This is a genomic window from Planctomycetia bacterium, assembly GCA_034440135.1.
Classification (GTDB): domain Bacteria; phylum Planctomycetota; class Planctomycetia; order Pirellulales; family JALHLM01; genus JALHLM01.
In genome coordinates this window covers 1-57,671 of record JAWXBP010000256.1, presented here as the reverse complement: position 1 = coordinate 57,671, position 57,671 = coordinate 1, and the positions used below count along the sequence as shown (strand labels likewise).

The following is a 57,671-nucleotide window of genomic DNA, read 5'->3' as shown; positions in this document are numbered from 1 at the left end:
CCCTCGCCGCTCACTTCAAAGTCGGGTGGAAGCGTGAGACGCGGCGGATCGCCGGTGCTTGAGATCTCCGGCCTCCGACTCGTATTGATATGTACGACGCTGGCCTCCATCCGCAGCGCCACCCACTTAAAGGCCTCGGCTGGGTCGGCGATCTTGTCGTACTTCGCCAGATGCGTCTCGGCCACTTCGGCCTGCGCGCGGAGCCGGCCGCGGGTGAGCGAGTATTGCACGTTCTCTAGGAGCCGCGGCATCGCCACCAGCGCGACGAGCGTGGCGAGAATCAATAGCAATCGAGACATCACCAGGCCGGGATACCGCGCGGGCGCCGGAGGCGGCGGGCTCGACGCCGGCAGCAGAAATCGATCCGCGGACACGTCGTGCGACGGGGAATCGTCTTCAGGAAACATGCCGGCTCCGATCAGATGGCCGAAAGAGCGAGTGCGTGCATTATAGGCAATCGCGGCGAAACGTGACAGAATAAGGCGCAAGTGATTTGCGCGTTGTGCGTTACGTCGACTTTGCGGACACTTTTCCGACTCTATGACCAAGAAGCGTCCCACGATTCGCTTTCCCGATCCCGAAATCGCCGACCCCGACGGGGAAGGGCTGCTCGGCGTTGGCGGCTGGATCGACGTGGACACCTTGGAAGCGGCGTATCGCGCCGGCATTTTTCCCTGGCCAAGCCAAGAGGGATTACTTGCGTGGTGGTCGCCCGATCCGCGGGCGGTCATCGAGTTGGACGAGTTCCACGTCGCCCGCCGGCTGGCGAGGACCTTTCGGCAAGGGCGATTCGAGCTATCGATCGATCGCGACTTCACCGGCGTGATTGAAGGCTGCGCCACGGCGCCGTATCGCACCGAGGGCACCTGGATCACACCGGAAATGCTGGCCGGATACAAAGCGTTTCACCAGGCCGGCTTCGCGCATAGCGTCGAAGCCTGGCAGGACGGCAAGCTCGCTGGCGGCGTGTACGGCGTGGCAATCGGCGGGATGTTCGCGGCCGAATCGATGTTCTTCCGCGCGCCGGACGCGGCAAAAGTGGCCCTCGTCTATCTCGTGGAACGCTTGCGCGCGTGCGGCTTCACGTTGTTCGACGTGCAGCAGCACAATCCGAACACCGCGCGTTTCGGGGCGAAGGAGATTCCCCGCAAGCAGTTTCTAAGACGCGTGGAGGAGGCCGTGCGATTGAAAGTGCGCTTGAACTGATCAGCGATACAAAATGCGCTGGGTGCCTGGGGCAGGGGCAATGAATGCGCGGTCGCCATGGTCCAAACGCTGGGGATTCGTTGAACTTGTCAACAAATCGCCACGATGCCCCAGCCGGTTCGACGTCGCACATTCCGTCGTTCGCCCCAGCCCCAGGCACCCACGCTTGGTTGCAAAGTGCAGGATCCGAGGCACTAGGCAAGGACCTTCGCGCGCAATTCCGTCAGCAGCCGTACCGCGTGGCCGATTTCCGCTTTTTGGCGTTCCGGCTCCTGCGGGATTTCGCGTTCGATCGTGAGCGGGCCGTCGTAGCCAATTTCCTTGAGCGTCCGCAGGTAGTTTTCCATGCCGACGTCGCCTTCGCCGAGCGGGACTTCGCGGCCCCATTCTTTGCCGGGGTTCGCGGCCCAGGTGCCGTCCTTGCAGTGAATGCTGCGGACGTACTTGCCGACCATGCGGAGCGCCTCGATCGGTTCGCCGGATCCATAGAGGATCATGTTGGCCGGATCGAAGTTGATGTACAGATTGTCGCGCTGTACGTCGCCGATGAACTGCAGCAGCGCGGCGGCCGATTCCTGGCCCGTCTCCAAGTGCAACGCCTGGCCGTTGTTCTTGGCGTAGTCGCACAACTCGCGGGTGATGGCGATGATTTCCTGGTATAGCCCCGCGCCGGCGTCGTGCGGGACGAAGCCCAGATGCAACGCGATCACCGGGCAGCCGAGTAGCTTGGCGAAGTCGGAGATTTCCTTCATCTCCGCCAGTCGCGCCGCGCGGGTTTCCAGTGGCACGAGTCCTACGGTGCGGTCAACCGTCGGGATGTCGGCGTAGCTTTCCCCTTCGAAGCCGCCGAACACGGCCGTCAGTCGAATGCCGTAGTCCTTGAGTTTCGCCAGGAACGCGTCGGCGTTGGCCTTGGTGCGGGTTTGCTGGTGCGGCGCGTGCAACTGAATCGTCGGCACGCCCAACTCGCGCGCGACTTCTAATTTCACGCCAAGGCCAGCGTCAAGGCTGGCAAACACGCCAATGGGCCAACGGTCGGGCATGGGAGGAGGAAGTAGGTGGGGGAGGAAGTAGGTGGAGTAGTTAGTAGGTGAAGTAGGAGAGGAAGTAGGTGGAGTAGCATTGCGCTTCCCCCACTGAAAACTGAACACTGAAAACTTCAAACTCCTCAAACCTTCACTTCCGGCGCCACGCCGTCCGGCGTGTCGTCGTGGTTGATGTCGTACCACTCCGGCTTGAACTCGATTTGCCGGCGTTCCTTGATGGCGATGTTCGTGGTGAGCGCGATGATCGCGTCCGCGATCGCCACTTCCGGTTTGCACTTCGGCTGCGGCGTGTTCGCGTAATCGTCCGCCTTGAAGTTGCGGATGCACCACGCCCAGTGCTCGATCTCTTCGGTGTAGCCCTTGCTCACGGGGCCATCGAGCGCCTTCTTGGCGACGGCCGCTTCCGGCGGGGCGCTGCTCGTAGTGTTCAAGAGCGGCCCGGCCTTGTCGTCTTTCTTCACCTCGAGATTCGTGACCGCGTTCGCGGCCTGGAGCAACATCACTTCCTGCTCGTTTTCGAGGATCAACGTGCCGGTTTCGCCCATCACCACTTCGCCGTAACCGCCGTAGCCGTTGCCGTTGATCGACGAGTAAGTGACCGCGATCCGCTTCTCGTTCATTTCCGTCCCCGGCGAAGGATCATAGTCTGCCGCCGGGTACTCGTAGGTGCAGTAAACGTGATCTTCGCAATCGCGGTTGCGCCCATAAAGATGGCGTCCGCCGACAGCGGAGACCACGAGCGGGCGGATCTTTTGCGAATGACCTTCCTTGTCGAGCGGGTGGCTCGCCGAGATGAAGATGCCCGACGCGTCGAGCTGGTGGCTGCCCAGCTCGGCCATCAGACCGCCACCGGTTCGATCCCAAAGCCGCCAGCGGAACAGTTCTTCCTCGGGGGACTGGCAGAAGGGAGAGCCGCCGTTGCTCTTGTCGAGATAGCCGTAATCCTTGGCCTTTACGGCCAGATCCTTTTCGATGAGCAGCCATTGCTTGCTGCTGGCGTCGAGCTTTTTACGCACGTCTTCGACGCGCTTGACGAGCTTGGCGATTTCCTTGTCGCTTCCCTTGGCTTTGAAGAGCGCCTCTTCCGCCTCGGCCAACTTGCTGACAAACTCCAGCCGCTCTTCATGAATCTTCGCCGGCAATGGCGGAGACCAGGTGTCCTTCTGGCGATGCCATTGCGCGCGAATGTGATGCACCTTGCCGATCAGGCCGGCGCGGATCGTGGAGACGGCGTTGTCGTACAACACGCTGTAGTGCCGTTGATGGCCGGTCGCCAGGAGCTTCTTTTCCTGATGCGCGACGCGTCCCATGCTCTTGCACTTGCCGACGCTGTGACCCATCAGTTTTTCGGTCAGCACATGCTTGCCGGCCTTCATCGCCTTGATGGCGGCCTCGTGATGCAAGTGCAGCGGCAGCGCGATCACCACCCCTTCGACCGCCGGGTCGTTGAGCAGTTCCTCGTAGTTGCCTTCGTACCTGGTCACGTGCTTGTGAGCTTCGTCTTCCGTCTTCCAGTCGTACTTCGTCATCAGCCCCGTGCGAATCTTTTGAATCGCCGGGCTCGATTGATCGCCGTGGAACGCGCGGTGAATGTTGAACGGGCGGATATCGGCGATTGCCACCACCTGCACGTAGGCCGGATTGATCGCGCCGATCAGCACGTTCCCTTCGTCACCCGTGCCGATGATGCCGATGCGGACCGGGTTATCGACCGACGTGCCGTACCCGAAGTAGTACGAGCCGAGCCCGACGCCCGAGATGGCGCCAGCGGCCAGACTGCCGCCGATAAATTCACGTCGCGTGAGCGGGCTGCCAAGCGCGGCGTAGAAATTATCCTTGCCGATCGCCTTTTCTTCCGGTGTGAGAGGATTGAGGCTCATGCTTCTTCCTTCCGCCCGAACAAGGGCCGAGTAATCAGATGATGAATGAAAAAGTCGAGCCCGCCCCAACGTCCCGTGGGCAGGAACGCCAGCGCGAACAGGGCCATCATTTCGACGACTTCTTTATTGACGATCCACTGCGCCCCCGCCGAGGGATGCGCCGGCGGATACAGGTTGGCGAGCGGCGGCTGCGCGAGAATGAGCGACAACATGAAGAGTGCGCCGCCAAAACTCGCGAACCGCGTGAACAGTCCGATGATCAAGCAAACGCCAATTGCCAGATTGCTGTAGAGCACCAGCTTGTCGGCTTTTTCAAGATCGCTCGGCGGCTCTTTGTAGGGCGGATGGGACAACATGTGCGTGCCCTGAATCTCGTTCAGGGACGCCAACAGTTCGTTTGCTCTGTCGTCGACCCAAGCGGTCCATGGTTTGACCGTGGTTTGCAGTTCCTGCTGCTTGTCCCAGACCCATTTCTGGGCGAAAGGCGTCTCCTGAAAATCCTTCGAGTGCCGGCGTTCGGTGTTCTGCTTCAAGTCCTGGAAGTACTTGTCGATTTCCAACTTGTTGGAATCCAAGTAGTCCTTCACGTCCGCCGTGGCCGATGCGATAAGTTGATTCGCCTCGGCCATCTGCTTTTCGTTGAAGCCGTACTGATTTTTGACGCCGTCGAGCATTCGCTCGAAGCGCAGCTTCGTCGCGTCAACGCTGAGCCGCTCGCGGCCGTCGTAGTCGGGGATCAGTTCGTGAAACTTTTCCGCGAACGGTCCCTTCGCCTGGGATAGATATCCCCGCGACGAGAAGTCGGCGTCGCGATACTTCTCCATGCCTTGCGTAACGAAGTGCCAGCCGACGGAGATGCGCAACAGCACGAGCGCGATCACGCCCAGCAGGCCGATCCGAAAACCGGACATACGAACATCATTGTCGCTCAGAGGAACCTCCCCCCAGGAGGGATCAGATGGCCGGTAGCGGCCCCGCGGAGTTCGATCGAACGCTGATTTCGCCCGCGACAGGTGTGCCAGAATCGCGAACCAAACCAACTGACATGCGACCCAGGATTATAAACGCCGGCAAGCCTCTTTGCCACTCCCGGGCGCGCCGTAAACGTGCCAATCCATCAGTCTGTGGGAGGCGTCTCCGACGCCGATGGAGACGACGGTGCTAAGGTCTGCGGTGAGTCTGCCAACCAAGGTGTACGACATCGGCGTCGGAGACGCCTCCCACAGACTGGCATCGCGCCGCTTGACCGTTTGCTAGGATAAAGGTGGATCCAGCCGCCGTGTGAGTCGCCTGTATGACCCCAGATTCCGTTGCAACCCCCGCCAGCGTGGCGGTCCTCGTCAGCGGCGGGCTGGACAGCGCCATCCTCACGGGGCGGCTGTTGCAGACGGAAGCCTCGGTGCAGCCAATTTACATCAGCACCGCCCTGGCCTGGGAAGCGGCGGAACTGTTCTATCTGCGGCGGTTTTTGGAAGCGATCCAGTCCCCCGGACTACGGCAACTCAAGGTCTTGCAGCAGCCCACGGCGGATTTATATGAGGGGCATTGGAGCGTCACCGGTGCGGACGTGCCGGACGCCAGCACGCCGGACGAGGCGGTCTATCTGCCGGGTCGCAATCCGCTGCTACTGGTGAAAGCCGCGATCTGGTGCCGGCTGCACGAGATCGCAAAACTGGCGCTCGCGCCCCTCGGCTCGAATCCCTTCCCGGACGCGACGCCGGAGTTCTTCGATGGTTTCGGCCGCCTGATGAGCCAGGCCACCGGCGGGCCGATTGAAATCCTGCGTCCCTTTGCTGGGCTGCACAAGCGCGAAGTGATGGAGCTAGGGAAAGACTTGCCGCTGGAGCGAACATTTTCGTGCATTCACCCCGTCGGCATGGATCACTGTGGGACGTGCAACAAATGCGCGGAGCGCCGGGGGGCGTTCGCCGCGGCGGGCCTTCCGGACCCGACTCGCTATGCATCTGACCTGAATGCAGATGAGCAACCAATTGCTGACAAAAATCACTAGCCCGACGCGCAAGCGAGGGGGAGTAATCGCTGTGCGATGTTCGACGACTACTCCCCCTCGCTTGCGCGTCGGGCTAGTGTAAAAGATCCTTGATGCGTTCTGAATAAAAGCTCGATTCCCTTATCTCCAATCAACTGGTTCCATCATGTTCCGCGTGACGCGCGAAATTGATTTCTGCTACGGCCATCGCTTGCTCAACTACGACGGCAAGTGCAAGCATCTGCACGGTCACAACGGGCTGGCGATCATTACGATCGAGGCCGAGAAGCTGGACGAGCGCGGGATGGTGCTCGATTTCACCGACATCAAGCAAGTGGTGAGTCGCTGGATCGACGAAAACCTGGATCACCGCATGATCCTGCAGCGCGACGACCCCATCGTGACGGTGCTGCAGGCGCAAGGCGAGCCGCTGTACTTAATGGACTCCAACCCCACGGCGGAGAACATCGCCAAGCTGATTTTCGACATCACCAGCCAGGCCGGATTCCCAATCATCGAATCTAAGCTGTGGGAGACGCCGCATTGCTATGCGACGTATTCCAGGTAGGGGAGAGCGAGTTTGAAGTTTTCAGTGTTCAGTTTTCAGCGGGGAATACAAAGAACTACTCCACTTACTTCCTCCCCCCTCACTTCACAAACCGATACTTTCCGCCCGAAGTGCGTGCCAGGATCTTCATCTGGTTCTCGCCAGCCTGGCTTGCGAACGCGATCGCGTGGATGGGGATTTGTCGCGGATTCAGTTTTGACTTTTTGTTTTTCTCGCGCACGGCGGAGATGATATTCGGCTCGAACTCTCCGTCGGAGAGAAAGTAAATGGCATCCGGCTCCAGGGAAATCGCGTATTCCAATGCCGGCCAGGGATACGTGCCGCCAAACGGCTCAGCGCGTTCCAGCCAAGTGCGCAAGCGGGCGAATTCCTTCGGCACGGCGGGCACCGGATCGTCGGCGTCCATCGGGATTGCGCCGTCGCTATAGAGAATGACGTAGAACCGCTGCTCCGCCGAGAGCCGTTCGATAGAATAGATCAACTCCTCGCGGGCGCGGCGGAAGCGATCCTCGTTATTCATGCTGTCGGAGCAGTCGAGCACATAAACGAAAGACGTACCCTGGCCGCCAAGGCCGAAGAAGTCCGCGCCGAGGCCTGCGCCTGACAGGCCTTTGCCTTCGCCGCCGGTCCCGGCGCCCATGCCGGACAGACCACTGGAATGCGGGGCGATTTCCAACTCAACGCTTGGCCCGTTGACGTTGGCGGCCGCGAAAGCGTCGGTGTCGAAGAGCGTTTCTGGCCCGACGCCGGTTGCCGCCCCTGCGGCGCTGGAAGCCACGCTCACCGTGGACAATTCCGCGCTGGTCAGTGAATCGGCCGCTCCGATCATCTCTGTGAGCAGGGCGACGCCGGAGCTCTTCTCCTGGACGGCGACCGTGAGTAACCCCAAGGCAATGAGCGCCATGAGGTGGCAAACTATCGAAATCAGCGCCGAATGCCAAGTCGAGGCGCGGCTTCGCCAGTGATCGTCGCTCGATTCCGCGACGACATGCGTTTGCGTCACGATGGCGACCTCCCCCGAATGGACCGTGTGGCGGAGGCGGGGGCCGCTGTTCCGGGCACCTCCCGCCGACATCGATCATATCCGTCGCGTGCGCCGTCCGTCAAATTTCGAGGCCAGGCAATTCCGCCACGGCGATAAAATCGACCGTGGTGGCGAGCGATTCGCCGAGAAGGGCTCCAACGCGTTGTCCGTGTTAACCCCGACCCACCGGCGGCACGTCCCCTTCGGCAGCCCGAATCACATCCATGATTTCCTCGGATGTAGCGGCCGCCCGAAGCCGGTCGCGGACGTCAGTCTGGTGGACCAGTGTGGCGATGCGTCCCAAGAGATATACGTGCAGTTCTGGCTGAGCTGCGGGGGAGGCCAGCAAGAACACCAATCGCACCGGCTCGGCCGCTTCCGCCCCGAAGACGATGCCCGTCCGTGAACGTCCGAAGGCCACGAACGGCCGTTTCAACTCCGGGCAGGACGCATGTGGGATCGCTACGCCAAACCCGATGTGCGTGGCGAGTTGCCGCTCACGGGCGATGGCCAGTTCCGCCAAGTGCGCCGCCGCGGGGCAGGCGTCGGCCGGAATCGAGGCCGCCAACTCAGTGATGGCTTCCTCAGCGGTGGTTGCCATCAAGTCGGACACGATGACGCCGGCGTTGATAAGTTCACTGAGGGTCAAGGTAACATCGCGCGGGTATTCATCCTCCATCCGCCCGACGACTTGTTCGAGGATATTCTCCGCCGTGACGAGTCCGAGCGGCGCGCCTTTTTCCTCGACGACGCAGAGCGTAGCGCCTTCTTGTTGCATGAATTGCAATGCAGTTTCGATGGTGTCGTCGGGCCGCACCGCGTGCAGCCGGCGCTGGAGCCGCAGCCAGTTGGACGAGTCCGACGTCTCCGCGATCAGATCCTTGGCCAACAGATAGCCCACGGGCCGCCCGGTGCTGGAATCCACGACGGGCCAGCGCGAGTAACGCTTTTCGGTGACCTTGCGACGGACCTCTTCCAAGCTTTCGCGATCAGTCAGGCGACTGACCCGCGTCCAGGGGACCATGATGCTGCGAATCGGGCGCGTGTTGAGATGGGCGACGTTTTCCAGGATCAATCTCAGTCGCACATCGCGCAATGAGCGGTCGACGACTTCGCGGCTGGCGCCGGTGTTAGCAAGCACAAGTCGCGCGAGCGCCACGGCCGCTTCGCCTTCCTCGAACACGGCCGCAGTCGCGCCGGCGTGTTCCAGGTCGTTGCGCTCGCGCAGATAGTGCGCGCGCACCAGAATGCGCAAATCGGAGTTGAGCGTCCGCGCCGCGGCAACTACCGCAGTCCGCACACGGCTTTGCGGCAACGTCACCACGAGATGCGAGGCGTGTGCCGCGCCGGCCTGCGTCAAAATCGACGTGCTCGCCGCATCGCCGTAGATCGCGCGTTGTCCGGAGCGATTCAATTCCGTGACAGTGTCGACGTTCATCTCAATGACGACGGTCTCCAAACCTGCCTCACGCAGGAGCCGATCGACGGTGCGCCCCACGGGCCCGTAACCCACGACGATGGCCAGTCGCTCCGCAGTGGACGGACTCAACACCTGCGCTCCGGCGGCCAGGCTGGCTTCCCGCGCTTTTCGCTCCGCCTTGGCGTTGAGCAATTTCCACAGCCAGGGAATCGTTCGCAAACGCTGTTCGATGCGCGGCAACGCGCGGAACAGAATAGGGTTCAGCGAGATCGAAAGAATCGCCGTGGCGATCAGCACGTTCTGGCCGGCGTCCGGCATCAGACCGTGATGCCGGGCAAGTTCCGAGAGGACGAACGAGAATTCGCCGATCTGCGCCAGGCCGATCGCCACGGTGAGCGCCGTGCGCGCCGAACTGCCGAGCGCCGCCACGATCACCAGCGCCGTGAGCGGCTTCGCCACGAGCACGATCGCCAGGCCGGCCAGGACCATCAGCGGTTCTTGCCACAGAAAAATCGGATTGAAAATCATCCCAACGGAAACGAAGAACAACACCGCAAAGGTATCGCGCATCGGCAGGGCGTCGGCCGCGGCCTGATGACTGACCGGCGACTGCGCCACGACCATCCCGGCGAGGAACGCGCCCAGGGCCATTGATGCGCCGAAGAAGTAGTACGACGCGGCGGCGACCGCGATCGAAAAGACCAACACTGTGAGCGTGAACAACTCGCGCGAACGCAACCGCGCTACGCGCAGCAACACCCAGGGAATGACCTGCGCCCCCGCCACCAACACGATGCCCGTCAAGGTGGCGAGTTTTAGTAAGGCCATGCCCAGGGATAGCCAAACGTTGGCTTCCACCTTGGCGCCCCCTTCGCCAGTGCCGAGCACCGGAATCAGCACCAGCACGATGACCGTGAAGATGTCTTCCACCAGCAGCCAGCCGACGGCCACGTGTCCCGCGGGCGAATTGAGCGCGTCAGCGTCCATCAGCACGCGCATGAGTACGACAGTGCTGGCCACGGCCATCGCCATGCCGATCACTAGACCGGAAGTGACGGGGAATCCGAACGCGGCAAAGATCATGCCTCCCAGGATCGTCGCGACCAGACTCTGCCCCACCGCGCCGGGAATCGCCACGCCTTTCACGGCGAGCAATTCCTTCAAACTGAAGTGCAGCCCGACGTCGAACATCAACAGGATCACACCGACTTCGGCCAACTGCTGTGCGAGCTTGAGGTCGCCGGCGAATCCCGGCGTGTGAGGACCCACAAGCGTGCCGGCGACGAGGTAACCGACAATCGGCGACAGTCCAACGCGCTGCGCCAGCAGCCCCAGTAGCCAGGCGGCGGTAAAAGCAGTGGCGATCGTGGTAATCAGCGGAAGCTCATGCATGACCCGATAATACCGGGCATGTTTCGTGGCGCACACCGCTGAAATTGGCGCGTGTGGAGGCTCGCAAAATGGTTGCGTGGTTCGCGCAGTTCCGGTAAGTTCTCTCTTGCAGGGGCTAACTGCGCTACAGTTCCGCGCTCTGATTCTGGAGCTTAGCCATGCTGCGTATTGTTTTGAGTTGTGTGCTGGTCTGCGCGCTTTTACGCGTCGCTGTCGCCGCCAAGCCAACCTTTACGCCACTCCCCGACTTCACGCCAACGGACGTCTCCGCCGACGGCACTGTCGTCGTGGGGTACGGCTACGAAGACGTTGAATACCATGCCTTGCGCTGGACGAAGCAGTCTGGAATCGTTCCGATCGCGCCGCTGGGAGGGGCGTCCGACACACGACCCAGCGCCACCTCGGCTGACGGGACAGTAGTAGTCGGCGGCTCGGCAGACCTCGATTTCGATCATTTTCGCTGGACGGCAACAGGTGGCTCCCAACCCGATCCACCCAGATACGAAATCTACGACATCTCCGACGATGGAAACATCATCCTCGGCAACTTTAGCAACATTCAGCCGTTCCTCTGGAGCGAGAGTGAATCGTACCGTTGGCTCCGGCCGCTGGAGGTGTACGAGCCGTACATTACCGCGCTGGCCATGACTGGCGACGCGACTACTATTGTGGGCCACGTCATCACCGGCCCGTCGTCACGTGACTTTGAGCCGATGCGTTGGACCGAGGCGGATGGTTTCCAGACGCTGGGACTTCCTGCCGGCGAGACAGCCGGATACAGCGCAGTCGACGTGACTGACGACGGTGAAACACTGCTGGTGCAAAAAAGTACGCGTTCTGTATTCAAGACGTTTCTTTGGAGTGCCATCACAGGTTACCGCGAACTCGAGCCCGGAATGAATTTGGCTCCAACGTCGATGTCCGACGACGGTTCGCGCGTGTTTGGATCCTCAGCGGAGATAGGCACATTCATCTGGGATGAATTTCACGGAGCGCGCCCGTTGCAAGAATTGCTTGTTGAGAAATACGGGCTGGGGGATGCACTACAAGGATGGAGTCTGTGGCCACCGCGTGAAGTATCCAGGGATGGACGAACGTTCGCCGGCCGGGGATTCAACGCCGAAGGGGATCAATCCAGTTGGGTCGTTACTGTCCCGGAACCTTCCGGAATCGTTCTCGCTGCCACGACGTCCCTTTCGCTGCTCACTATCGCCTCCAGGCGAAGGCGACGGACGGGACGAAACAATCGACCTGTCGATCGCGATTGACGTGGCACAGCTTCGCCGCTAACGTCTCTCCACTATCGTCGGGGTCATTCTCGTCGTCGGAGGCGATATGCGGCGTTTCATCGTGTTGTTGGCGCTGATTCCCTGGCTGGCTGGCTGCGTCACGGTCAATCGCTATTCGCTGTTCGACACCGCTGACGGCGGCTTTGCCGTCGGAGACGCGGATGTCACGGGCGCCGTGCTGCTGATCGCCGCCGTATCGGGTGCGATTGGCGGCGTCGTGGTCTGGCTTGGCAGCCGATACTGGCGCCGTTCCGCCTCATCCGGGCGCGTCTAACTAGGCGCGCATCGCGGCATTACAATCGGCCGCATGAATCCGCCTTCCCACGCCAGCGCACCGTTCGACGATCGACCCTGGTACGTCCGGGCGGCGATTCCTCGCGATCCGGTGCAACGCCTGTTGTTCGCGTTGTTTCTCGTCTGCTTCTGCGTGAGTTGCATCAACCCGCCGTATTTGCAGTTCATGTTGATGCAGCATGCGCCCACCCTGCCGGCCGCGTTCTTGCTTTGTTTTCTGGCGAATCGTTTCGAAATCAGTCGCCTAAGCTTCGGGTCGATCCTGCTATTTCTCGCCTTGCACACGTTGGGGGCGCGATATCTCTATTCCTATACGCCGTACGACGATTGGGCGCGAGCGCTCATGGGCCGCTCGATCAGCGAGTTGTTCGGGTTCGAGCGCAATCACTTCGACCGAATGGTGCATTTCTCATATGGCCTGCTGCTGGCGATTCCGATCCAGGAATTCGAAAGGCGGCATCTGGGTTTATCGCTGGCGCTCTCGTCAGTGCTGGCCGTGGAATGCATTCTGGCGACGAGCGCGTTGTATGAAATCATCGAATGGCTCGTGGCCGTCGTGTTCACGCCGGAATGGGCCGATCACTTCCTCGGCATGCAGGGCGATGTTTTCGATGGGCAGAAAGACATGGCGCTCGCCACGGCCGGGGCGATGATTTCAATCGGCGTGATGGCGGCGATGCACGTCAGCCGCACTTGGGGCCGGAAGTGATTGCGGATGGAATCAAGCCACCGCGTAGCGCAACGGCGGGTTGTCCTCGCGCTCCACTTCATCCAAGTTCGTGACTTCCAGCCGGCCGTGCTGGTAGAGGTACTCCACATGCGCGCCGGCTTCTTCGAGCGCCAGCAGCACGTCGAAGCCTTGCACTTTGGGATACATCGTGTGCGTGATTTCCTGCACGGTCGGCGGCGCGGGGGCGTCGCGGATGATGTTCGAGACGCGTTCCAGTTTGCGCTCGTGCCCGGCGCGGATTGCTTCGATCCGGCGGTAGACGTCCCGCGTCGGACCCTCGTGGCCGCCCAGGGCGAGATCGAACCCGCCGATGCGCGCGACCTTGTCGAGCGATTCCAGGTAATGCGCCAGCCCCGTGAAAGCGGTGATGCTTTCCGGCGATTGGTGCGGGCTGATGCCGGGCAGGATGTGATCGGTGCTGAGCAGGATATCGCCCACGCCGATGCACAGTTGCCCGGAGCAATGGCCGGGCGTGTGAATGTAGCGGAGTCCGTCCAATTCGTCGCCGTCGCGAAGTTCTCGTTCGACGGACACGCTACGCACATGTTTCTTCGAGAACTGATACGTCCCAATCAGCACTTCCTGCATCTCGGCCGAAACGCCCGCCTGTTGCAGATAGAACCGCACATTCTTCGTTGCGACGATCAGCCGCTCCTCGTAATGTGTCAACACGCGGCGATCGAGCGGGTGGACGGCGACCTCGGCCTGCACGTGCTCCAAGAGGTGGGACAGCCCGCCGAAGTGATCGATGTGGCCGTGGCTGATCACGATCCGCGCCAGGTCCGCCACGCGAAAGGCCTCGTTGAACTGGGTATGGACAGCCTCCAGGCCGGCGAGTAGTTGTTTGTTCGAGGCCCCATAGCCGCTGCCAGTGTCGATGAGCGTGGGCGGCAAATCCCCCAGCAATAGGTGGCAATACACAATGAAGTTGGGGAACGCCTCGCAAGGAATCCGGTAGATGCGCACCCCGGTGCTGGAAACGAACATCTCGACGGGGGGCAGTTCGGCCATGCGGATAGTGGGGGAGTTTGAAGTTTTCAGTGTTCAGTTTACAGCGGGGGACGGAGGCCCCTCCGAAATGGCTTCTTGACGCTTCGCCGAATTCTACACGCCTTCCCCAGGGGTGGCAGGCGCTATAATCACTCCGGGCGTTAAAAACGCGCACGTGACGCGTATGCAGGACCTTCCCACGGCGTTGCCGGTTGAGGAAGTCGGGCAAATTGGTGGGAATTTCCGGCCGCGCGCGTTAGTCTGGAACTTTGACGACGTCCCCGCGGTCCAACTGCCGGGCGCGCCGGACGTCGCACGGTCGAGGCAGTTCTATTCGCAGCAGAAACGGTCACACGCATGTCTTGGCGGAAGTCGCGGAATCGAATGGGGAACGCCTGGCGACCCCGGGTCGAGGCGGCGCTGCACAGCGGTGCTGGCGTCGAGCGGCTGGAAGCCCGCGTAGTGCTCGCCACGATCGGCGTGCAGATGCCGGACTTTCAATTGGTCGACCAGAATCTGAACTCCGACCAGTTCGGCGATACGATCTCGCCGCGCGAGTACCTCCAGCAGGTTTCCGGCTGGTATTTCATCCACACGACGTGAAGCTACTGCCGAAGCCAGTTTGGCTTCCTGGAGCAAATGCAATCGGAACTGCGCGCGATGTTCCCGTTGCAGCAGGTCAATATCCTGGGCGTGAACGAAGAGGGGCAGGAAGCCGATTTCGATCTGATCGACGAAGACTTACCGATTGTCCAGGACGTCGACGCGAACTCTGACCTTAACTCGGATGTTTGGACGAGTTGGGAGATCGAATGGCGCGACGTGGTGATCCTGAATGCCGCCAATGTCGTCACCGACGTCTATAACCTGACGAATAACTCGCTGGCGAACGTCGCGAACTATGCCACGCTGAAACAGATGTTCGTCGACGCGCTGACGGACAATGCACGGCCAAGTCCGCCGACGTCGATCGACCTGCTGCCCGAGGCCGATTCCGGCGGTTCGAGCACGGACAACCTGACCAATTTCAATAACACCGACGCTGCGCATGCCCTGCGCTTGCGCGTGGGCGGTGTGATTGATAGCGCCACGGTGAACGTATTCGCTGGTGCGACGCTGATCGGAACCGGAACTGCCAGCGGCGGCACGGTCGACATCATCACCAACGGCACTGTCCCCTTGGCCGACGGCGCCATCAGCCTGACGGCCACGCAGCAAATTGGCAGCAGCGTCAGCGACGCCTCACCGGCCCAATCGATCACGATCGACGCGACGACGCCGGTGATTTCGTCCGCCGCGGTGACGGCGGCCTCGGTGGGCGTCGCCTACAGCTACGACGTGCAATCGGCGGACGAAAGCGTCCTAGGGCTGACCTACCTGCTAGCCACGCCCCCGGCCGGCATGACGATCAACCAGGACACCGGCGTCATCAGTTGGACGCCGAGCGCTGCACAACTCGGCAACGCGAGCGTCACGGTGCAAGCGGTCGACGCCGCGGGGAACACCGGGACGCAATCGTTCACCGTGGCCGTCACGACGACCAACGACCCGCCCGGGGCGACGGACGACACCGGCGCTACGGACGAAGATACGGCATTGAGCATCGCGGCGCCCGGGGTCCTGACGAACGACACCGATCCGGACGCGTCCGACACGTTGACCGTCACGGCCTTCGACGCCGTGAGTGCGCAAGGCGCCACGGTGGTCGTCAATGCAAACGGTAGTTATGCATATGATCCCCGCGCGTCGGCGATCCTCGGCGCGTTGAACGAAGGCCAGACGCTCGAAGATGCGTTCACCTACACGGTAAGCGATGGCCAAGGCGGGCAAGACATCGCGACGGTCCGCATCACGGTCACCGGCAAGGCCGACGCGCCGCCGCCAACGGCAAGCGTGTCGGACGTCTCGATCGCCGAAGGGAATAGCGGTCAATCGAACCTGGTGTTTACGGTCACGCTCTCGGCCGCGGCGACCAACGTGGTGACCGTGAACTACGCCACAGATAACGTCACCGCGACAGCCGGAACCGACTACACGTTGACTTCCGGCACGCTGACGTTCGCCATCGGCGAGACGTCCAAGACCATCAGCGTGCCGATCGTCGGCGACACCACCGACGAGCCCAACGAGACCTTCGAGCTGGACCTGTCCGCGCCAGTGAATGCCACGCTCGCTGACGCCCAGGCGACCGGCACGATTACCGACGACGATCCATTGCCAACCGTGTCGATCGCCGGCACGACGGTCACCGAAGGGGACTCCGGTACGGTCAACGCGACGTTGACGGTGACGCTCTCGAACCCGAGCAGCCAGGCGGTTACGGTTGCGTACCAGTCGCAGAACGGCACGGCCACAGCGCCGGGGGACTACACCACCACTTCCGGCACACTGACGTTCGCCGCGGGGGAAACCTCGAAGACCATCAGCGTGCCGATCGCGGTCGACGCCGCGACGGAATCGAGCGAGGCGTTTACCGTCGTGCTTTCCGCGCCGACGAATTCCACGCTCGGCACGGCCACCGGAACGGTCACCATCACCGACGACGACGGACCCGGGGCGCTGCAGTTCAGCGCAACGAGCTATACCGTCGACGAAGCGGCTGGCACGGTGACGATTACAGTCACCCGGACAGGCGGCGACGCGGCGGGCGTGACGGTTCAATACGCCACGAGCAACGGCGCAGCCACGGCCGGCAGCGATTACACGACTGCCAGCGCCACGCTGACATTCGCCGCCGGCGAGACGCAGAAGACCCTCACCGTGCCGATCCTGGTCGACGCGGTGTTGGAGCAAGAAGAGACGTTCACGCTCACGCTCAGCGCCCCGGGCGGCGGCGGCACGCTGGGAACGCCGTCCACTGCGACGGTCCGGATCACAGAGATCCAGGAAACGCCGACCGAATCGCTGGTCACGCAAGCCTACGAGGATCTGCTCGGGCGCGAGCCGGAAGACGCTGGATTGCAGTTCTACGCCGATCAACTCGAAGACGGCCGGATGAACGAATTCCAGATGGCTACGGCGATGCAAAATAGCATCGAGTACCGCACGCGGCAGATTCAGGCCATGTACCAGAAGTACCTAGGCCGCGGCAGCGACACGGCCGGCCTGAGCGCCCACCTCACATATCTTGCCGCTGGCGGCACGTGGGACGGTCTGCGCACGACGTTCCTGGGATCGAACGAGTATTATCGCCGCGCCGGCGGTTCGGCGAACGCATTCTTGGCGGCCCTCTACCGCGACGTCATGGGTCGCGCCATCGACCCCGTTGGCCAAAGCGAGTTCGGGCGATTGCTGCGCAACGAAGATCGCGACACCGTCGCCAAACGGCTGCTGGCAACCGACGAGGCGCAGAACAAGAAAGTCACCGACATCTACGACGCCCTGCTGGATCGCTCGGCCAGCGCCGGCGAGGTTGATTTCTACGCCGACCTGCTCTCGCGCGGAATGCGCGAGGAGCAAGTCGTATCGGCCTTTGTGGCTTCGCCGGAATATGACGCTTAGTATGCCTGCCGTCCGTCCGCAGGGTGAGTGCTTGGCTGACGGCTGATTCGCCTGAGATGCGGCGCGGTCAGGCATCAGCGTTAAAAGCACCGGCCATGGCCGTTAGAAACAAGGTTCCCGTGCAGTCAATGTGCGCGGCGCCCTGCTAGAGCGCTCGATTTCGCGGGCAGGGTTAGTCGGCAAAGCCTTCGCTGTCAGGTTCCGCGAATGGCGTCGACGGCGCGTTCGTACCATAGCGCGTCCGTTCGATCGCGTTCTGCAGGTGGTGTTCTGCATTGACATAAGTGCCGCCGGCCCAAGTCTCGAACGATTCGAACGTTGGCACCAAGTGTTGGGCATACGACGAGTCACCAATCAATTGGCGCAAGGCTTGATTCGGACGACTGCTGAGCGGTTCTCGTCGCAGCCAGGCCCAGGGAGTGTTGATATTGAGATTTGCGGTTGACCCTTGCGGGAAATGCATCGCCCAATACGTGGCGAGCCGCAGCAAGCGAAGTTGTCGTGCTCGCTCCCAGGGAAAACGACTGGCCCCGGCCGAGGCAATCCGGACTGCGTCGACTCTCGGCGAAATCGACGCAGGCATGTCGAAACTGCCCGATTCGATCGCTCGCCGCGTCATCAGGTACTCTGTCTTAGGCGCGTCGGCCAACAAATCAACCATTCGTTTTGAACGCACCGCCTCCAATGCGCGTTCCAATAACTCATTTGACTGACCTGGGCGGTCCGCCCAAGTGACAATGGCGTTCGTCGCCAGGTTGTCGACTAACGCTGCTTGGAGACATTGGGAGTGGTTACCGAACCGCGCGATGTGCTGTGCGAAACGGCGCGCGCGCAAATAGTAGTCCAGCGCCTCGTCGAGCTTGCCGTCGTGCTCCGCCAGTTGGCCAGCGACGATCAACAAACCAGCCAGCTTATTGGCCTCCTTGGCCACTCCGGGCATGTCAATGAGACTTGCCGAACTCGGCCGCCGCAACACGCAATCTGCGCGCTGCGTCGCGCTCAGCATCCATTGGAGCGGCTCCGCGTTTAGTTCGAGTATTCCGCGGCGCTCCGCGGCCAATACCCTTGCATTGGGTGCGTAAGCGGCCGTTGGAATGACAACTGCCGGAGGTGCATCCAGCGCGTAATCGTGATAGCTGTTCCACGCCTCGACATAAAGCAACGCCGTCTTGTTCTCCTCCTCGGTCGCCATCCGGTCGTAGTCGGCGAGGTCAAACGGATCGCCCGTCAAGGCGACGCCATTGACCACCGCGGGAATCTCATGCACGCGAAACCAGATCACGCCTGCTGCGACGAGTGCGATCGGCACGAGCACGGTTCCGGCGATGCGCAGCCATTTTCGCCAGCCGTCTCGATAGGTCAGCCAGTCGCTCAGACGCATCCGTGTGGCAATCAGCAGCGCCACGGCGAGCGGGAGGACCGTCCACCACCACGCGATCGATAGCTGCGCCATGAGCATCGCCCAGGCCATCAGCGCGCCGGCGAGCGCGATTCCGGCAGTCGCCGGCAAGAGGGGACTTCGCAACAACAACGACGCGAACTGTCCGGCGATGAAGGGGAGCGCGAGGTAGCAAAACATTGCTTCCAACAAGCTATCTGGAATCGCGGACTCAAGAATCTGCGACCTGGCGTAAGAGTGCGTGCCTAAGGAGGTGTTCCACGCGAACACCGCCAGAATACATGCCAATCCACAAATCAGCGCCACCGTTCCCCAGAATAGCTCGCGCGCCCACCAGACGTCGCGCGGTGAAATCGCGTGTTCGGCCAAGAATCGATAGTGGCTGTCTTCGTGGTCGCCGCGAAACGTCGTGGCGCCCACCAACGTGCAAAGAAACGCGCTGAGCGACGCGGCGGCCAGCATCGCGGCGGACCCAACCGACAAGCCGAATATCAGAAATCGTCCGACTACGAAACCAGCGATCACCGCGACCACGCAATACCCTGCGACCGCGCGCCGCGACTGCCGCCAATCCTGCCAGCACAAACGTAGGATACGCCGCCAACGCGGTCCCAAACCCGTCGTAGAACTGCGCCGCACAACGTTCTGAATGGGTTGGGACCGAACGCGCGCTGGGCGCGGATTCGCCAACCACCCGCGCGCCAAGATCAGGTCGACGGCAAACACCACGGCCACGATGACCAATCGCGCCGGCAGCGCGGACGTGTAGGCCTCCAGCGTCCAGAACTTGTCGACGAAACTGGCAACGATCATGTGCGTCACGGTTGAACCGACGGCCGCAGCGATGACGGCCGAGAGCAACGGTCGGCGCGAGATGAGTGATATCAACGCCCCCCAGGCCAATGCCTCCAGCGCCGCGACGCCCCAGGCTCCGCACAACTGACGCGTGATCTCGTCGGGCGGCATGACGCCGCGTCCAAAGGAGCGCGTGATCAACACCACCGCCAAAAACAATAGCCCCGTACTCGGCACGGCAAACAGCAGCTTGCCGGCGAACACGCGCAGTCCGTCGATGGGCAGCACGCGGAGCCATTCATACGTTCCATCGTCTTTCTCGGCCGCAAACATCGTCGCGCCACAGCCTAGCGCATAGAACGCCGGCAGCCAAACCGTCAGCGCGAACAGGACCGTGACAAACTCTCGCGACGAAGCATATGACCGCGATACGGACATGAGCGCCGTGACCTGCAGCAGCATCGCCAGCGCGAAGAATGTCAACCACAGACTGCGCAGCAACCGGTACTCTTTCCAGGCGACATGCCAGATGGGCGTCATTGTTCACCTCCCTGCGAGGCGCCGCTAGAAGCCAGGTAGGCGACGAAGATTTCCTCTAGCGCCGGCGTGCGCACCTCGACCTGTCGCACCATCGGATTGCTGCGCAGCCGGTCGACCTGTCCGTTCACCGGTCCGCGAATTAATACCTGCCACTGGCGCAGTTTGCCGGCGCGCCGGAGAATCTCCCCGCCCACGTCCGGCGGCGCGCCGATTCCTTCCGCGAGCGTGATCGTCAGCTCCTGGACTTGTTTCTTCAACTCTTCCAGCCGTTCGAAGAGTACCAATCGGCCTTCATGAAGAATTGCCACGACGTCGGCGACGCGTTCCACTTCGCTAATCTGATGGCTCGACAGCAGCACGGTTCGCCCGTCGGCGGCCAGGTCGACCATGCTCTCCAGGAATTCGCGCCGCACCAAGGTATCGAGCCCCGACGTCGGTTCGTCGAGAATCAACAACCGCGGTTCATGCGCCATCGCCAGCGACAGCGCGACTTTGGCACGAGTTCCCTTCGACAGCGTCTTGATCTTGCGATCGGCGGGCAAACCGAATTGGGCGATCAGTCCCTGGTACCGCGCTAAGTAGCCGGGCGGATAGAAGCCAGCGGCGAACCAACCGATTTCGCCGACCGTCATCCACTCGTACAGCGTCGGCCGCTCCGACACGTAGCCGACCGATCGGCGAATCTCCTCGCCGTGTTCCTTGCTATACATCCCCAGCACGTGACACGAACCGGCGTCCGGCTCGGTGAGCCCGAGCATGATGCGAATGGCGGTTGTCTTGCCAGCGCCGTTTTCTCCCAGCAGCGCGCACACCACGCCCGGCGGCACTTCCAGCGACACCTGATGGAGCGCCGTCTGCGATCCGAAACTCTTGGTGACATGGTCGAGTCTGATCACCGCGTCCATTTCACACCGCCTCTCGTTTGAGTTCGCGTTCCAGGGTTTGCAGTTCTTTTTCCACGAGCTTGCGGACCTCGTCCGCTTCCAGCCCACTGGTCATCGCCTCGTGCAGCACGTTCCGCAGGCGCACTCGAACCAGATCGCGCCGATCGTTTCGGCATTGCGAACGCGCGTTGACCGCCACTTCCAGCCCGGTTCCGCGGACTGCCTGCAGCACCGCCTCGTCCTGCAACTGCCGGTAAGCCCGGGCGACGGTGTTGGGATTGATGGCCAACTCACGGGCCAACTCGCGCACGCTGGGAACCAGTTCGCCGGGCCGCAGCGCTTCGCTCGCCACGGCGAATTTCACTTGCCGGACGATCTGCTCATAGATCGCCAGGCCGTTGTGAGGATCGATCGAAAGAAACATCGCAGGGCCTCATGTGTACTATTGTACTAGTACAGTATTGCGGTCGCGTCGCGATGTCAAGAGCTCGCGATTGCAGAAAAACAGGCTGAGTCGCCATTGATGGTCGAGGCCTCAATGTTCTACACGCCTTCTTCCAGGCATTAGGAAGCAACCACGAAAGTCACGAAAGGCACGAACGCCTTGTTGTGCCAGGGATTGCGGCGTGAATGCCACAGGCAAATTGGTGCGAACGCTGGCTATGGATTGGCCACCTTGGATGTACCAAGGCCTCCTAATGTTGGTGCTTTTCGTGCTTTTCGTGGTTCCTGCTGAGTCGTGTATTCCACCGAGGGCCGATGCGCTGGAGGTTGGTCGCGGATTAGAAAGTAGCGGCCGCGGGAGGCCGTTTTCCGACGGCGGCGTCCCCGTCCGCCCCCTCAGTAGGGCTAATTTCGCGGGAGAATGAAGATTTCCCCCTTTTTTCTTCGGCCGGGGCGAACCTTTTTTTCCGAATGGTACTCTCAGCAGGGGTACCATCGTATTTTCCGTCCGGAGGGCGGAGCGTATGATGGTAGGCTTGCGGTGCTGAGCGGACTTTTTGGCGGCGGGCTACATCAGCCGGCCGCTGACGTCCCGGAGCACGGAGCGAACTGAACGGCGTCCGATGGTCGGACGCCGGGTGCGGCCCACCAACGGGCCACGGTCCTCGGGTTTATCTTTTTACCCTCGGATTCTCTATTTCGGGCGCGGATGCGCAAAGGAGCGACCCATGCGTTGCAACACAAACATTACCGTCAACACGATCAATGTCATTGGCAATTGCCAGGACTTCGTCGTCGTCGTTACGGGTGATGTTGTGCGCATGATCGCAGGCGCGCGCCATCTCGCAACGAGGCACGCCACGGCGTTGCCGGCACGACTGTGGAAACCGCTGAAAGAGCGTTCCAAGTCGTGGCTCTCGGAATCCTATGCGGGGCTCATGTCGAGCTCGTCGTTCGTGGGATTCCAGAGTCAACCGGTGTGTGGCGTGCCCTGTTCGTCGTGCGGAACTGCGTGAAGGGTCGGTAGTCGACCCCACTCAATCCGCTCCTAACGACGAACGGCGGCACGACGACCGCGGCCGGTAGCGATGGTACGTACCCATCGCTTACCAAGCCGGCTCCCGCGGTCTCTTCCTGCGTGCTTTGAAACCTCGTTCGTGCAAGGAGAGACTCCAATGACCGCTTCAACTGCCCCCGAGGCAGAGGAATACTCACAGCTCGCGCTCGACGTGCGCGCGGCGCAAAATGGCGACCGCGCGGCGTTCGGAGCGTTGATTCAGCGTTACGAAACGACCGTCTACAGCATCGCGTTGCGGCGCTTGCGGAATCATGCCGAGGCCCAGGAGTTGACCCAAGAGGTCTTCGTCCAGGTCTTGCGCAAGATCGGCCAGCTCCGTGAGCCGGATGCATTCCCGGGCTGGTTGCGTTCGATCACCCAGCGGATGGCAATCAATCGGGCCGTGCGCGGCGGCGGCGCCGTGCCGACCGATCCGTCTTCGCTCGAAGCAACTTGTGCCGAGCCGGAAACCCCGCTCGGCCGGGCGCTCGCGAGCGAGCGGGCGGAACAGGTCCGCGACGGTTTGCGCCGGTTGGGCCAGATGGACCGGGAGACGTTGGTGGCGTTCTACGTCGAAGGCCAGTCGTTGGCCGAGATGAGCAACGCTTTCGAGTCTCCGGTGGGCACCATCAAGCGCCGGTTGCACGTGGCGCGGAAGCGCCTCGCGCGGGAGTTGGAAACGATGGCGGTGTAATGGCCGAGACCCCGAATTCCGGGCAGGAAGTCACTGGGTGGACTTCCGTGGGGTCGAGGCCATTCGCCGCCGGTCGTTTCCGCTTTTTCACATTTCACATTTCACATTTCTCACCGCGGAGACGCGGAGATACCAAGACAATACCATGAACGACGAACCGAAACTGCGATACGATCTTTGGCACCTGTTGGGACTGATAGCGCGGCGCAAGGAGGCCGGCGCGGCGGAGCCTGAGACTTGGAATCCGGACCGAGAACTGGTCGCCGGCAAGCGGCCAGGGACCGAGCTGGCGGACCGAATCTTAAACGGGCGGACCTTATCGCGGCGCTATCAAGAGGCGATGGAGCTGCATACCGTGGCCCATTAGCCACGCGATGTTGATGAACTGATCCGGTCAACCTCGACAAACTGTGGGAGGCGTCTCCGACGCCGATGGAATGGTCGCGGCGACCGCGCAAACTGAGCGGGCCACATCGATCGCTCCATCGGCGTCGGAGACGCCTCCCACAGGTCATTTCCGGGAATGCGCTCTAAGGGTTTCGGGGCTTCACTGAGGCGGTTACAATCCCTGGCGGCGTGCGTGTTCTAACGCGCGCTCCCGCCTCGGACTTGTCACTCGCGCCCCGGAAGGTCTCCCGCATGAGCACCGCCCCTCGCCGCTGGTATCACGAACTGAACCGGTATCACTGGTTCGTGCTGATCGTGGCGGCGCTGGGCTGGTTATTCGACACGATGGACCAGCAGTTGTTCAACCTGGCGCGCCAGCCGGCCATGGTGGAATTGCTGGCGCCGTCGCCCGGGCAACGGCCTGACGACGCGGTCGTGCGCGAAGGCATCACGCAAGTCACTTCGATCTTCATGATCGGCTGGGCGACCGGCGGCATTTTTTTTGGCGTGCTGGGGGACCGCTTCGGCCGCGCCAAAACGATGATGCTGACAATTCTGCTGTACTCATTCTGCACCGGATTGAGCGCATTCTCAAAGGGCTTCTGGGACTTCGCGCTGTACCGCTTTCTGACCGGCCTCGGCGTAGGAGGGGAGTTCGCTGTCGGCGTGGCGCTCGTCGCGGAAGTGATGCCCGATCGCGCGCGGCCGCATGCGCTAGGGCTCTTGCAGGCCCTATCCGCGGTAGGCAACATCACCGCGGCGCTGGTGGGCTTAAGCCTAGGTCAACTCGAGCAAACCGGAGTGATCGACAATTGGGACCTGTGGGGCATCAAGTTCACCCCCTGGCGGCTAATGTTCGTCATCGGCACATTGCCGGCGTTGTTGGCTATCGTCATTCGCAAGCGACTCAAAGAGCCGGAACAATGGAAGGCGCTCGTCGCCGCGCACAAGAACGACGGCGGCAAGCAGCTTGGTTCGTATTCTGAATTGCTCGGCAACCCCGAATTTCGCCGCCGGGCGCTCGTTGGGCTGGCGTTGGCCACGTCCGGCGTCGTGGGCGTCTGGGGGATCGGCTTTTTCAGTCCGGAATTGATCCGCTCCGTGTTTACGCGGCAATATCATGCCGAGGCGCGTGAACAAGGTGCTGCGGCGGAGGACCGCGCGTTTCTGAATCTGCTTGTGCAACAGCCAGCGACGCTCGATGCGATCGCCATCAAAGTCAACGCCGCGGACTTGATCAACCTGACGGCGGACGATCGGGACGCCTCGGCCATTTACACGGCCATTCTGGAACAGAAGAAGTCCGGCCAAGCGATCACCAAGGAGGCCGTGTTAGAGCAATCGGCCAAATTGCCGGCGGGCGACGCCGAAGCAGTGCGCACGCGCCGCGCCGCATATCTCAACGTTGAGACGACAGGCGCCGCGCCGACTCCGGAGGCGATGCAATCGCATGTTGATCGCATCGCCGGCCGTACGCAGGGGATCAAGGGGAGCCTGACTTCGCTTGCCGGGCTGACGCTGTTCGTGCAGAACATAGGCGCGTTCTTCGGGATCTACATGTTCACGACGCTGACGCACTACACCGGACGCCGGTTCGCGTTTGCCGTGTCTTTCATCTTGGCGATGCTGAGTACGATTCTCGTGTTCTCGTCGTTCAACGACGTCACCGATTTCTATTGGATGATCCCGCTGATGGGCTTCTGCCAGTTGTCGGTGTTTGGCGGGTATGCGATCTATTTCCCGGAGTTGTTTCCCACGCGACTGCGGAGCACAGGCACGTCGTTTTGCTACAACGTGGGACGCTACCTTTCCGCCAGCGGCCCCCTGTTCCTCGGGTATCTGAGCAACAACGTCTTCAGCGATTACGCCGAACCATTGCGACCGGCCGCGATCACGATGTGCTCGGTTTACCTGATCGGCCTGTTGGTGCTGCCGTTTGCACCGGAGACGAAAGATCGGCCGTTGCCGGAGTAAGAATCGCTTGATTGCGCCGCTTGCGCGCGATAAGCCCAGGGAAGGCCGTCGAGAATCTACTTGTAGTCGACGATTGTCGAGGGCCTTCCCTGGGCTTGAGAGGGACGGCGCTGTGCTACTGACTTACGGGCCTGTCAGCAGGCCGCCGTACCAGTGGTCGTGGTAGGCCGGTTTCGCTCTGCCTCCGCCGCCGCCGTACGTGGGCGACGCGGAGAAGTTCGGCGTGGGGCGGCGGGCGGCCTGTTGTTGATTCGCGCGGCGCTGGACTTCCGGCTGGACCAGGCTCTGATAGCGCGGGTTGTACGAACTGGTCGGCCGGACCAGGTTCAAGTACGGGCTGATGTTTTTGTTGTGGTAGTAGTACTTGTCGATCGTGTAATTCGCGGCCGATTTCGGCACGTTCCGCGTCGTCTGGTACTGGTCGCGATAGTAGTCCGAGTACGACCTGTTTTGCTGATACTGCGCGAAGGCAACATCGGCAGCGCCGAGCACAGCGGCCAGCACGGCGACGAGTCGACGAATGTTAAGCACGTTGAACATAGGGCTGGTATTTGCTTGGCGCTAGCGGCGCGGGACGACCTTGGGCGTGTCAGTGCGAATCTCGGTATCGACCGGAGGCTCGAGGAGTTCCTTCACTCGCGGTTCCGGCACATCGATACGGTTGCGGCGGAGTTCCGCACTGATGTCGTCCAACGGAACGTTGCCGTCTTCAACCGCTTCGTTCGCCGTTTCCGCCGGTAATGTGCCTTCGAAGCGTTGCATCACTTCCCGCCAGTCGGTGAGGATGATGCCTTGCGACTTGAAGTGCTCTCGTACCGCTGGATCGAGCAGCAGTTCGCGATCCCAGACCATTTGTTGCCAGCGCGGCGTCAGTCGCTTGAGCGCGTTCGATTCCTCGGCGGCGCGGAAGTACACCTCGGACAAACCCGGCGGCAATTGCGCGATCATCTCCAACAGCGCCGCGCGCTTGGCTTCGTAGGTTTCGCCTTCCGGCGCGATGCGCAGCTCGTCGAGCTTGGGCATGGGATAGCGAGAGATCAGATCGACCAACCCTTCTTCCACCGGCATCCCATTGCTCGCGAAGAGTTCGAGCATTTCCGGCTTCAGTTCCACGACAACGGCCGGAATCCAATACTCCTGCGCGAGGCGCATGTAGATCTCGGCCAGGTCGACGCGTGAGAACAGCACGCCCTTGTGCGTCATCAGGTGCGTGGGGCGGATGCCAGCTTTCAGGCAGCGCTCAATCTGTGCGCGGAGCTCGTGTTCAATCACTTTCGGCGAGGCGTTCATTTCCAAGCGACGCAGCGAGCCAGGCAGACGGCCTTCTTCATCGATCAGTCCCGCTAGTTGTTGTGGCTTACCGGCGGGGCCGAAGCGGTAGGCGTCCCCTTCAGAAAGCAGCGTGAGCATGACGCCGAGTTCTTTCTCGGGATGATGCTTGCGCCAGGTCGTCACGTCGTCGAACCAAGGGCCGACGACCATCACCTCGGCGCTGACGCGCAGTTCCGGCTGGGCGAGGATTTCGCTCACCGCGGCGTTCGTCTCGTACGCCCAGCCGAAGTGCGTGACGCCGAGAATCACTACGCGATCCTCCGGCCCGTAGCCGAGCTTCTCGGCGCTGGTGATCGCGTGGGCCGTGGCCGGCGCGAGCAGGGCAATCAGCAGAATCGGCAGCATCGTTCGCAACCGCAAGCAGTGAGTATTCACCGTGGCTTCCTCAATCCGGGGCGCATGACAGAACGGGCCATGCCAACTATTGGACCGGGGAAGTGTACGCCACGCAAACCGATTCGCGGCGGCGATCAATCCGGAGGATTCACCACGGAGTCACGGAGGCACGGAGGAGAAAAGTGAGGTGGGGGAGACACTTTGAAACTCGGAAGCGCTGAGACGCGGAGGAATTCAGGAGTGGAATGGAAAGCGCAAGAGTTTGAAGTTTTCAGTGGACTTGGGAGGCGATGTTTTCTTGGTTCGGCATTCGCCATTCATCGGTAACTGCAAATCTATTCGCGTTTCGTACGACTCCCCCTCGATCTTCTCTGTGCCCCCGTGAGTCCGTGGTGAATCCTACTACCGGTCCATGCGGAAGGCGTCGAGCGGGACACTGGTTGATTCACCGCGCAGGAGTTGCCTCATCACGACGGCTGTGGCGGGCGCGAGTTGGAGGCCGCTGCGGTAGTGGCCGGCGGCGATGAAGGCGTTGTCGTAGCCGGGGATGCGCCCTAAGTACGGGAGGCCGTCCGGCGTGCCGGGGCGAAGTCCTGCCCAGCAACGTTCGACTGGCGCGGATGCAAGGCCAGGGGCAAGCGCGCCGGCCATTTCCAGGAGTCCGCCGATGCCCTCAGCCGTAGTGCGCGTGTCGAAGCCGACGTGTTCCATTGTGGACCCGACCAACACGCGGCCATCAACGCGTGGCACCAGGTAGCGCGGGCCGCAGTTGATGATCCGCCGCAATACCGGACGCCCCGGGTTGAGCAGCGCGATTTGTCCGCGCACCGGCGTCACGCCCAGCGTGACGCCGAGTCTCGAGGCAAGGCTGGAGGTCCAAGCGCCCGCGGCAAGGCACACTTGGCTGGCGGCGAAGTCGCCGCTCGCGGTGCGGACGCCTGTGAGTCGCGCATCGTGCTTGATGAAATCGAAGACTTCCGCGCCGGCGATGATGTGCACGCCATGTTGCGCACAGCCGGCCAACAATGCGCGGACAAATCGCGGGTTGCGAATCTGCGATTCGCCGGGCAAGTGATAGGCGGCCGCGACGTGTTGGCAATGCTGTTGGGCGGCCGGCATCGCTTCCGGTTCCCAATCGGGGAGTTGCCGTGGTTCGATCGGCTGGTGTTCGATGCCGAGCGATTGCCAACCGTGTTGTTCTCCGGCCAGCCAGTCCGCTTCTTGGGCATTCGCTGCGAGGTAGATTGCGCCCGTGGGGCGATATTCGACGTCGATGCCGGTTTGCTCCAGCAGCTTTGCCGCCCAGCGCGGATGCAGTTCGCCGGAGAGTTTTGCGAGTTGTAGGAACGTGTCGACGGGATCTCGCGGCGCCGGGGGAATCATCCCGGCGCCGGCCCAGGAGGATGCGCGACCAGGTTCCGCGCGATCGAGGACGTGAACTTTCGCGCCGTTGCCGGCGAGTTCATACGCCAGCGAGAGGCCGATCGCGCCGCCGCCGAGAATCAGGACGTCGCTTGTTTGCATAGTTGCGTAACTCTTGCGAGCGTCGACCATGGTCGCCTTTCGCGGAGCGAAAGGAGACTATGCCGCGCGGCTAGTTCAAGAACCGGCGTACCGCTACGCAACTGGCTTGGCCTTGCGGCGTGACGCTGGGGCTCAAGAAACTATCGCCGGGGGATTGATGATCTTGGGTCACTGCGCAGACCGGGCAGTCGGGGTCTGGGGTTTCGTAGTTCAGGAGCGGGAACAATTGATGGTGCTGGAGTGCCAACACGCCGGCGATCAGTTCGACCAGTCCGCTCGCTGCGCCGAGATGTCCGAAGTAGCTCTTCGCCGCGGTAACCGGCAGGCGTTCTGTGAGATCTCCGAAGACGTCCCGAATCGCGCGGGCTTCGTCGAGGTCGCAACCGATGGTGCCGAGGCCGTGGGCTTGCAGGTGGCCGACATCAGCGGGATCCAGGTGGGCATCGCGGAGTGCGCCGCGCATGGCATTCGCCAGCGATAATTCGCGGCGCGCGACAAAGTTCCGACCGCTGGCGCTGGACGACGATGCGCCGACGACTTCGGCGTAAATGGTCGCGCCGCGGGCTTGCGCGTGGCCCAGTTCTTCGAGCAACACCACGCCGGCGCCTTCCCCCAGCACTTGCCCGGTACGATGGAGATCGAACGGGCGACTGGCCTTTTCCGGAGGGACGCCGTCCGTCGCCAGCGGTTCTTGCTGTACGGCGTGGACCATCTTCATGGGATGAATTCGGGTGCCGGTGGCGCCGGCGAGCATCACCTCCGCGTGGCCGCGCTGGATCACGCGGAGCGCTTCGCCGACGGCGAGGTTGGCCGAAGCCTCGCGCTGCGTGAGGGAATTGTTCGGGCCGCGCAGGTCGTTGTAGATGGCAATGTGGCTGGCTGGCATGTTGGGCAAATACTTAAGCAGCCAGAGCGGCGTCATCCGCGTCATGCCTTCGGTGGCCCAACGGGAGAAATCGAACTCGCCGTCCGCCACGCAGTTCTGGATGCCGGCCGTGAAATCTTCCGGCTCGGTGATCATATAATCGGAGCCGAAGACGACGCCTGCGCGTTCCGGATCGAGCACGCCGGATTTCAACCCGGCATCCTGCCAGGCGCGTTGCGCGGCGGCAACGCCCATCTGCGATTCGCGGCACATCATCTTGATGGCTTTGCGGATCGCTTTCTTTTGATCCGGTTCAAGCTGGCCATAATCATCGATCGCCCCGGTAAACGACCGCGCCGGAGCGCCGAACGACATCGGCGCCGCTCCCGCGGGCATCTCGGGCATGTGAACGACGCCGCTACGGCGCGCAGCCAGCGCGGCCCACAGGTCGTCCTTGGTGTTTCCCAACGGCGAGACTACCCCCAAACCGGTAATCACAACCCGCCGGGCCGAACGTGGTGTCACTTCCCCGAACCTCCGGCCACGATAATCGCTGCCCGCCCCAAATCCGCCCTGAGGCGCGGAACTGGCATTCTAGACCGAAAAGTCTGGATTCGTCGAGGTAGGGGGTGGGGCGTGGTAGGTGGGAAGGCGCCCGTTCGCGTCCATTGCAGACGCACGCGACGCCGGCATGGGGTGGAGGGGACACGCCCGGTATACTTGGCCCTGTTTGAAGTCATAGTTGGGGTGCCACTGACGGCTCGTCCGCCAGTGTGTAGCGACGTCAACTCCGGCACTGGCGGACGAGCCGTCAGTGGCACCCATCCATGCTCCGGGCCCGTTTTTCAAACTGAGCAATTGTCCTTTCGTCTAATCCGGTCCGCCCTCTTACGGCTACCTGCGCCAGGCCTTGTTTCATGAATATCCAGCCGCTCGATCTGCGCAAACTCAAGGTCTTTCCGCTGAAGGATCGGCATCATCTGACACGCGCGGATGACATTCTGGTCGATCCCGCGTCGCCGCCGAAGCCGGTGTCCGCGGCCAATCAAGCGACGATCGACCAATGCGCCGAGCGGATTCTCTTCGCCCAGGAGCGGGAAGCGTCGATCATGCTGATCTACGGCGCGCACCTATTGAGGAACGGCGCCGCACAGATTTTGGAGCGGATGATGGCGCGCGGCTGGCTGACGCATTTGGCCACGAACGGCGCGGGAACCATTCACGATTGGGAGTACGCCTGGTTCGGCGCGTCGACCGAGAGCGTCGAAATGAACGTGGCCTCGGGCACATTTGGAACCTGGCATGAGACAGCCACCAACATTCATCTGGCGATCTTGACCGGCGCACAGGACGGACTCGGCTACGGGCGGGCGCTCGGGCGTTTGATTCATGAGGATGGCGTGACGCTGCCGGAAGCCGACGCGCTGACGCAAGCGATTGCACGCGATCCGGAGCATCCGCTCACTTCGGCGCGCGCGGATTTGTTGCGGGCGATGCGCGAACAAGCATGGCCGGCCGGGCGGATCACCATCGAGCATCGCTGGAAGCACGCGTCGATCATCGCCCAGGCGTATCGCCATGGCGTTCCGGTGACAGTGCATCCGGGGATCGGCTACGACATCATCTCGAACCATTCGGTGTTCAGCGGCTCGGCGATCGGCCGCGCCGCGGAATGGGACTTCAAGCTCTTCGCCGGATCGGTCGCCGGTCTGGACGACGGCGTGGTCCTCTCGGTCGGCTCCGCGATCATGGGCCCGCAGGTGTTTGAGAAGACGGTGAGCTGCGTGAACAATCTGCGGTTGCAGGAAGGTCGTCAGGTCCTCACCCGGCAATCGATCTTCGTCGTCGACTTACAAGACGGCGGCGGCTGGGATTGGACTCACGGAGAGCCGCCGAAATCCAACCCTGCATACTATCTCCGCTTCTGCAAAAGTTATTCACGCATGGGGGGCTCCATGCAGTATTTGCAATGCGATAACGCGGCGTTTATTCATCAACTGTATGCGGCGCTCCTGCGACGTGGGGCCTGAGCGAGGACATCGCGGGCTTGGTGATCCACCCAGAATTAGAATTAAGCTGTCAGGGCGGCGGCTGTCCTGAGACCATTAGTCACGACCCGCCGGGTCGAGCGTGGCATCACTTCCCAAAGAATCTGCGGACACGAAAATCCCCTCGCGCCTCAAATCCGCCCTGAGACGCGTAACTGGCGTTCTAGACCGAAAAGTCTGGATTTTTCGACGTAGGGGAGATTTGCGGCAGCGCGAATCGGTTGCTTCGCGTAAGCCGCTAGAACGACTGTGGGAGGCGTCTCCGACGCCGCTGAATTTGGCGTTTTGTACGAGAAAATCCGGTAGCGCGGTGCTCACGTCGTTCGCATCGGCGTCGGAGACGCCTCCCACAGGCGAGTGCTATTCCGCCCTGGCGCGATGCGCCGTTGGCTTGTCACTCCCCACGCGCCCACTTATAGTAAGACCTTCCTTGGCCGGTTGTGGTGAGTCCCGGGGGCAAGCCGGGCTTCGCAGGGAGATTTCGAACCTCGTGCGACGCGGCGTCGTAGGACTAGATTAGCTGCCGGTCTTTTCGAGAGTTGCGCCGATTTCCGGGCACGTGTTGCCTTGGCGCGGGCGCTGCTCCATCGCCGAGTCCGGCAGTTGTTCCTTGTCCGCCGTTCGCGCCGGATGAGCCGTTCTCCGCTTGAGCCGGGTCCACTTCATTGCTGATTCCATCCGTCTAGTCATATTTCCTGAGAGGGAGCCTTCCCTATGGGGGCTGTGGTCACCGCTCCGGTTGTTGAACCGGCCCAGCAGACCGACGTGGTCATCGAGACCCGCAACCTGACCAAGGTCTATCGCGATTTCTGGGGCCGCCAAAAAGTGCGGGCCTTGAACGCATTGGACCTGGAAGTCCGCCGCGGCGAGATCTTTGGACTGCTCGGGCCGAACGGCTCAGGCAAGTCGACGACGCTCAAGCTGCTGCTCGGACTCTTGTTCCCCACCAGCGGTCAAGCGTTGATCTTCGGCAAGGAAGCCACGGATGTGACCAAGAACGAACGCCTCGGCTACCTGCCCGAGGAGTCGTATCTGTATCGCTTCTTGAACGCCGAAGAAACGCTCGATTTCTACGGGCGGCTGTTCAACATGTCGAAGGAAACCCGCCGGCAACGGACGGCGGAGTTGATCGATATGGTCAAATTGAATTGGGCAAAAAAGCGCCAATTGCGCGAATACTCCAAAGGTATGACGCGCCGCATCGGCCTCGCCCAGGCGCTGATCAACGATCCAGAACTAATCCTGCTCGACGAGCCGACCAGCGGCCTCGACCCGATCGGCACGCGAGAAATGAAAGAGCTGATCATCCGGCTCAAGGAACAGGGCAAGACGGTCGTGATGTGCAGCCACTTGCTGGCCGACGTACAGGACGTCTGCGACCGTATCGCCATTCTGCATCAAGGCGAGCTCAAAGAATTGGGCCGCGTCGACGACTTGCTGATGCAGCAGGACGTGACCGAGATCCAGGCCAAGGGATTGAGCGAAGCGGCCAAGCAGGAAATCCAGGACGTCATCCGTCGCCATCACGCCGAGACGATTTCGATCGGGCATCCCAGCAGCACGCTGGAAGACCTGTTCCTGGAAATCGTCCGCGACAGCGAGGCGCGTCCCGGCAAACGGATTCGCAACTAAGTACAAGCATCAAGAGAACCACACTAGCCCGACGCGCAAGCGAGGGGGAGTTGACGATTGATTTGAGTGAGACGTGTCATTTGTTTCCGCGTCCGCTCCCCCTCGCTTGCGCGTCGGGCTAGTGGAGCAGCTGCCGTGAGGGCGCTTAGCCCGACGGCCCCGATGAGCATCCCCTTTCTATTCGAACTCAAGATGAATTCGCGATAACGTCATGTTGCTGTCTTACGTGATTGAAAACACGCCGCTACGGTACTTCGACTGGATCGGCAGCGCTTCGCTGCAATGGGTGATGGTCGTCGGCATCCTGGCCTTGGTCGTGGTCGCCGCTTCGTTCCTGATCGGCACGATTCTGAACGGTCCGTGGCGGACCGAGCGCGTGATGTATGGCGTGCTACGCGACGCCGCCGGCGACCTGTTCCGCATCTCACCGCGACGCGTCGGCGCATTGGCGCGGCTGGCCATCCAAGAATCGCTCAGCCGTTGGGTGCTGGTGGCGCTAGCCGTGTTCGTCGTGGCGGTGATGTTTCTCTCCTGGTTCATGCGCGATCGCGCCGTCACCGCCTACATCGACTATCTGATGTTCATCACCGCGGTGCTGGTGATCGCCGTGTGTTGCTTCTTAAGCGCTTTCAGTTTGCCGACCGATATCGCCCAGCGGACCATCTATACCATCGTCACCAAGCCGGTGCGCGCGAGTGAGATCATCCTGGGGCGGATCATTGGCTTTTCGACCGTCGGCACGACGCTGCTGGTCGTGGCTTCGCTGATCGGCTATGTCTTCGCCGTCCGCGCCGTGACCCACGGACATTCGATCGATCCGACGGCCGTGACCACGTTGACCGATCAACGTGACGGCGCCGTGATCGGCTACGAAGGCACGATTCGCGACGACAGCGGCCATTCACACTATTTTTCGCTGGACAAGGAAGGCCACGGCGCCACCTCGGTCGAGCGCGGTCACTACCACGAAATCACGTTACTGCCGGGCGAGGGAGACGCTCCGGCGACCTACGCCGTTACTGGCCCGCTCGGCGTGTTTCAGGCACGTGTGCCGATCATCGGTGATTTGAAATTCACGACCCGCGAAGGCGGCGAAGGGGGCGGCGTCAACGTCGGCGATGAATGGGAATACCGCAAGTTCATCGAAGGCGCCACGCAGGCCAAGGCGATCTACACCTTCAGCGGGCTGCGCCCCGAATTGTTCCCGGAAGATCAATATCCGCTGGGAGTACCGATCGAGCTGAACCTCGGCGTGTTCCGCAGCTATAAGGGCGATATCACCCGCGGCATTCTCGGCAGCCTGCAAGTCCACCGTCCCGGCAATCTGGAAGCCAAGGCGGAAGAGCAATTCTTCACGGCGAAGGAATTCGTCTCCGATCGCAAGTATATTCCGCGCAAGTGGACCACTGCCGACGGCAAGGAGATGGAGCTGTTCCGCGACATCGTTCGGGACGGGCAAATTGTCGTGGAACTCTCCTGCGAAGAGCCAGCGCAGTATTTCGGCGTGGGCCGCAACGACGTGTACCTGCTGGCGGGCGAGCAGCCGTTTCTTTGGAACTACGCCAAGGGCTGCCTGGGCATCTGGTTCCAAATGGTGCTCGCCACCACCGTGGGCGTGATGTGGAGCACGATCGTTAATACGGCCGTGTCGCTGTTGTCCACCATCGGGTGTCTGGTGCTGGGCTTCTTCACGGACATGCTGGTCAACATCGCCACGGGGCAGAACCTTGGCGGCGGCGTGTTCGAGTCGATGATTCGCATCGCCAAGCAGGAAAACCTGACGCAGCAACTGGACGCCACGGTCAGCACGGAAGTGGTGAAGAGCGCCGATCACGTGGCGAACAGATTTCTGCGCGTGGTCTCGTACATCCTGCCGGATTTTTCCCAGTTCTATAATGTCGGCGCGGTGGCCAACGGCTACGACATCGGCGGCGACGCGATGCTGATGCAGTTGACGGCCGCCGTGGCGTACTTCGTGCCGATTGCCGTCGCCGGCTACTTCTTCCTGAAATTGCGTGAGTTGGCGAAATGAATCCTCGTGCCGCGTTTTTTCGCAAAGTCACCTACCTGGGCCTGATCGTGCTCTTGTTGGTGCCGCTCTCGCTGATCGGGATGCCGGCCAAGAAGTCGGACGGCAGCGGCGGCGGCGTGCTGGCGGAGTTGCGCAAGGACAACGACATCAGCGAGGCCAGCCTGGGCGAGATCGATCCCACGGCGGAAAGCGTCAAGCTGGTGATGTTCGGCCTCCGCGCACCGGCGATCACCATGCTTTATCACCGCAAGCAGGAGCAAGAGAAGCGCAAACAGTGGGACGATCAGCGCGTCACGCTGGAAGAGCTGTCCAAGCTGCAACCGCACTTCACGGGCGTCTGGCGCCACCAGGCCTGGAATCTGTCGTACAACATCTCGGCCGAATGGGACGATTTCAAGCAGCGTTATCGCTGCGTGAAGGAAGGCATCCAGTTCCTGCATGAAGGGACGACCAAGAATCGGCGCGAAGCGCGGATGATCTGGGACATGGGTTGGTTTACCGGCCAGAAGCTCGGCCGCGCCGACGAGCACCGCGAATTCCGCAAGCTGTTTGCCGATCGCAATGACGATTTGTTCGATTTTCTCGACGCCAACATCCCGGATGACAAGGCCCGCGGCGTTCACCGCGGGCGGCGCGACAACTGGCTCATGGGCAAGGCCTGGTACGTCGCCGGCGCCGACATGATCGACCAGGGCACGGCCGATCTGATCGGCATGGCCGATTTCCAATACTTCTCCAGCGCCCCCATGGCGCAACACAACTACGCCGAGGCCCTCGAAGTCGACGGCGCCTTCGGCCCGGCCGCAAAGGGCGCCTGGGAAGACGGCAGCCGCGAATGGACCGAGTACGGCAACCGCCCGTTGGTCTCGGAAGTGGATCTCAACGTTCGACTCAACGATTGGGAACCGCGGATGGTCGTGTTCAACGAACTTGTGGCGGAGCTCGACGCCTTGAAGCCGGGGCTCAGGCAGGAGCTTGTGGACGAAAAGTTGTTGAAGCTCTCGCAGGAAAGCCAAGAGGCCTTGAAAACGCCCGACGAAGAAAAGACGCAGGAGCAGTATCAACTGGCGGCCAGCGCCATCAGCGAAATCTTTGTGAACTACGACGAAATCCCGCCACGGCTGCCGGCGGATAAACTCGCGGAAGGCAAGAAAGTCGGCGAGAAGATCGCGGCATTGCAGCGAGAAATCATGGGGATCGAGTATTTCCGCGGCGTCATCAATTTCGATTACTGGCGTGAACGCGGCCGATTGGAAATCCGGGACGACACGATCGAAGCCCGCCGCCTCGCGTACGCCGCCGATCAGGCGGTCGAGCAAGGCAACTTGGAGCAGGCCAAGGAATACTACGCCGGCTCGTTGGCGCAATGGAAGACGGCGTTCGCGGCCCATCCTAAAATGGCCGAAGACGGCACGGTCGGCGACGAAGTGGCGCAAATGATTCGGCGCTATCAGTCTGGAGTCCTGGACAAGCTCAACGAGGAACTGCCGCAAGATCCGCTTTACACTCAGCTGCTCGATCGCTTCATGGAGGATTAAGTCCGGTCGCGATCCAATTGACAACGCTGCCGCACGATTTGGAAATCGAACTCAGGCCGTTCCCACCATGGATCAGCTCGCCCTCGATCGCTGGCACATGGCGCGGGCGTTGGAACTTGCCAGGCGAGGCCAAGGCGCCGTCGAGCCGAATCCCATGGTCGGCTGCATTGTGGCGCGCGGCGCGGAATTGCTCGGCGAAGGTTGGCACCGTCGCTACGGCGGACCACATGCCGAGATCGAGGCGCTCGCACTTGCCAGGGAACGCGCCCGCGGCGCGACACTTTACGTCACGCTCGAGCCGTGTTGCCATCAAGGTAAGACGCCGCCCTGCACGGATGCCATCTTAAAATCCGGCGTGCGCCGCGTCGTCGCCGCGATGCGCGATCCTTTCCCCGCGGTCGATGGCGGTGGATTCGCACAGCTACAAGCGGCCGGCGTGGAAGTCGTATCGGGCGTGCTGGAAGCCGAGGCCGAAGCGTTGAATGAGCCCTATTTGTGGTTGCTCAGCACTGCGCGGCCTTGGGTGATCGCCAAGTGGGCCATGACGCTGGACGGGAAGATCGCCACGGAAGCGGGCGACAGTCGCTGGATTTCGAACGAATGTTCGCGGGCCATCGTGCATGAGCTGCGCGGCCGGATGGACGCGATCCTCGTCGGCCGCGGCACGGTGGAACATGACGACCCGCTGCTCACGGCCCGTCCGGAAGGCCCGCGCCGCGCAACACGCGTCGTGCTGGATTCCTTAGCGCAAATCGCGACCTCGTCGCAACTGGTGCATACCGCACGCGATTGGCCGGTATTGATCGCGGTCAGCGAATCGGCGCCGTCGGAGCGGCGCGACCTGCTACGCTCACACGGCTGCGAGGTGCTTTTTTGCCAAGGAGACTCGCACTTTGAACGGCTGGATTCGTTGCTCGCAGAAATGGGGCGGCGGCGCTGGACGAACGTGCTGATCGAAGGCGGGGCAAAGTTGCTGGGCGAGGCGTTTCACTACGATCTGATCAACGAAGTGCACGCCTTCATCGCACCGAAGCTGGTGGGCGGTGAAGCGGCGCCGTCGGCAATCGCAGGCGTCGGAATTCCCAATATGTCGGCGGCGCATTCGTTCCGTGACGCTCACATTCAAGTGCTGGATGGAGACGTCTATGTTTCCGGGCGATTGCGATAAATTTAGGGAGTTTGAAGTTTTCAGTGTTCAGTTTCCAGTATTTTGAAACACGGTCTTCACTGAAAACTGAACATCGAAAACTTCAAACTCCCCCAAAACGAAGCCAGCCGCGGTATCCGGCGAAGGACCGCGGCTGGCTGCACAGGCTGGAGCTGGCGGAGCTACCAGGTGACTTCGACGCCGGCGTTGAAGCCGTGCATCCAAAAGTCGTCGTGATTGATCGAGGCCGTGGGTCGGGCCTCGCCGATCAACACGCCGCCGTCGAACTGCGTCGGATTGACCGAGAAGTCGATCTGATCTCCCGGTCGCACAACGTTGCTCAAGTACAGAAAGCTGTAGCCGCCGGTGACCGCCACGTTGCGGGTCAACTGGCAGCCGACCGTGATGTTGCCTTCCGGCAGCACCGAGAAGTGGTCGCTGGTGATCTCGCCGATGTTAGTCGGCTGGGCCAGCAAACCGCCCGCGAAAGTCGTCGAGTTCACGCCGTCAGAGCTGACGGTCGAACCGGCGATATTCACGGTCTGATGCGTGTTGCCCAATGCGGCCTTGGTTAAGATCTTCAAGAAGAACGAACCGCGGTTGATTTGGGTATCGATGCCCAATTCGCCGCCGTGGAATTCATTCTCCGTGTCGAACAGGTCCGAGGAGCGCACGCTGCTGTTGTTGCCGAACGAGCCGCCGATGGGGCGGATTGTGCTGTCGATCGAGAGCTGCTCATCGAGATTGAAGTAGCGGTATCCAATCAACCCGTAGATGCGGACGAAGGACACGCCGCTCGAATCGAGCACGTCCATCCAGCTAATCCGACGGAACAAGACGCCCGCCGATTGAATCTCCGATTCGCTGCGTACGTCGACACTGCCGTCCAGGTCGATGGTCTGGTTGCCCGTGACGAAGTCCGGATAGGCCAGCAGCAAGGTGTCTTGCAGGGCACTGTCCACGTTGAAGAACGGTCGAGCCAGGATCGGCCCGGCGCCGCCATTGCTGAACGAGCCGTTGGCGGTGAACACGGATTGCTCGTCGTCGAACGAGAAGACATGTCCTTCGATGCCGGCCATTTCATCCGGGGCGAGCCAGAACCCGCCCTGCAACCGTCCGCCAGCGCGGTAGTCGTCGTTGATTTCACCGTCGCCGTAAAGCACGCTCGTGGTCGGTTGACCTAATTCGCCGGCCACCGTTTGCGCCGTGCGGACCGGACTGGTGGTGACCAGCGCGGGGACGTTGATCCCCTTGGGCTGCCAATAGAGATATTCGAAGTTGACCCACGCCCGACTGCATTGCGGAGGCGCGTGCCAGCCCTCGGCGAAGGCGTTGCCACTGGGCGGACAGCCGTAGCAATCCATCGCATCCGCGGAGTACGGGTGGATCGGTCCGGGGCCAGCGCCCATCGGCAGGACCGGCGTGGAATAGCCGGTCGGCTGGGCGTAGTCCTGGCCGTAGGAGGCGTCCGGAGCATCGCTAGCCATGACGACGCCGTCATCGGCCGGATTTGCAGCGGAAGCAGTTACGGCCGGAACCGTGAAGGCCAGCCCCAACGCCGCCAGCGTTGTGGTCGGAAGGAATCGCATGGTTCACCTGTGCTTATCGCGGGAAGTTGTCTGAATGTTCCGCAAATGCCGGCTGTGCCGACGGGGTCATGACTATCGTTTCGACCGATTGAACCGGCAATTCAAGACAATTGAGCACGACCGGCAAACTCAGCCCAAATTGCCAGCCGCGGAATTCCCGCCGAGAGACTAGGCGTGTGGCCGGATTGGGGCCCGCGAAACACACGAAAAAAGGAGGGATGCGTTTTTTGAGCCAGGACTTCAGGAAGGTTGCGCACTGGCGTTCGCTCAACGAAACGGAATGAATTCGCCTGTCAGCTCAGTCAGAAACGCCATTTAAGCAACAACTTTCGTGTGTTTCGCGTGTTTCGCGGGCCGCCCCGGTTTCTGCCGGAGCGGCCGTTTCTGAAGAAGCGAAAATCCACTCTTGACTGCCTACTACGTGGCGTAGTAGAATCGCCCTCCGACACGATGTAGGAGATCGCTTCGACGCGGATCGACACGGAGGAACGAATATGGCCGACAAGGGGCCGAGCATTTCTGGAACGGAGCTCGAAGTGCTCAAGGCGCTCTGGGACGAAGGGCCAGGCACGGTCCGCGAGTTAAACGATCGCCTCGGGGCGCGCGGCCGGCAGTGGGCCTACACCACCGTGCAAACGCTGCTCAATCGGCTCTGCGCGAAGGGGGTCGTCACCAGCGACAAGCGCGACGTGGCGCATGTGTATCGGCCGACGGTCTCGCGCGACGATTTGTTGGCCGATCGTTTGAACGATCTGGCGGGCGAGCTCTGCGAAGGCGCCTCGGCGCCGCTCGTGTTGGCGCTCGTGCAAGGCAAGCGATTCTCGAAATCCGAGTTGAAGCAATTCCGCGATCTGATTGACGAGTTGGAAAAGGGGAAAGGGAAATGATGAACCTCGAATGACGAATGCAGGGAGTTCTCTGCCGTTCATCGTTCCGCGTTCCTACTTTTTGACGGTACTGGCGACATGGCTTACTGGCTCCTGCACAATACGGTTTCGGCGGCGATCCTGGCCCTCGTGGCGTTGTTGATTTGCCATTGGCGTCCGGCGCAGCCGGCGCTGCGACATGCTTTGTGGCTGGTCGTGCTGGCCAAGCTTGTCGCGCCACCCTTGCCTGTGTGGAGCTTTGCCTCGCCCAGCGGTTGGAACGCGATCTGGTCGTCGATGGCACCCGACCTAACTTCTTCGGATGAAATCACTTGGCGACCTTCGTCGCATCCTGATAACACGACCGTCCACGAAGGACTGCCCTTGCCAGGTGCGCCCGAGTCGTTCGTTGTCTTGAACGGCGTCACGCAGGTTCTGCCGCCGGAACACGCCCATAATCATGCAGCCTATGCTCCGGTTGCGTGGACTGAATTGCTGACGTGGAACGATTGGAATCGATTCCTGTGGCGAACTTGGCTGGCGGCCATTGCCGGAATGGCGGTCTATCAGTTTTATCGCTGGCGGCGGTTCCAAGCGTTGCTCGCCACGACGAACTTTGCGCCGGATTGGCTGGTAGACGAAGTCGCCGCGGTAGCGCAGGAATTTCGCATCAGCGCGCCGGACGTCTGCGTGCTGGGCGTGCGTTGCACGCCGCTGGTGTGGGTGCTGGGACGCGTGCAACTGCTCTGGCCGGAAGCCATGTTGGCCGGGTTTTCGGCGGAATCGCGCCGCACGATCATCGCCCATGAGCTCGCGCACTTGGCGCGGCGCGATCATTGGGTCGCGCGGTTCGAGCTGGCGGCGACCGTGTTCTGGTGGTGGCATCCGCTGTTCTGGTACGTCCGCGCCATGTTGCACGACGCGGCGGAGCAAGCCTGCGATGCGCGGGTGACGCAATTGTTGCCGGCCGCGCGCAAGGCGTATGCCCAAGCGTTGGTGGAAGTGTGTGAATTGTTAGCCAAGGGAATCACGCCGGGGCCCGCGTTGGGCATCGGTTCGCAAACGAGAAGAGCCTTCGAACGGAGACTAACCATGATCATGCGAGAGAAGATCGCGTCGCGATTGTCGCTGGGCGCGGTAACCGGCGTGGGACTGTTGGCGTTGGTGGTGTTGCCGGGATTTACTCCAGCACAGAACTCGCCGCCGGCGCCGTCCAACCCTCCGATCGTCACCGCGGAGCCGGCGGTCCCTGGACTGCCAGCCACCGGCGCGCCGGCAGCATTGCCGGCGCCGTCGATCCCTGGCGAACCGCCTCGTGCGCCGAGCGCCGCTGCAGCTCTTTTGCCGCCACAGCCTGAACCGGCGGTTAACGCGCCCACCGATCCGTTTGCGGTGCCGGCGCCACCGCTGGACCCGCATGCCGGTTACCGGCCGCCCGCGGCGATGCCCGTACCAACGGGTGTGCCCAGCGCCACAGCCAACTACTACTGGACGGCCAGCGACGCTGCCGAAACAGCGGCGGAAGAAGTTGTGCATTTGACGCGGGCCACGTATCGCCTGCCGGCCGAGCTCGCCGAACCGTTCTCGCAATTCTTGAACGGAACGTTAGGTGACGTGGTGCAAGCCAATGTACAAGTGACGCAAACGCCGTCACCTTCGCCGAATGAAGGGCCGCAGACGGTATCTCGCCTCATCGTCACCGCGGACGAAGAGACGCAAAAAATCGTCGGCCATTTCATCGGACTGCTGCGGACGCGTGGCAAGGCGAATCCGCTCGCCACGGCGTCGACGCGCACGATGAACGTCGAGTTCTATGGGCCGACGACCAAGCCCGGCTTCGATGACTTGGCGCTGCCGACCGCGGAAGAACCGGCGACAAGATACGCGCCGGGACATCCCGTTCAAGCCACTCAGAAAGGCGGTTCGGTCAAGCATCCCGAGATGGATCCGTTTGCCGCGTCTGCGGAAGAAAAACTACGGCCGGTGGATCCAGCCAGCGCACGGCCCGCGAGAACCTTGCCGGAACCGCCAAGAGAGTAGTGCAATGTCAAAGCCTGATTTTCGGGCTGCTTGAAAGCGAGGGTGGCTGGGGTCGAGCGTACTCGCTCGCCCCCAGCCCGCTAGTCCTGGGGGCGAATGAGTACATTCGACCCCAGCCACCCAGGCGTATTGATGACCTGAACTGTTGGCTTTGAGAGAGCAGTAGTCCGCCACCACAATGCAGCGACACAAAGTTCGAGCCGCGGGGGTTTTCTCCGCGGCTCGCTTCGTTTCAGCGCGCGGTCAAACGGTAGACGGCGTCCTCTCCCCATCGCTGGCCCTTCGGGTTGGTGTGAGGGTTGTCACTTCGTTGATCCAATCGACGACGCGCCAGTCGATCCATCGCGTGTCCGGATCGTCGCCGCGGCGGGCGAGGAAGCCGAGGTGGCCGCCGCCTTCCGCGATGCGGATGTCGACGCTGGAAGACGCGGCGGTGGTGCGAAAGACTTCACTCGGAATCATCGGGTCGTCGGCCGCAGCAATGATGCGCGTTGGCAGTCGGATGTTTTTCAAGCCCAGCGCAGAGCTCGCCGTGTGGTAATAGTTCTCGGCGTCGCCGAACCCGCAGATTGGCGCGGTGAACGTGTCGTCAAACTCGAACAGCGTGCGTGGGCGATGCGCATAATCCGCGCCGGGCGCGTCGGCAATCTGGCGGTGCTTTTCGTGCAGTTGCCGGAGCAACATGCGCACGAAATGGCGGTCGTACAGCCGATTGCGCCGCGCCCCGAGCCGCGCCGAGCAGGCGCGCAAATCAATCGGCGGGCAAATCGCCAGGCAATCGCTCAAACCTGCACAGGACACTTCGCCGAGTTCGCCGCAGAGTTTGAGCGCGATATTGCCGGACAACGAAAAGCCGATCATCGACACGGGCGAGCCGGGACAAAATTGCTCAATGAACTGAAGTGCGGCCACCGCGTCTTCAGTCCGCCCGCTGTGATACGGCCAACGGGCGAGTCCGAAGCCGGCGCCGCAACCGCGCAAATCTAAACGAAAGACGCGCACGCCGCGCACCGTGAGCTTCGCCGCGATGCGAACCATGTAACCGCTTTGATAGCAGCCGGCGAGACCGTGCATCAACAGCGCAGCGCGATCGCCGGCGCTCCAATGAGGCGGACAATCATCGTGCAACACGAGTTGATCGCCGTCCTCGAGCGTCAGGCGATGCTGCTTCGCCCGATACACGTGCCCGCCTTGCGGCAAATAGACGGCGGCGATGGTTTGCAAATCGCCGCCCGGCGCGAGCGGATGCGGACGAAACCGAGGGAAGGTTCCATTGCCGCTCATGCCGAGTGCGCCGCGGCGTCGGCGCCGAGAGCTTTTCCATCGAGCGGTTCGTTTTCCCGCGCGCGGGCCCAGCGCACGTGGGCGCGGCGTTCGACGGCGTCGTAGGCCGTGCCGGCGACGACAAAGATCACGGCGAACATTAGCCCCACGGCGAAGCCGGCGACGAACGACGAGACTGACGTAGTTGTAAACCGCAAGATCGCGGCCACCACCGCGCAGCCCGTCACCAACGCGAAGATCCCGCGCGTGGTGAACTGACCGCCTTCGGATTCATGATCCATGGATGTACTCGCCGTTAATGCACGTTCGCATTATAGCTGCCACGCGCGGGAAGCAATAAGCCCAGGGGAGGCCCTCAAAGACATCGAAAACAGAACCGTCTCGGGAGGCCTCCCCTGGGTCGCGCGCCACGGCGCTGCCGAACCCCAGGGCAGGCCGCCATAGTCCACGCAACCTTCCAAGTCGTTGCTAGCCTCCCCTGGGCTTAGCGCTGTCGCGCGAAATCGCGCCGCTCATTTTCTTGCGATGGCGCGCCGCCAGCCTTAGAATGCGTCCGCACGGCCGCGGGGCATTTACCAAGGGGAGGTGGAACGGCGTGCTGCAATACGATTTCGAGAATAGCGTTGCGTACTGGGTGTTCGCCACGGCGCATGAGATGGCCCGGGCAATGAACACCGAGCTCGCCGCCTGCGGGATTACGTTTCGCCAATGGGAAGTGCTGGTCTGGCTCTCGCACGAGGGAGACGTCTCCCAAACGGAACTGGCCGATCGCATGGGCATCGAGGCCCCGACGCTGGTCGGCGTGCTCGACCGCATGGAACGCGACGGCTGGATTCACCGCGTGCAAAGCGACACCGACCGCCGCAAAAACCTGATCCGCCCCACGGAACAAGTTCGCCCGGTCTGGGAACAAATGGTGGCCTGCGCGCAGAGAATTCGCGCGCGGGCGACTGCGGAAATGTCGGCGGAGCAACTTGGCGAACTACGCGGCCTGCTGGCCATGATGCGCGTGGGGATTACGGGCTCGGACGTCTGCTCCCGTCCCAAACCGGCGGCCTCGCCAACGTAAAAAGCGTCCGAAGTTCCTCTTCTGAAGCCGGTCTCTGTGAGGCCGGCCGGAGAGGACGTTGCACCTTCGAATGCGCCGATCCAATGCAGATTCTTTAACCACGAAAAGCCGGAAAGACACGAACGGTTCTGGCGCGGTGGTTGACTGACAACGCGCGTTTCTCTTGTACCGAGCTCCTGTTCGTGTTTTTCGTGCCTTTCGTGGTTCCAGATCGCCACGACCAGCGCCCCCTAGGTCACAGACCTCGGCTACAGAAGGCGGTGCATTGGCAGGTTGCTGGTGGCAGGCAATGATGGTGGGCATTCACCCTTGCCTTACTGCCTGTCGCACCGCGGATCGGATTCTATGTCGAAGAGCAATCGCCAAGGTTCCCTGTTCGATGCCCCCGACGACGCGGCACCTGCGGAGCGCGTCACGATCACGACGACGGTCGCCGCACCAGTCGTGATCGCGGAAGTCCCCCTGACCACTCCCTCCGTCTACGTCATTGACGCCAATAGCCTGATCTTTCAGGTGTTTCATGCCATTCCGGAGATGACCAGCCCCGCCGGGGAGCCGGTCAATGCCGTATATGGGTTTACGCGCGATCTGTTGTTCTTGCTCGAAAAGAAGCAGCCGACGTATTTGTTTTGCGCGTTTGATATGTCGGGGCCGACGTTTCGGCATTTGATGTATGAGCAGTACAAGGGGCAGCGCAGCGAGATGCCGGATGAGTTGGTGCCGCAGTTTCCGAAGATTCGCCGCGTCGTCGAGGCGCTGCACATTCCGATTCTGGAATCGCCCGGCTTCGAGGCGGACGACATTCTGGCGACGCTCGCCCGACTGACCGATGAGCGCGGTTGGGAGGGCTATCTCGTGACCGGCGACAAGGATTGCCGGCAATTGATCACCGAGCGCGTGAAGGTGCTCAACGTGCGCAAGGATCAGGTGTACGGCGAGGCGGAGTTGCAGGCCGATTGGGGCGTGCGGCCGGATCAGGTCGTCGACTTTCAGGCCATGGTCGGCGACTCGGTCGACAACGTGCCCGGCGTTCCGCAGATCGGCCCCAAGGCGGCGTGCGAACTGCTCAACAAATACAACACGTTGGAAGGCGTCTACGAGCATTTGGAGGAAATCACCGCGGCGAAACGCAAGCAAACACTAGCCGACCATCGCGACCAGGCGTTTCTCAGCCAGCAACTCGCACGGCTCGATCAACATATGCCGCTCGACATCGACTGGGACGCCGGACGTGCCGGCGGATTCATGCCGGCAAACTTGTTGAAGTTATTCGGCGAGTTCGGCTTTCATCGCTTCGGCGAGCAGGTGAAAGCCTTGGCCACCAAGTTGGGCCAGGAAGTTCCCCTCGACGTGGCGGATGCACCGGCCGTGCCGCAGAGTTCTGACTGGAATACTCAGTACCAGGTCGTCGATACGCTGCCAGCGTTGCAGGAACTCGTCGCCGCGATGTCGCAGCAGACGCTGCTGTCGTTCGACACCGAAACGACGCACGTCAATCCGGCGCACGCGGACCTCGTGGGCTTTTCATTCGCCTGGGAGCCAGGCAAGGCCTTCTACGTGCCGGTGCGCGGGCCGGCGGGTGACCGCGTGATCGAGCCGAGCGTCGCGCTCGAAACCTTGCGACCGGTGTTGGAAAACGACGCGATCAAGAAGCTGGGGCAGAATCTCAAGTACGACATCGTCGCGCTGCGCACCGCCGGCGCGGAGCTGCGCGGCGTGGCCGCAGATACGATGGTGGCGAGTTACTTACTCGACGCCGGCGAACGCATTCACAACCTCGACGAACTCGCCGAGCGCTATCTCCATCACACGAATATCAAGATCACGGAGTTGATCGGCTCGGGCAAGAATCAAAAACGGATGGACGAAGCGCCGGTCGCGGCCGTCGGGCAATACGCGGCGGAAGACGCCGACGTGCCGTTGCGCTTGTGGCCGATCTTGGAGCAGCAGCTTCTGGATGCGAACTTGATGGAACTATTCGACACGCTCGAAGTGCCATTGATTGAGGTGTTGGCGGAACTGGAATCGAACGGCATCAAGGTCGATGTCGCCCATCTGCAAGGACTCAGCGAAAAGTATGGCGTGCGGATCGTGGAGTTAGAGCGGGAAGTTTACGAGCTCGCGGGGCATGAGTTCAACATCGCCTCGCCCAAGCAATTGCAGCAAGTGCTGTTCGTAGAGCAAGGGCTGCCGGTCTTGAAAAAAACTAAGACGGGCCCCAGTACCGACGCGGAAGTTTTGGAAGAACTAGCGGCACAACATCCGTTGCCGGCGAAGATCCTGGAATACCGGCAATTCGCCAAGCTCAAAGGCACCTACGTTGATGCGTTGCCGGCGCTGGTCAATCCGCGCACGGGACGTGTCCACGCTGGCTTTCATCAGGCGGTCGCCGCGACGGGACGACTCAGTTCCAGCGACCCCAACCTGCAAAACATTCCCATTCGCACTGAAACCGGGCGCGAAATCCGTGCGGCGTTTCTGCCCGGCGAGCCTGGTTGGAAATTGCTCGCCGCCGATTATTCGCAAATCGAGCTGCGCGTGTTGGCCCATTTTTCCCGCGACGAAACGCTCTGCGCGGCGTTCGCCCAAGACGAGGACATTCACACGCTGGTCGCCAGCCAGGTGTATGGCGTCTCCCTCGGAGAGGTGACCAAAGAAATGCGGCGAGCCGCCAAGGCGGTGAATTTCGGCATCGTCTATGGGCAAAGTCCCTTCGGGCTTGCCAAACAATTGGGCATCGACCAGGTGGCGGCGGCCAAGTTCATTGATGAGTACTTTGCCCGGTATCCTGGCGTGGAATCGTTTATGGCGCAAACGCTGGCGGAATGCCGGGCGACAGGCTATGTTAAAACGATCCTGGGACGTCGGCGCGCCATCCAAGGCGTACGTTCCGACGCCGGCCGGCAACGCAATCTACCGGAACGGACTGCGATCAATACGGTCATCCAGGGCTCCGCCGCCGATTTGATCAAGCGCGCGATGGTCGCCATCTACCGCCGGATGAAATCGGAACGGCTCGCGGCCCGGATGTTGCTACAAATCCACGACGAACTGGTATTCGAGGCTCCTGAAGCAGAGCTTGGCGTATTGGCCAAACTCGTCTCCGAGGAGATGGCGTCCGGAATTGCGCTGTCGGTGCCGGTGAAGATCGACGTGAAAATTGGCGCCAACTGGGCGGCGGTGGAAGCGGCGATTTGATTCCGTTTTTCACCGCGGAGACGCGGAGGGAAGCGAGAGGAGAGAGAAGTGAGAACCAGGATGTTTACGGCATCCACGTTCTTCAATGCGACTGTTCTGGCACTCCTCAGCTACAGAAGAACGCGCAAGAGTTTACGATTTTCTGCGAAAAACTTACTGCGGAGGAGTGAGCCTTTGCTGGGCTCGTTGCGTATCATTGGGCTGTTGGGGGGCGTGGCGAGCGGAAAAAGCCTCGTCGCCGAGCAGTTTCGCGCCTTGGGCGCCGGCGTTTTGGACGCCGACCGCGCCGGGCATGAGACGCTGCATGAGCCGGAGATTAAGGACGCGTTACGAAACCAGTTTGGCGACGCCGTGTTGGATGATACGGACGAAGTCGATCGCCAGGCGCTGGCCGACCAAGTATTTGGCCCACAACCCGAACACAAAGAGAATCTGGCATTCCTGGAGCGTCTGACGCATCCGCGCATCGCGGATCGGTTGGAATCCCAGGCCGAAGCTTGGGCTGAGTCCGGCGCGACCATCGCGGTTCTGGACGCGGCGGTGATGCTTCGGGCCGGTTGGAACAGAGTTTGCGATTTTGTCTTGTTTGTCGAAGCTCCGGACGAGGTCCGCTTGGCGCGGGCGTTGGCACGGGGCTGGACGGAGCCCGAGTTTCGCGCGCGCGAGGCAGCGCAAGAATCGTTGGAGACCAAGCGCGGATTTGCCGACCAAGTGATAGATAACTCCGCTACAGCGGAGTATACTCAATCACAGGTGGAGCGTTTCTGGCGATTCTTGGTCAGTTCTCCGCCTGGCAGTGAAATCCCTCCCGAGTCGCCTTTCAGCGAGTAGTTTCCGCATGTCACAGTCGTCTTGGCCCTGCGCCCCAGCGCCGGTTGGGCCACGGCGACGATAGGTTTTGCGCCTCATCCCAGCCAGCGACGCCTCTCCGGCAAACGTCGCCAGCACTGCGCATCGCGCCCCCACAAGGCGTCGCCTTTCCATACCCAACCCACGCAGCTATTTAACACGCACACCCCGCCCGTGAGCGCTTAACTTGCGCTTGCACAGAACGCCCCTAGAGGAGCTTGCGCAGTCATGTCGGACATGAAGAGCACCGAGGCTAAATCCGCCAACAAGTTGACGCGTGGGCGCCGTCAGAATGGTGCACCGCCGGCCTCCTCGTCGCAGGCAGGAGACCGCGAGCACAATCCGTATGACGACGAGCATGAGCCGCTGTCGCTCGCCGAAGAGCTCGCCGAAGAGGGCTACGATCGGGAAACCGACGCCCCCTACGAGCAGGTTAAGCAGGGCGATATTCACATCGCCGAGCTGCAGCGGATGGGCATGCCGCAGTTGATCGAACTGGCGCGCACCGAAAATCTCAATGACTACACGGGCATCAAGAAGCAGGATCTGATCTTCAAGATCCTCAAAGAGCGGGTGAAGCTCAACGGGCTGATGTTCGGCGAAGGGACGCTGGAAGTCCTGCCGGACGGTTTCGGCTTCCTCCGCAGCCCGGACTATCACTATCTTTCCTGCCCGGATGACATCTACGTCTCGCCAAGCCAGATTCGCCGCTTCGGTCTGCGGACCGGCACCACGGTGTCCGGACAGATCCGTCCGCCTAAGGAAAACGAACGCTACTTTGCGCTCTTACGCGTCGAGGCCATCAACTACCAGGACCCCAACGTCGTTTCGGAGCGGATTTTCTTCGATGACCTGACGCCGATCCATCCGGACAAACGCATTGTCCTCGAAGCCGAGGCGGACGAAGTCAGCATGCGAGTGGTCGACATGATCGTGCCGATCGGTTTCGGTCAGCGCGGACTGATCGTCAGCCCGCCGCGGGCCGGCAAGACGATTCTGTTGCAGAAAATGGCCAAGAGCGTGCTGCGTAATCACCCCGAATGCTACGTGATTATGCTTCTGATCGACGAACGCCCGGAAGAGGTCACCGACATGGAGCGCAATGTGAAGTGCGCGAATTGCGAAGTGATCAGCTCCACGTTCGACGAGCCTGCGGCGCGGCACATCCAAGTCGCGGAGATGGTCAGCGAAAAGGCCAAACGGATGGTCGAATACGGCCACGACGTGGTGATTTTCCTCGACTCGATCACGCGGCTCGCCCGGGCGTTTAACTCGGAATGCCCGAACTCCGGCAAGATTCTCTCCGGCGGCGTCGACGCCAACGCGTTGCAGAAGCCGAAGCGCTTCTTCGGCGCCGCGCGGCGCGTGGAAGAGGGAGGCTCGTTGACGATCCTAGCGACGGCGCTCGTCGATACCGGCAGCCGGATGGACGAAGTGATCTTCGAGGAGTTCAAGGGGACGGGCAACCTGGAAATCGTGCTGGATCGCAAGTTGGTCGACAAACGCATCTGGCCGGCGATCGACATCAACCGCTCCGGCACCCGGCGCGAGGAAATGCTCCTCGACCCAGACGAATATCGCCGCATCTGCATTCTCCGCCGCGTGCTGAACGACATGAGCCCGGCGGACGCGATGGAACTGCTGACGACGCGCCTGGCGAAGACGAAGAGCAACGCGGAGTTTTTGATGAGTATGAATATGAAGACGTAAGGGGAGGAGAATCACTATGTCATCCGCGGAGATTCGTGGTGTCGTGCATGGGCACACCGTCGTGCTTTCGGGCGATTCGTGCGCCTTGCCGGAGGGCACTGAAGTCGTCGTTACGCCAGTTGCTACGCCAAAGCGTGGTTCGCCTCAGGCGGTCTTGGCGGCATTGGCGAAACATCCCCCGATGTCAGCGGAAGTGGCGGAAAAGATGCGCGCTGACATTGAAATGGCCTTTGAACAAATTGAAGACGATGATGCTTGATGCCATTATGCTCGATTCGTCGGTGGCAATTGAGTTGTTGGAAGGCAATGCCGCCGCGCATTCGTGGATACGGCAGTTTCCTCGACTTGAACTGTCTGTTGTGAGCATTGCCGAACTTCACTTCGGTGCCATAAACTCGGCGTATCCCGCTGCGGAGTTGGCCCGACTAAATAGTTTGGTAACAGATTGTGTTGTCATTGAATTGGATTCCGCGGCGGCAATTGCCTATGCGGAGTTGAAGTTGGATTTGCAATGCATTGGCAAGCGGATCCCGGAGAATGATCTCTGGATAGCGGCTTCATGTTTTGCACGTGGTCTGAAACTGGCTTCGGTGGATCGGCACCATTTGTGGATTGCACGACTTTCGGTCGTGCATTGGTAGCAAGTCGTTCGGCGAGTTGAGAACATGCCCCACACCTTCGAAGGACAACTCGCCGCTGTTCCCGGTCGCTATGCGATCGTCGTCGCGCGCTATAACGAGTCGATTACCTCGCGCCTCCTGAGCGGCGCACTTGAAACCCTCGCAACGCACGGCGTGTCGGATGACCTGGTGGACGTCGCCTGGGTGCCGGGGGCGTTCGAAATTCCCGTCGCCGCCGCGGCCCTGGTCCGCAGTGGGCGATATCGCGCCGCACTTTGCCTGGGGGCGGTGATCCGCGGTGAAACGACCCACGACGAGCATATTAACCGGGCCGTCAGCCTGGCGATCAGCGAGTTGAGCCTGGAAACCGGCGTGCCGGTCATTTTTGGCGTGCTGACCTGCAACAATTTGGAGCAGGCGATCCACCGGGCCGGCGGAAATGTCGGCAATAAAGGGGTGGAATGCGCCGAAGCGGCGCTCCGCATGGCCCAGTTGCTCGACCAACTTGCCCATCGCGCCGCCCCCCCGCGATCGTAATCGTCGCTGCTATAATGTCGGTGGGGATCGGCGGGCTGTGGCCCCGTTGGCCAATTCATTCGTGCGTTTGATCGGCGTTCATGTCACGTCGCAGTCGTGCTCGGGAAGTCGCCCTGCAGGTATTGTTTCAGGACGACTTGAACCCGGGCCATAATCCAGCGGACACCGACGCTTTCTTGGTTCGGCGACTCAAAGCGCCGGAGTTAGTGGAGCTCGCGCGCTCGCTGGTCTCGGGTGTTCGCCGCAACCGGAGCGAGTTGGACGAACTGCTGGGCAAGACCGCCGAGAACTGGACCCTGGCCCGCATGGCGGCCACCGACCGCAACGTCCTGCGGCTGGGGGCCTACGAAATCCTCTTCGCCGACACGCCCGACCGCGTGGCCATCAACGAGGCCGTGGAACTGGCCAAGCGCTTCGGCAGCAAGCATTCGGCGCAATTCGTGAATGGAATCCTGGATCGCTTCCTTGCTGGGCATGGAAAGTAGTGAGGGGAGTTTGAAGTTTGAAGTGTTCAGTTTTCAGTCATTTTGAACACGCCAGACTTCCATCAAACCTCGTGTCTGGCCCCACTGAAAACTGAACACTGAAAACTTCAAACTATCCATGGGCATACTCGATCGCTTTCGTCGTGGGACCAAGGATGAACCAGCCGAAGCGAAGGCGCCGCCTCTGGTTGCGCCTCCTGCTGAGCCTGTAGCGGAGCCGGTTGCCGCCGCCAAGATCGAAACTCCAGCGGTGCAGCCCGCTGAGGTGAAGGAAGAGGCGCCGAAGGGCCTATTCGCGAAGTTCAAGGATGGCCTGCGCAAGACGGCGCAGCTGCTCAAGACGGACGTTCGCGACCTGTTCAAGAGCGAAGGGCGGCTCGTCGACGACGCGTTTCTCGATGAATTACTCGAAGCGCTGATCAAAACCGACATGGGGGTCAACGCGGCGCAAGAGACCGTTGAGCAGGTCCGCAAGGATTTCCGCGGGCGCGTCGTCGAGATGTCGGACGTCCTGGAAACAGTGAAGGCAAAGCTCAAGTCGCTGATGGCTCAGCCCGAGGAGCCAATCCGGTTCGCTCCGTCCGGCCCGACCGTGATTATGGTCGCCGGCGTCAACGGAGCCGGAAAGACAACGTCGATCGCCAAGCTTACCCAGATGTTTCGGTCGCAGGGTAAAACGGTGGTCCTCGGCGCCGGTGACACGTTCCGCGCCGCGGCTGTCGAACAACTCGGCATCTGGGCCGATCGCCTCGGCGCACGGATCGTCAAAGGCGAACAGGGGCGCGACCCAGCCAGCGTCGCCTACAAGGCGGTGGAGACAGCGCTGGCCGACGGGATCGACGTCTGCATCGTCGACACCGCGGGACGCCTGCAAACGCAGCAGAACCTGATGCGCGAGCTGACCAAGATTCAAACCTCGATCAGCAAGCAGATTCCCGATGCCCCGCACGAGGTCCTGCTCGTCCTGGACGCAACCACGGGCCAGAACGGGATCAGCCAGGCCAAGCACTTTGCCGAGGCCGTGAAGTGCTCGGGCATCGTGCTCGCCAAACTCGACGGGACCGCCAAGGGTGGCGTTGTTGTCGCCATTCGCCAGCAGATGGGCATTCCGGTGAAATACATCGGCGTGGGCGAAAAAGCAGCCGATTTGGCCCTGTTCGATCCCGGCGCCTTTGTCGACGCGCTCTTCGCGCCGATTGACTGAATCGCGTAGTAACACCGGAAAACTGCCTGCGACGGAGGCGTTCTATGCTGACAGTCTCGTTCTTGATCGGCGTCTTCGTCGCGGGGGCTGTCGTGCTTTACTACGGCGCCGAGGCAACGCTGCTCGGCGCAGTGAGCATCGCCACGCGGATGGGAATCAGCCAATTGGTCATTGGTTTGACGCTTGTCGCTTTCGGCACTTCCTGTCCGGAGTTGTCGCTGGATGTATCCGCGGCGCTCAAAGGTCAGACCGAATTGGCGTTTGGCGACCTGGTGGGGAGCAATATTGCGAATATCGGGCTGATTCTCGGACTGGCGGCAGTCCTTTGCCCATTGCATGTTCAAATGCGATTGTTGCGGGCGGAATTGCCCATCGTCATCGCGGTTTCGATTCTCGTGCTCGCCCTGGCCTGGGATGGCGTCATCAGCCGACAAGACGGGCTGTTCATGCTAGCCGGGTTCGTGTTGTTCACCGGATACTCGTATCGAGCAGCGCGGCAGGAATCGAGGAGCGTCCGGCGCGAAATTGAGGGGGCGGCCGAGGTTACAACCGGGAACAGGAAGAGCCTGCTGCTGATCGTCCTAGGCCTGGCGGGACTCGTCGCCGGGGCGCAACTCATGGTTTACGCCGCGGTGGAAATGGCCAGGCTGATCGGCGTTAGCGAGTTGATCATCGGGCTCACGATCGTGGCTCTGGGCACCTCGTTGCCGGAACTTGCCACCTCCGTAGTCGCCGCCCGGCGTGGGGACGCGGACATCGTTGTCGGGAACGTCATCGGGTCGAATATCTTTAATCTTTTGTTGATCTTGGCTCTTGTGGCCGTAATTCATCCGGTGCCTGTCGAAGCTCGCTCGCTCTACATCGACCTGCCGGTGATGATCGCCTTCGCCGTCGCCTTGGTTCCAATTATGTTACGCGGCATGGTAGTGAGCCGGAACGAGGGCCTGTTTCTGGTGGCCGGAATGCTCGCCTTTCTGGGCTGGCAGCTTTATTCGGCGATCGTCGCCCACTAGGGCGACGGAGCGCTGATTCGTGTCAGTCTTCGAATACACCAACGAATTCGTGGTCGAGTCGGCGTCCATTCGGGCTCGTTGTCCCTGAAATCTCACGACTCAAGTGGCATTTCGCTAACGCGCAGCCGTAAACTTTGCGCATTCTCTCGCAATCGCGAGTTAGACCCCTCTGTCTGGGTAAACTCTGCCGCACAGCGAAGCTCTGCTTGTGGCGTAGGCAGTGCCATGCGGGGACGTCCGCTTGAACTAAGTAAACCCGGCACACCGAGAAAAGGGGAGAAGCAATCCGTTGAGGCGACGATTCTCCCCGTGGCCCCGACGGTTCAAAGCAGTCACGGACAACCCGACGCGGTCCTGGCACGACTGTCCGGGTCGACATCACCCAGTATCTTTGTTGCAAGACCTGCACGAAGGAGTGACGCCATGAGGATCAGGAGGATTGGGGGCGCTTTGGTAGCGCTCGGCGTAGCAGGCCTGACGGCCTTCGCGCAGCAATCGAATGCACAGTCGCTGCAGCAGCCGGCCTCGTATACGTCATACACGTATGACGCGTACGCTCAAGACGAGGAAGCCGCTTCGCCCAGCGACGAAGAACCCGCCGCTCCGGAACCGGCCGACGAAGCCGACATGGACGCGGAGGACGAGTCAGCCGCCGCCGCGGAAGAAGCCGAGGAATGCGATGAGTGCGCTGAAGCCGAGGAAGAAGGTCCCTACCGGGTCTTCTCCGGCTGTTGGCTCGACGAGCACAACATCACCATTGCCGGCTGGATCAACGGCGGTTACACCTGGAACCCGGACAATCCCGGCAACGGGTACAACGGCCCGGTGACGTTCCAGGATCGCGCCAACGAAGGCCAACTCAACCAGGCTTACTGGTACGCCCAGAAATCACTGGACACTGAGTGCGGCTTCGACGTCGGCGGTCGCGTGGACCTGCTGTACGGCACCGACTACTTCTACACCACGGCTCTCGGCCTTGAAACCGAGAACGACGGTACGCAAAAGTGGAACGAAGACAAACCGAATGACCCGATTCGTCGGGCCGCACAGTACGGCCTGGCGATGCCCCAGGTGTACGCTGAGTTCGGCTACTACGACTTGAGCGTCAAAGTCGGTCACTACTACGCTCCGATCGGCTACCAAGTGGTAACCGCCCCGGGCAACTTCTTCATCACTCAGCCTTACACCTTCCAATACGGCGAACCGTTCACTCAGACCGGCGCGTTGGCGACCTACAAGCTCAACGACCGGGTGAGCGTGATCGGCGGTATTGATCGTGGCTGGGACAAGTGGGAAGACGACAACGACAACTTGAGCGGACTGGCAGGGTTCTTCTGGACGAGCGAGAACGGCAAGACCGCCATCGCGTGGGCTGGCACGTCGGGCGATGAGAACGCGATCACCGGCATCACCGGCAATCGCTCCTTGTCTTCCTTGGTGGTCACCCGCAACCTGACCGACAAGTGGCAATACGTCTTCCAGAACGACATCGGCTGGCAAGACGACGCCGCGCAGAATCCGTTCGGCGGTCCGGTTGAGGACGCTGAGTGGTATGGCGTCAACCAGTACCTGTTCTACACGGTGAACGACTGCTGGAAAGTCGGCTTCCGTGGCGAATGGTTCCGGGATGACGACGGGGCTCGCGTTCGCTTCTTCGACAACCTGGCTGACAACGAAGCCAACTGGTACGAAGTCGCGGCCGGCCTGAACTACTTCCCCAACAAGAACGTCACGTTCCGCACGGAAGCTCGCTGGGACTGGTCGGACGGCCGCCTGCCGCCCTCGGCCGGAACCGGTTCGCCCACAACGCTGCAACCGTACGACGATCTTTCGGATGGAAGCCGGTTCATCTGGACGAGCGACGTGATCGTCCAGTACTAAGCTGAACGATAACCAGCAACAAAGACGTTACTCCTCAACGGCGTCGCCCAGACCGCAAGGTTCGGGCGACGCCGATTTTTTTTGCGCAATGCGGGAATCCCGCTACTGGACTGCATCAGTAGGCGGACGGGGGAATGTCGAATGACGAAATCCGAATGACGAATCAAGCTCGAATGGCGAATGTCTAAATGAACTGCCGCGGCACAGAAGTCAAACTGCGCCCGAGATCATTCAGTCATTCCAGCATTCGCCATTGATTCGACATTCGGATTTCGAGATTCGTCATTCGCGACCACAGCTGGCCGCGTGACGTCCGCACGCGAGACCAACGTCGCGACGGCAACGCGAGTTACCAGCCCATCACCATGTTGGACTCGATCACCTTGCGGGCGCGTTCCAGGTCGGTGCCGGTTTCGTGCATGTAGAGGCGGATGGCGTGGACCTTGTCGCCGTGCGCCTTCGACAGGCAATCGCGGGCCGTGTGACAGACGTCCACCGGGCCGCTGATGCCCAGGGCGCTCTTGGAAATGACCCAGGTGTCGCGCGGCCTGCGAATCAGCCGGAGCACCTTTTCGGTGGGGTAGGCGTCGGTCACGACGGCGGCGGCGGCGTCCTGATCCTGGGCCCAGGTAATGATAATGTGCGACTCGGTTTCAACCTCGAAGAGCGGCATCGCTACGGTCCCCCCCAAATTGGTTTTCAGACTAGTCATCCTCGGGCAAGCTGCCTGAGTGCTCACGGGACGAAGCACAGAGACGAGCGGATGCTCCCTACAGAACGCATGGTAAAAGCCTCGGCGGCATTCGTCAACGCGTGGCGGACGGTTCCAGGCGCGCGATGGAAAACACTGGCTCCCCACCGCTAGCAAGATTGCTAAAATGCGTGTTTCCCGCATTTGGAGCACCCCCACTTGGCCAGCGCAGTCCCGCTGCCGACGGCGCCACCCGCCTGGGACACCGTCGCGATCGTCGGCGTCGGCTTGATCGGCGGCTCGGTCGGCCGAGCCCTGCTGGAACGCGGACTCGCAAACCATGTGGTGGGCGTCGGCCGCCGAACCACCAGCCTGCGGGCCGCCAAGAAAGTCGGCGCCGTCACCGCCACGACCATGGACCTGGCGCGCGGCGTCTCGCGAGCGAATCTGGTCGTGATCTGCACGCCCGTCGAGCAGATCGCCGCACAAGCCTTGGTTGCAATGAATCATGCACCGGCCGGGGCCTTGATTACCGACGCGGGCAGCACCAAGCAGCAAATTGTCGCTGAGGTAGAGAAGAAACTCCCGACTGGCGGACGCTTCGTCGGCAGCCATCCCATGGCCGGTAGCGAGAAGAGCGGCCCCGGCGAAGCCCGTGAGGATCTCTTCGTCGGCCG

General features: G+C 61.6%; 50 protein-coding genes (1 of these 50 running past the window's edge). 31 read left to right on the top strand and 19 right to left on the bottom strand.

The genetic code is table 11. The annotated features are described in order from the left end of the window. Positions 1 to 407 carry the start of a trypsin-like peptidase domain-containing protein gene (locus SGJ19_15955; GenBank protein MDZ4781747.1) on the bottom strand. 835 nt of this gene lie to the left of the window's left edge, so the window shows 407 of its 1,242 coding nt (coding positions 1–407); its start codon is at positions 405 to 407; the stop codon falls past the left edge of the window. A 133-nt stretch (positions 408 to 540) separates the two neighbouring features. On the opposite strand from SGJ19_15955, the gene aat reads away from it, so the two are divergent. After that, entirely contained in the window at positions 541 to 1,206 is a 666-nt protein-coding gene (gene aat / locus SGJ19_15950) for a leucyl/phenylalanyl-tRNA--protein transferase (GenBank protein ID MDZ4781746.1), read from the top strand. Positions 1,207 to 1,400: 194 nt separating this feature from the next. Here the strand turns inward: aat and SGJ19_15945 are convergent, their stop codons facing one another. The 3 genes from SGJ19_15945 to SGJ19_15935 all read right to left on the bottom strand — a co-directional run bounded on the left by SGJ19_15945 (position 1,401) and on the right by SGJ19_15935 (position 5,043). Then, a complete protein-coding gene (locus tag SGJ19_15945; protein MDZ4781745.1) occupies positions 1,401 to 2,249 on the bottom strand; it encodes a sugar phosphate isomerase/epimerase family protein in 849 nt (282 codons plus the stop codon). Positions 2,250 to 2,374: 125 nt separating this feature from the next. Next, on the bottom strand, positions 2,375 to 4,132 hold the full coding sequence (locus SGJ19_15940; GenBank protein ID MDZ4781744.1) for a Gfo/Idh/MocA family oxidoreductase: 1,758 nt from the start codon (positions 4,130 to 4,132) through the stop codon (positions 2,375 to 2,377). Next, positions 4,129 to 5,043 carry a DoxX family protein gene (locus tag SGJ19_15935; protein MDZ4781743.1) on the bottom strand — a complete coding sequence of 305 codons (915 nt, stop codon included), beginning with the start codon at positions 5,041 to 5,043 and terminating at the stop codon, positions 4,129 to 4,131. Before SGJ19_15935 ends, SGJ19_15940 begins: the two co-directional genes overlap by 4 nt. Positions 5,044 to 5,426: 383 nt before the next feature. Between SGJ19_15935 and SGJ19_15930 the strand changes: the two genes are divergently transcribed. Together SGJ19_15930 and SGJ19_15925 are read left to right on the top strand one after the other, a co-directional pair. Beyond that, positions 5,427 to 6,143, top strand: a complete 717-nt coding sequence (locus SGJ19_15930; protein ID MDZ4781742.1) for a 7-cyano-7-deazaguanine synthase — start codon at positions 5,427 to 5,429, stop codon at positions 6,141 to 6,143. A gap of 145 nt (positions 6,144 to 6,288) precedes the next feature. After that, entirely contained in the window at positions 6,289 to 6,690 is a 402-nt protein-coding gene (locus SGJ19_15925; protein ID MDZ4781741.1) for a 6-carboxytetrahydropterin synthase, read from the top strand. Positions 6,691 to 6,769: 79 nt separating this feature from the next. Here SGJ19_15925 and SGJ19_15920 read toward each other — a convergent pair whose 3' ends face one another. Together SGJ19_15920 and SGJ19_15915 are read right to left on the bottom strand one after the other, a co-directional pair. After that, the gene (locus SGJ19_15920) at positions 6,770 to 7,693 is read right to left on the bottom strand and encodes a hypothetical protein (protein ID MDZ4781740.1); all 924 of its coding nucleotides are present in this window, start codon (positions 7,691 to 7,693) and stop codon (positions 6,770 to 6,772) included. Positions 7,694 to 7,886: 193 nt separating this feature from the next. Next, positions 7,887 to 10,526 (bottom strand): cation:proton antiporter, encoded by a 2,640-nt coding sequence (locus tag SGJ19_15915; GenBank protein ID MDZ4781739.1) that lies wholly within the window; start codon positions 10,524 to 10,526, stop codon positions 7,887 to 7,889. Between the two features lie 158 nt (positions 10,527 to 10,684). Between SGJ19_15915 and SGJ19_15910 the strand changes: the two genes are divergently transcribed. From SGJ19_15910 to SGJ19_15900, 3 genes are all read left to right on the top strand, one after another. Then, entirely contained in the window at positions 10,685 to 11,794 is a 1,110-nt protein-coding gene (locus SGJ19_15910) for a hypothetical protein (GenBank protein MDZ4781738.1), read from the top strand. Between the two features lie 67 nt (positions 11,795 to 11,861). Beyond that, positions 11,862 to 12,089: a hypothetical protein gene (locus tag SGJ19_15905; GenBank protein ID MDZ4781737.1), complete on the top strand. Its 228-nt coding sequence runs from the start codon at positions 11,862 to 11,864 to the stop codon at positions 12,087 to 12,089. Between the two features lie 33 nt (positions 12,090 to 12,122). Further along, complete coding sequence (locus tag SGJ19_15900; protein MDZ4781736.1) at positions 12,123 to 12,818, top strand: DUF2238 domain-containing protein; 696 nt, start codon at positions 12,123 to 12,125, stop codon at positions 12,816 to 12,818. A gap of 12 nt (positions 12,819 to 12,830) precedes the next feature. On the opposite strand, the gene SGJ19_15895 is transcribed toward SGJ19_15900, so the two are convergent. Beyond that, positions 12,831 to 13,850, bottom strand: coding sequence for an MBL fold metallo-hydrolase (locus tag SGJ19_15895; protein MDZ4781735.1), 1,020 nt, complete (start codon positions 13,848 to 13,850; stop codon positions 12,831 to 12,833). A gap of 336 nt (positions 13,851 to 14,186) precedes the next feature. Here SGJ19_15895 and SGJ19_15890 point away from each other — a divergent pair, with 336 nt between their 5' ends. Together SGJ19_15890 and SGJ19_15885 are read left to right on the top strand one after the other, a co-directional pair. Continuing rightward, on the top strand, positions 14,187 to 14,432 hold the full coding sequence (locus SGJ19_15890; protein ID MDZ4781734.1) for a hypothetical protein: 246 nt from the start codon (positions 14,187 to 14,189) through the stop codon (positions 14,430 to 14,432). A 36-nt stretch (positions 14,433 to 14,468) separates the two neighbouring features. Then, positions 14,469 to 17,330 carry a Calx-beta domain-containing protein gene (locus SGJ19_15885; GenBank protein MDZ4781733.1) on the top strand — a complete coding sequence of 954 codons (2,862 nt, stop codon included), beginning with the start codon at positions 14,469 to 14,471 and terminating at the stop codon, positions 17,328 to 17,330. Positions 17,331 to 17,502: 172 nt separating this feature from the next. Here SGJ19_15885 and SGJ19_15880 read toward each other — a convergent pair whose 3' ends face one another. From SGJ19_15880 to SGJ19_15870, 3 genes are read right to left on the bottom strand one after another with little or no spacing between them, the layout of a single operon-like run. Further along, positions 17,503 to 20,064 carry an ABC transporter permease gene (locus SGJ19_15880; protein ID MDZ4781732.1) on the bottom strand — a complete coding sequence of 854 codons (2,562 nt, stop codon included), beginning with the start codon at positions 20,062 to 20,064 and terminating at the stop codon, positions 17,503 to 17,505. Then, complete coding sequence (locus SGJ19_15875; GenBank protein MDZ4781731.1) at positions 20,061 to 20,969, bottom strand: ABC transporter ATP-binding protein; 909 nt, start codon at positions 20,967 to 20,969, stop codon at positions 20,061 to 20,063. Before SGJ19_15875 ends, SGJ19_15880 begins: the two co-directional genes overlap by 4 nt. Before the next feature lies 1 nt (position 20,970). After that, positions 20,971 to 21,372: a GntR family transcriptional regulator gene (locus tag SGJ19_15870; protein ID MDZ4781730.1), complete on the bottom strand. Its 402-nt coding sequence runs from the start codon at positions 21,370 to 21,372 to the stop codon at positions 20,971 to 20,973. A gap of 748 nt (positions 21,373 to 22,120) precedes the next feature. On the opposite strand from SGJ19_15870, the gene SGJ19_15865 reads away from it, so the two are divergent. From SGJ19_15865 to SGJ19_15850, 4 genes are all read left to right on the top strand, one after another. Further along, positions 22,121 to 22,408, top strand: a complete 288-nt coding sequence (locus SGJ19_15865) for a hypothetical protein (GenBank protein MDZ4781729.1) — start codon at positions 22,121 to 22,123, stop codon at positions 22,406 to 22,408. A gap of 159 nt (positions 22,409 to 22,567) precedes the next feature. After that, positions 22,568 to 23,143 (top strand): sigma-70 family RNA polymerase sigma factor, encoded by a 576-nt coding sequence (locus tag SGJ19_15860; protein MDZ4781728.1) that lies wholly within the window; start codon positions 22,568 to 22,570, stop codon positions 23,141 to 23,143. 145 nt (positions 23,144 to 23,288) lie between these two features. Beyond that, positions 23,289 to 23,510 (top strand): hypothetical protein, encoded by a 222-nt coding sequence (locus SGJ19_15855; GenBank protein MDZ4781727.1) that lies wholly within the window; start codon positions 23,289 to 23,291, stop codon positions 23,508 to 23,510. Positions 23,511 to 23,782: 272 nt separating this feature from the next. After that, positions 23,783 to 25,504: an MFS transporter gene (locus SGJ19_15850; protein MDZ4781726.1), complete on the top strand. Its 1,722-nt coding sequence runs from the start codon at positions 23,783 to 23,785 to the stop codon at positions 25,502 to 25,504. A gap of 123 nt (positions 25,505 to 25,627) precedes the next feature. Here SGJ19_15850 and SGJ19_15845 read toward each other — a convergent pair whose 3' ends face one another. The 4 genes from SGJ19_15845 to SGJ19_15830 form a co-directional block, all read right to left on the bottom strand. After that, a complete protein-coding gene (locus SGJ19_15845) occupies positions 25,628 to 26,044 on the bottom strand; it encodes a hypothetical protein (GenBank protein MDZ4781725.1) in 417 nt (138 codons plus the stop codon). Positions 26,045 to 26,065: 21 nt separating this feature from the next. Then, on the bottom strand, positions 26,066 to 27,211 hold the full coding sequence (locus tag SGJ19_15840; GenBank protein ID MDZ4781724.1) for a ChbG/HpnK family deacetylase: 1,146 nt from the start codon (positions 27,209 to 27,211) through the stop codon (positions 26,066 to 26,068). A 363-nt stretch (positions 27,212 to 27,574) separates the two neighbouring features. Continuing rightward, positions 27,575 to 28,726, bottom strand: coding sequence for a glycine oxidase ThiO (gene thiO / locus SGJ19_15835; GenBank protein ID MDZ4781723.1), 1,152 nt, complete (start codon positions 28,724 to 28,726; stop codon positions 27,575 to 27,577). A gap of 40 nt (positions 28,727 to 28,766) precedes the next feature. Continuing rightward, positions 28,767 to 30,086, bottom strand: a complete 1,320-nt coding sequence (locus SGJ19_15830; protein MDZ4781722.1) for a beta-ketoacyl-[acyl-carrier-protein] synthase family protein — start codon at positions 30,084 to 30,086, stop codon at positions 28,767 to 28,769. Between the two features lie 392 nt (positions 30,087 to 30,478). Here SGJ19_15830 and SGJ19_15825 point away from each other — a divergent pair, with 392 nt between their 5' ends. Further along, positions 30,479 to 31,591: a hypothetical protein gene (locus tag SGJ19_15825; protein ID MDZ4781721.1), complete on the top strand. Its 1,113-nt coding sequence runs from the start codon at positions 30,479 to 30,481 to the stop codon at positions 31,589 to 31,591. A 534-nt stretch (positions 31,592 to 32,125) separates the two neighbouring features. On the opposite strand, the gene SGJ19_15820 is transcribed toward SGJ19_15825, so the two are convergent. Then, positions 32,126 to 32,275: a hypothetical protein gene (locus SGJ19_15820; protein ID MDZ4781720.1), complete on the bottom strand. Its 150-nt coding sequence runs from the start codon at positions 32,273 to 32,275 to the stop codon at positions 32,126 to 32,128. Between the two features lie 48 nt (positions 32,276 to 32,323). Here SGJ19_15820 and SGJ19_15815 point away from each other — a divergent pair, with 48 nt between their 5' ends. From SGJ19_15815 to ribD, 4 genes are all read left to right on the top strand, one after another. Beyond that, positions 32,324 to 33,241, top strand: coding sequence for an ABC transporter ATP-binding protein (locus tag SGJ19_15815; GenBank protein MDZ4781719.1), 918 nt, complete (start codon positions 32,324 to 32,326; stop codon positions 33,239 to 33,241). A gap of 211 nt (positions 33,242 to 33,452) precedes the next feature. Continuing rightward, entirely contained in the window at positions 33,453 to 35,273 is a 1,821-nt protein-coding gene (locus tag SGJ19_15810; protein ID MDZ4781718.1) for a hypothetical protein, read from the top strand. Further along, the gene (locus tag SGJ19_15805) at positions 35,270 to 36,811 is read left to right on the top strand and encodes a hypothetical protein (protein MDZ4781717.1); all 1,542 of its coding nucleotides are present in this window, start codon (positions 35,270 to 35,272) and stop codon (positions 36,809 to 36,811) included. Before SGJ19_15810 ends, SGJ19_15805 begins: the two co-directional genes overlap by 4 nt. Positions 36,812 to 36,878: 67 nt before the next feature. Next, positions 36,879 to 37,979, top strand: coding sequence for a bifunctional diaminohydroxyphosphoribosylaminopyrimidine deaminase/5-amino-6-(5-phosphoribosylamino)uracil reductase RibD (ribD, locus tag SGJ19_15800; GenBank protein ID MDZ4781716.1), 1,101 nt, complete (start codon positions 36,879 to 36,881; stop codon positions 37,977 to 37,979). Positions 37,980 to 38,140: 161 nt separating this feature from the next. Here the strand turns inward: ribD and SGJ19_15795 are convergent, their stop codons facing one another. Beyond that, positions 38,141 to 39,547 carry a BBP7 family outer membrane beta-barrel protein gene (locus SGJ19_15795; protein MDZ4781715.1) on the bottom strand — a complete coding sequence of 469 codons (1,407 nt, stop codon included), beginning with the start codon at positions 39,545 to 39,547 and terminating at the stop codon, positions 38,141 to 38,143. Between the two features lie 494 nt (positions 39,548 to 40,041). Between SGJ19_15795 and SGJ19_15790 the strand changes: the two genes are divergently transcribed. Together SGJ19_15790 and SGJ19_15785 are read left to right on the top strand one after the other, a co-directional pair. Continuing rightward, positions 40,042 to 40,434: a BlaI/MecI/CopY family transcriptional regulator gene (locus SGJ19_15790; protein ID MDZ4781714.1), complete on the top strand. Its 393-nt coding sequence runs from the start codon at positions 40,042 to 40,044 to the stop codon at positions 40,432 to 40,434. A 78-nt stretch (positions 40,435 to 40,512) separates the two neighbouring features. After that, positions 40,513 to 42,453: a M56 family metallopeptidase gene (locus tag SGJ19_15785; protein MDZ4781713.1), complete on the top strand. Its 1,941-nt coding sequence runs from the start codon at positions 40,513 to 40,515 to the stop codon at positions 42,451 to 42,453. A gap of 243 nt (positions 42,454 to 42,696) precedes the next feature. Here SGJ19_15785 and SGJ19_15780 read toward each other — a convergent pair whose 3' ends face one another. Together SGJ19_15780 and SGJ19_15775 are read right to left on the bottom strand one after the other, a co-directional pair. After that, positions 42,697 to 43,737: an alpha/beta fold hydrolase gene (locus tag SGJ19_15780; protein MDZ4781712.1), complete on the bottom strand. Its 1,041-nt coding sequence runs from the start codon at positions 43,735 to 43,737 to the stop codon at positions 42,697 to 42,699. Next, the gene (locus tag SGJ19_15775; protein ID MDZ4781711.1) at positions 43,734 to 44,018 is read right to left on the bottom strand and encodes a hypothetical protein; all 285 of its coding nucleotides are present in this window, start codon (positions 44,016 to 44,018) and stop codon (positions 43,734 to 43,736) included. The genes SGJ19_15780 and SGJ19_15775 overlap by 4 nt, the downstream gene beginning before the upstream one ends. Positions 44,019 to 44,332: 314 nt before the next feature. Between SGJ19_15775 and SGJ19_15770 the strand changes: the two genes are divergently transcribed. The 11 genes from SGJ19_15770 (at position 44,333) to SGJ19_15720 (ending at position 56,303) form a co-directional block, all read left to right on the top strand. Then, on the top strand, positions 44,333 to 44,806 hold the full coding sequence (locus SGJ19_15770) for a MarR family transcriptional regulator (protein ID MDZ4781710.1): 474 nt from the start codon (positions 44,333 to 44,335) through the stop codon (positions 44,804 to 44,806). A gap of 345 nt (positions 44,807 to 45,151) precedes the next feature. Beyond that, a complete protein-coding gene (gene polA / locus SGJ19_15765; GenBank protein MDZ4781709.1) occupies positions 45,152 to 48,004 on the top strand; it encodes a DNA polymerase I in 2,853 nt (950 codons plus the stop codon). A 174-nt stretch (positions 48,005 to 48,178) separates the two neighbouring features. Continuing rightward, positions 48,179 to 48,835 (top strand): dephospho-CoA kinase, encoded by a 657-nt coding sequence (coaE, locus tag SGJ19_15760; GenBank protein ID MDZ4781708.1) that lies wholly within the window; start codon positions 48,179 to 48,181, stop codon positions 48,833 to 48,835. A gap of 246 nt (positions 48,836 to 49,081) precedes the next feature. Then, positions 49,082 to 50,563 carry a transcription termination factor Rho gene (rho, locus tag SGJ19_15755; GenBank protein ID MDZ4781707.1) on the top strand — a complete coding sequence of 494 codons (1,482 nt, stop codon included), beginning with the start codon at positions 49,082 to 49,084 and terminating at the stop codon, positions 50,561 to 50,563. Positions 50,564 to 50,579: 16 nt separating this feature from the next. Then, a complete protein-coding gene (locus SGJ19_15750; GenBank protein ID MDZ4781706.1) occupies positions 50,580 to 50,822 on the top strand; it encodes a hypothetical protein in 243 nt (80 codons plus the stop codon). Further along, positions 50,812 to 51,204: a PIN domain-containing protein gene (locus SGJ19_15745; protein ID MDZ4781705.1), complete on the top strand. Its 393-nt coding sequence runs from the start codon at positions 50,812 to 50,814 to the stop codon at positions 51,202 to 51,204. The genes SGJ19_15750 and SGJ19_15745 overlap by 11 nt, the downstream gene beginning before the upstream one ends. A gap of 24 nt (positions 51,205 to 51,228) precedes the next feature. Then, positions 51,229 to 51,720, top strand: a complete 492-nt coding sequence (gene ribH, locus SGJ19_15740) for a 6,7-dimethyl-8-ribityllumazine synthase (protein MDZ4781704.1) — start codon at positions 51,229 to 51,231, stop codon at positions 51,718 to 51,720. Positions 51,721 to 51,800: 80 nt separating this feature from the next. Beyond that, a complete protein-coding gene (gene nusB / locus SGJ19_15735; protein MDZ4781703.1) occupies positions 51,801 to 52,205 on the top strand; it encodes a transcription antitermination factor NusB in 405 nt (134 codons plus the stop codon). Between the two features lie 118 nt (positions 52,206 to 52,323). Continuing rightward, positions 52,324 to 53,409 carry a signal recognition particle-docking protein FtsY gene (ftsY, locus tag SGJ19_15730; GenBank protein ID MDZ4781702.1) on the top strand — a complete coding sequence of 362 codons (1,086 nt, stop codon included), beginning with the start codon at positions 52,324 to 52,326 and terminating at the stop codon, positions 53,407 to 53,409. A 44-nt stretch (positions 53,410 to 53,453) separates the two neighbouring features. Beyond that, positions 53,454 to 54,422 carry a calcium/sodium antiporter gene (locus tag SGJ19_15725; protein ID MDZ4781701.1) on the top strand — a complete coding sequence of 323 codons (969 nt, stop codon included), beginning with the start codon at positions 53,454 to 53,456 and terminating at the stop codon, positions 54,420 to 54,422. A 423-nt stretch (positions 54,423 to 54,845) separates the two neighbouring features. Beyond that, positions 54,846 to 56,303 carry a porin gene (locus SGJ19_15720; GenBank protein ID MDZ4781700.1) on the top strand — a complete coding sequence of 486 codons (1,458 nt, stop codon included), beginning with the start codon at positions 54,846 to 54,848 and terminating at the stop codon, positions 56,301 to 56,303. Between the two features lie 349 nt (positions 56,304 to 56,652). On the opposite strand, the gene SGJ19_15715 is transcribed toward SGJ19_15720, so the two are convergent. Next, positions 56,653 to 56,976 (bottom strand): DUF6793 family protein, encoded by a 324-nt coding sequence (locus tag SGJ19_15715; protein MDZ4781699.1) that lies wholly within the window; start codon positions 56,974 to 56,976, stop codon positions 56,653 to 56,655. Positions 56,977 to 57,213: 237 nt separating this feature from the next. Between SGJ19_15715 and SGJ19_15710 the strand changes: the two genes are divergently transcribed. Continuing rightward, a partial coding sequence (locus SGJ19_15710) for a prephenate dehydrogenase/arogenate dehydrogenase family protein (GenBank protein MDZ4781698.1) occupies positions 57,214 to 57,671 on the top strand: 458 nt, incomplete at its 3' end.

Coding starts and splice junctions, on each gene's coding strand:
- aat (MDZ4781746.1), top strand. CDS start 541: ATGACCAAGAAGCGTCCCACGATTCGCTTTCCCGATCCCGAAATCGCC.
- SGJ19_15945 (MDZ4781745.1), bottom strand. CDS start 2,249: ATGCCCGACCGTTGGCCCATTGGCGTGTTTGCCAGCCTTGACGCTGGC.
- SGJ19_15940 (MDZ4781744.1), bottom strand. CDS start 4,132: ATGAGCCTCAATCCTCTCACACCGGAAGAAAAGGCGATCGGCAAGGAT.
- SGJ19_15935 (MDZ4781743.1), bottom strand. CDS start 5,043: ATGTCCGGTTTTCGGATCGGCCTGCTGGGCGTGATCGCGCTCGTGCTG.
- SGJ19_15930 (MDZ4781742.1), top strand. CDS start 5,427: ATGACCCCAGATTCCGTTGCAACCCCCGCCAGCGTGGCGGTCCTCGTC.
- SGJ19_15925 (MDZ4781741.1), top strand. CDS start 6,289: ATGTTCCGCGTGACGCGCGAAATTGATTTCTGCTACGGCCATCGCTTG.
- SGJ19_15915 (MDZ4781739.1), bottom strand. CDS start 10,526: ATGCATGAGCTTCCGCTGATTACCACGATCGCCACTGCTTTTACCGCC.
- SGJ19_15910 (MDZ4781738.1), top strand. CDS start 10,685: ATGCTGCGTATTGTTTTGAGTTGTGTGCTGGTCTGCGCGCTTTTACGC.
- SGJ19_15905 (MDZ4781737.1), top strand. CDS start 11,862: ATGCGGCGTTTCATCGTGTTGTTGGCGCTGATTCCCTGGCTGGCTGGC.
- SGJ19_15900 (MDZ4781736.1), top strand. CDS start 12,123: ATGAATCCGCCTTCCCACGCCAGCGCACCGTTCGACGATCGACCCTGG.
- SGJ19_15895 (MDZ4781735.1), bottom strand. CDS start 13,850: ATGGCCGAACTGCCCCCCGTCGAGATGTTCGTTTCCAGCACCGGGGTG.
- SGJ19_15890 (MDZ4781734.1), top strand. CDS start 14,187: ATGTCTTGGCGGAAGTCGCGGAATCGAATGGGGAACGCCTGGCGACCC.
- SGJ19_15885 (MDZ4781733.1), top strand. CDS start 14,469: ATGCAATCGGAACTGCGCGCGATGTTCCCGTTGCAGCAGGTCAATATC.
- SGJ19_15880 (MDZ4781732.1), bottom strand. CDS start 20,064: ATGACGCCCATCTGGCATGTCGCCTGGAAAGAGTACCGGTTGCTGCGC.
- SGJ19_15875 (MDZ4781731.1), bottom strand. CDS start 20,969: ATGGACGCGGTGATCAGACTCGACCATGTCACCAAGAGTTTCGGATCG.
- SGJ19_15870 (MDZ4781730.1), bottom strand. CDS start 21,372: ATGTTTCTTTCGATCGATCCTCACAACGGCCTGGCGATCTATGAGCAG.
- SGJ19_15865 (MDZ4781729.1), top strand. CDS start 22,121: ATGCGTTGCAACACAAACATTACCGTCAACACGATCAATGTCATTGGC.
- SGJ19_15860 (MDZ4781728.1), top strand. CDS start 22,568: ATGACCGCTTCAACTGCCCCCGAGGCAGAGGAATACTCACAGCTCGCG.
- SGJ19_15855 (MDZ4781727.1), top strand. CDS start 23,289: ATGAACGACGAACCGAAACTGCGATACGATCTTTGGCACCTGTTGGGA.
- SGJ19_15850 (MDZ4781726.1), top strand. CDS start 23,783: ATGAGCACCGCCCCTCGCCGCTGGTATCACGAACTGAACCGGTATCAC.
- SGJ19_15845 (MDZ4781725.1), bottom strand. CDS start 26,044: ATGTTCAACGTGCTTAACATTCGTCGACTCGTCGCCGTGCTGGCCGCT.
- thiO (MDZ4781723.1), bottom strand. CDS start 28,726: ATGGTCGACGCTCGCAAGAGTTACGCAACTATGCAAACAAGCGACGTC.
- SGJ19_15825 (MDZ4781721.1), top strand. CDS start 30,479: ATGAATATCCAGCCGCTCGATCTGCGCAAACTCAAGGTCTTTCCGCTG.
- SGJ19_15820 (MDZ4781720.1), bottom strand. CDS start 32,275: ATGAAGTGGACCCGGCTCAAGCGGAGAACGGCTCATCCGGCGCGAACG.
- SGJ19_15815 (MDZ4781719.1), top strand. CDS start 32,324: ATGGGGGCTGTGGTCACCGCTCCGGTTGTTGAACCGGCCCAGCAGACC.
- SGJ19_15810 (MDZ4781718.1), top strand. CDS start 33,453: ATGTTGCTGTCTTACGTGATTGAAAACACGCCGCTACGGTACTTCGAC.
- SGJ19_15805 (MDZ4781717.1), top strand. CDS start 35,270: ATGAATCCTCGTGCCGCGTTTTTTCGCAAAGTCACCTACCTGGGCCTG.
- ribD (MDZ4781716.1), top strand. CDS start 36,879: ATGGATCAGCTCGCCCTCGATCGCTGGCACATGGCGCGGGCGTTGGAA.
- SGJ19_15795 (MDZ4781715.1), bottom strand. CDS start 39,547: ATGCGATTCCTTCCGACCACAACGCTGGCGGCGTTGGGGCTGGCCTTC.
- SGJ19_15790 (MDZ4781714.1), top strand. CDS start 40,042: ATGGCCGACAAGGGGCCGAGCATTTCTGGAACGGAGCTCGAAGTGCTC.
- SGJ19_15785 (MDZ4781713.1), top strand. CDS start 40,513: ATGGCTTACTGGCTCCTGCACAATACGGTTTCGGCGGCGATCCTGGCC.
- SGJ19_15780 (MDZ4781712.1), bottom strand. CDS start 43,737: ATGAGCGGCAATGGAACCTTCCCTCGGTTTCGTCCGCATCCGCTCGCG.
- SGJ19_15775 (MDZ4781711.1), bottom strand. CDS start 44,018: ATGGATCATGAATCCGAAGGCGGTCAGTTCACCACGCGCGGGATCTTC.
- polA (MDZ4781709.1), top strand. CDS start 45,152: ATGTCGAAGAGCAATCGCCAAGGTTCCCTGTTCGATGCCCCCGACGAC.
- rho (MDZ4781707.1), top strand. CDS start 49,082: ATGTCGGACATGAAGAGCACCGAGGCTAAATCCGCCAACAAGTTGACG.
- SGJ19_15750 (MDZ4781706.1), top strand. CDS start 50,580: ATGTCATCCGCGGAGATTCGTGGTGTCGTGCATGGGCACACCGTCGTG.
- SGJ19_15745 (MDZ4781705.1), top strand. CDS start 50,812: ATGATGCTTGATGCCATTATGCTCGATTCGTCGGTGGCAATTGAGTTG.
- ribH (MDZ4781704.1), top strand. CDS start 51,229: ATGCCCCACACCTTCGAAGGACAACTCGCCGCTGTTCCCGGTCGCTAT.
- nusB (MDZ4781703.1), top strand. CDS start 51,801: ATGTCACGTCGCAGTCGTGCTCGGGAAGTCGCCCTGCAGGTATTGTTT.
- ftsY (MDZ4781702.1), top strand. CDS start 52,324: ATGGGCATACTCGATCGCTTTCGTCGTGGGACCAAGGATGAACCAGCC.
- SGJ19_15725 (MDZ4781701.1), top strand. CDS start 53,454: ATGCTGACAGTCTCGTTCTTGATCGGCGTCTTCGTCGCGGGGGCTGTC.
- SGJ19_15720 (MDZ4781700.1), top strand. CDS start 54,846: ATGAGGATCAGGAGGATTGGGGGCGCTTTGGTAGCGCTCGGCGTAGCA.
- SGJ19_15715 (MDZ4781699.1), bottom strand. CDS start 56,976: ATGCCGCTCTTCGAGGTTGAAACCGAGTCGCACATTATCATTACCTGG.